The organism is Trinickia sp. Z7, from assembly GCF_056498045.1.
The window spans coordinates 1-55,960 of sequence record NZ_JAUEQW010000015.1 but is presented as its reverse complement, the minus strand read 5'-3'; the positions used below and the strand labels follow the sequence as shown (position 1 = coordinate 55,960).

Below are 55,960 nucleotides of genomic sequence, written 5' to 3'. Positions count from 1 at the left end.
CGTCCGAGCGCGATCAATGGGTGCGCTGCATGGCTTGGGCCATGGAAGATGTCGGCTTGCCCGAAGCGCTGCGCGAACGGCTCGTTGCGTCGTTTTTGGATACGGCCGACTGGATGCGCAACCGGCCCGGTTGAACGGCCGGTACGGTGCAGCCGCGATTTTGCTCGGGGCGGACTGTTCGGGGCGGCGGTCGTTTTTCATAATGACCGCTTGCGCCGCCGCTGCGCGCCGCCCGCTCGCTGCTCGCTGCGGTTGGCCGGCAAGATCCAAGCGACGACGGCGCGCCATCGATTGAACCGACTCCAGGACCGACCCCATGACGACGCAAGCCCTGTTTCGCGAAGATGCCTACATGACCCGGTGCGACGCGACCGTCGCGGCGGTTATGCCGGAGGGCATCTTGCTCGATAAAACGGTGTTCTATCCGCTAGGCGGTGGTCAAGCCGGCGATGCGGGTATGCTGACGTTGGGCGACGGCACGTCCATCGCCGTCGCCGATACGCGCAAGGCCAAGTTCGAGGGCGCGAGCCCAGACGACGCCTTGCACGTTCCGGCGCCAGGGCAGGAGGCGCAGCTGGCCCGGTTACAGCCCGGCGCGAGCGTCGTAGCCGAAATCGACTGGACGCGGCGCTACCGGCATATGCGCCTGCATACGGCTACGCATCTGCTTTGCGCGGTGTTGCCGTATCCGGTCGACGGCTGCAGCATCACGGCCGACTACGCGCGCATCGATCTGGTCACGAACGAGCCGATCGAGCGAGCGTTCGTCGAAAGGCGGCTGGCCGAGCTCGTCGGCGGCGGGCATCGGGTGTCGACCGAGTGGATCACCGATGAGGAGATGGCTGCACGTCCAGAGCTCGTGCGAACGATGAGCGTCAAGCCCCCGGTCGGATTCGGGCGTGTTCGGCTCTTGCGGATCGACCAAATCGATTTGCAGCCGTGCGGGGGCACGCACGTTGGCAATACGTCGGAGATCGGCGCGCTGCGCGTCGCTAAAATCGAAAAGAAGACGGCGCGGACGCGGCGCCTCGTGATGGAGTTGCAATGACGGAAAAGTCCAAGCGCACGGAGGGAACGGCAACGACAACGACCTGCGATGCCGATCGGGCGAGCGGTGCCGATCGCAACGCGGACCAACCGAAGCTGCGAGACGCTGCCATCAAGATCGACGCCGATCATGCGGCGCTCGACCCTGAGGCCCGGGCCGTGCTCGATTTTTGGTTCGGCGAGCCCAGCACGGCGGGCTTCGGACAACCATCCGCACGTTGGTTCAAGCGCGACGACGCCTTCGACGCGACGATCCGCGAACGCTTTGGCGCGACGCTCGCGGCCGCGCGGCGCGGCGAGCATGACAGTTGGCAAGGCACCCCGCTCGGGGCGCTCGCGCTCATCATCGTGCTCGATCAGTTCTCGCGCAACACATGCCGTGACTCCGAGCAGGCGTTCGCTGCCGATGCGAAGGCGCTCGAAGTCGCCCGCCGGCTCGTCGAAAGCCATGCTGATCGAGACTTGCCTACGGCCGAGCATCGAGCCTTCGCCTACCTACCGTTCCAGCACGCCGAATCGCTTGCGGCGCAGCGCGAATCGGTTCGGCTGTTCGAAGCGCTCGCGCGCGAGACGGGGCAGACGGGTAGGGGCAGCTATGTCGACTACGCGCACCGGCATGCGGTCATCATCGAGCGCTTCGGCCGTTTTCCTCATCGCAATATCGCGTTGGGTCGAGCATCGACGGACGAGGAATTGGCTTTCCTGCGCGAGCCCGGTTCGTCGTTTTGAATCGGAACACCGACGCGGCCTTTCGAACGCCAACCGCGCTCAACGGCCGCCGCTCACGTCGAGCAACGCCCCTTGCACGTACGAGGCGGCGTCGCTCAGAAGCCAGACGATCGCTTGGGCGACTTCTTCCGCTTTCCCGGGGCGACCCAACGGCGTTTGGGCGCCGAGCGCCGCGGCGCGTTGCGGCTGGCCGCCGCTCGCATGGATATCCGTCTCGATCAGTCCCGGCCGCACGGCGTTGACGCGGATGCCGCGCGGCCCGAGTTCTTTGGCGAGGCCGATCGTCATCGTGTCGACGGCCGCTTTCGAGCCGGCGTAATCCACGTATTCGTTCGGCGAGCCGAGGCGCGAAGCCGCCGACGAGACGTTCACGATCGCCCCGCCGCTGCCGCCTCGGTCGAGCGACATGCGGCGCGCCGCCTCGCGTGCGCATAGATAAGCGCCGAAGACGTTGACGTCGAACATGCGCTTGAGCCGTGCGGCGTCCATCTGGGCAAGCGGCAGCGACGCCGCCACGATGCCGGCGTTGTTCACGAGCGCATCGATGCGGCCGAACTCGGCCTGCAGGCCATCGAACATGGCGACGACCGCTTGCTCGTCGGCTACATCGCCTTGCAGGAGCACGGCTTGTCCGCCTGCGCGTTCGACTTCGGCGGCTGTTTGCTCGGCTGCAGCCCGGTCGCGCACGTAGTTGATGCCGACGGCCGCCCCCTGCGCGCCGAGCAAGACGGCGGTGGCGCGGCCGATACCGCGGCTTGCGCCAGTAATGAGAACGACGGGGGCGGGATTCATCTCGAAGTCTCGCGCAAGGCTGCGGCGCGCGAGCCGATGAAAAGCGGCGCGGCTATCGTTGCCGATTTCGCCGGCCCTACCCCGCGGGCGCTCAAACCGCCTCCCGCTGGGTCGCCCATTTGTCGCGGCCGGGCGGATGGTAACGGCGCAATTTGTCGAGCAGCGAGAGCGCGTCGGAATCGATCTGCAAGAGATCGAGATAGGCCTGCTGCATGAAGCCTTCGCGAACGGTGTGCTCGAGCATGGTCACGAGCGGATCGTAGTAGCCGCCGATGTCGTATAGGCCGATCGCTTTATGGTGATAGCCGAGTTGCGCCCACGTATAGACCTCGAACAACTCTTCGAGCGTGCCCGCGCCGCCGGGCAGCGCGACGAATGCATCGGACAAGTCGGCCATCATGCGTTTGCGCTGATGCATGTCGGGCACGACGTGCAATTCCGTCAGCCCGGGGTGACCGACTTCCTTATCGACGAGCAGTTCCGGGATGACGCCGACGACGCGCCCGCCTGCCGCCAGCACTTCGTCGGCGATCACGCCCATCAGCCCGACACGCCCGCCGCCGTAGACGAGCGAGCAACCGGCCGCGACGAGCGCGCGCCCGAACGCCTGAGCGGCTTGGGCGTAGATGGGTTTGGCCCCGATCGAGGAGCCGCAGTAGACGCAGACCGATTTCATCAACTGTCCTTCGGGCGGCCGGCCGCGTCACGCGGCGGCAGATAGTCGTGGAATTCGCGCTTGGGCAGCTTGCCGGAAACGAGATCGTCGAACAACTGACGCGAGCGGCCGCGCAGGTAAGGCGCCATGATCGAGATCACGTGCACGCTCACCTGGTGAAGCTCGGCGCGAATCGCTTCCTGATCGTTGTATTTGCGCGGATGCATGACGAACTGATACGACAGCCAGTACGTCGCGATCACGCCCATGTTCGTCGCGATGACCTGAATTTCCTCGGGCGTGGCGACCATTTCCTCGTCGGCGACGAGCAACTCGCACATTTCCTGCGCGAAGCGCACCTTGTGGCTGATGATTTGCTTGAAGTGCGTCTCGAGCGTGCGGTTGCGCGCCAGCAAATCGTTCAGGTCGCGATAGAGGAACCGGTAGGTCCACATGAAATCGGCCATGTACTGCAAGTAGGACCATGTCTCGTCGATCGTCGGACGATGGTCCTCCGGAAACCGCAGCCGCTTCTCGATCGCCTGCTCGAACTGGGCGAAGATGCTGTTGATGATGTCGTCTTTATTGCGGAAATGGTAGTAGAGATTGCCTGGGCTGATCTCCATTTCCTCCGCAATCGTCGTGGTGGTCACGTTCGGCTCGCCGATTTCGTTGAATAGCTTCAACGACAGCTCGAGAATCCGTTCGCGGGTGCGGCGGGGAGTTTTGGCTTCCATGTCGTCCGGCCCTGTGCTGCCGGGCACGCGCGGCGCTCGCGCGACGCTGCGTTGCTGCGCCCGGCTCGGTTGGTATCTTTTGCAACTGCGTCGGACGATTATAAACCGGTCGTTCTGTTCCCCGAACGTCGAGATGGCGTTTTCGTGGGGCGCCCCGCCGGACGGGTGTCGGCGTCGTGTCGTCGACACCGCGTGAGCGCTGCGGCTAATTCGAGACGCCGCCGAGGCCGAGCATGGGTGCTTGCCTCAGCCGCCGAGCCAGCGCACGGCCAAGGGGCCGACGATGAGCGCCCACGTCAGCACGCAGGTGGAAAGCGCGACGGTGACGGCCGCACTGCCGAGGTCTTTCGCGCGGCGAGACAATTCGTGGCGCTCGAGCGAGATGCGGTCGATCGCCGCTTCGACGCTCGAATTGAGCAACTCGACGATGAGCACCAAGAGCACCGAGCCGATCAACAGCACGTGCGAGACGGCGTCGACGGGCACGAGCGCGCCGCATGGCACGAGGATGGCGGCGAGCGTCAGCTCTTGCCGAAACGCGCTTTCTTCGCGAATCGCGACTTGAAACCCCGCGATCGAATTTTTAAGCGCGTGCCAGGCGCGCGTCAGGCCCCGGTTGCCTTTGTAAGGGTTGAACGGCAGCGGCGAGAGCGGATCGTCCGGCGAAAGCGGCTCGTGCGAGACGCCCTCGTGCGGATCGTGCTCGGCGTGCTCGTCGTGGGTAAGCGGCTCGTCGCGTTTCATGCGGCGGCGCTTTCCTCGCGCCCGGCGCTGCGCGTGAGCGGTTTCAAATGAGCGGCGAATTGCGCGGAGGCGGCCTGCCACGAGAAGCGTTCGGCCCACGCGCGCGCGTCGGCTCGATCGATCTTGAGCGCATCGAGACAGGCTTCGCGCAGGTCCTCGTTCATGGCGCCGGCATGGCCCCCGGCGAGCACGTCGATCGGCCCGGTGACGGGATAAGCCGCGACGGGCGTGCCGCAGGCGAGCGCCTCGAGCAAGACGAGCCCGAACGTATCGGTGCGGCTCGGGAACACGAAGACATCGGCGGCCGCATAGACCTTCGCCAGCTCGGCTTGAGTCAGCACGCCCAGGTAATTGACTTCCGGGTAGCGCGACTTCAACTCGGCGAGCGCGGGCCCTTCGCCGGCGACCCACTTCGAGCCCGGCAAGTCGAGCTCGAGAAACGCTTCGACGTTCTTTTCGATGGCGACGCGGCCGACGTACAGGAAAATCGGGCGTGCCGTATTGAGCACCTTGGAATCCATCGGATGAAAGATCTCGAGATCCACGCCGCGCGTCCACAATACGACGTTGTCGAAGCCGTGCCGTTCGAGATCGCTCTTCACCACGGGCGTCGGCGCCATCACCGCGAGCGAAGGCGCGTGGAACCAATGCAAGAAGCGGTAGGTGAACGAAATCGGAATGCCGAAGCGCGCCTGCACGTATTCGGGAAAGCGGGTGTGATACGCGGTCGTGAACGGCAGGCCGTGGCGCAGCGCATAGGCGCGCGCGGCCATCCCGAGGGGCCCCTCGGTGGCGATATGCAGCGCATCGGGGGCGAACTCGTCGATACGCGCATGCACGCGCCGCCGCGGCAGCAGCGAAAGCCGTATTTCCGGATAAGTGGGGCAGGGGATGGTGCGAAACTCCAGCGGCGTCATCAGCTCGACGCGATGCCCGAGTGCGGTCAGCTCGCGCGTCGTGTTCTTCAGCGTGCGCACGACGCCGTTGACCTGCGGTTCCCAGGCATCGGTGACGATCATGATTTTCATGCGGTCGGATCCGTGTCGAATAGCGAAAGGGCGCTAAGCCGTTGCCTTGGCTTTACGTGGGGTGGCGGCCGGCGCGCGCATGACGGTCCAATAGAGGACCTTGAGCTCGCCGTCGAGCGTTTCGACGAGCGCCGATAGACTCTCGACCCAGTCGCCGTCGTTGCAGTACAGCAGGCCGTCGACGTCGCGAATCTCGGCCTTGTGGATATGGCCGCAGACCACGCCGTCGCAGCCGCGCCGGCGCGCTTCCTCCACCATTACGTGTTCGAACGAGGAGATGAAGTTGACGGCGTTCTTGACCTGATGCTTCAGGTATTGCGACAGCGACCAGTAGTGCAGGCCCAGCCGGCTGCGCAGCCGGTTGAACCAGCGATTCAAAATCAGGATCGCCGTGTAGGCGGTATCGCCGAGATAAGCGAGCCACTTCGCGTGCTGGATCACACCGTCGAACAAATCGCCGTGGACGATCCACAGGCGCTTGCCGAGCAGCGTCGTATGAAACGCTTCGCCGCGCACGTGGATGTCGCCGAAGGCCAAATCGCAGAACTGCCGCGCGCCTTCGTCGTGGTTGCCGGGGATATAGACGACCTGCGTTCCCTTGCGCGCTTTGCGCAGGATCTTCTGCACGACATCGTTGTGCGCCTGCGGCCAGTACCAGCCTTTCTTGAGCTGCCAGCCGTCGATGATGTCGCCCACGAGATACAGGTATTCCGACTCGTTGTGCCGCAGAAAATCGAGCAGATACGGCGCTTGGCAGCCGCTCGATCCGAGATGGATGTCCGAGAGCCAAATCGTGCGGTAACGCAACGGCTCGCCAACCCCGTCGTCGTGTTGATGGCCGGCCGCATCGAGCGTCGCGGCGTCGGCGGGTAGCGCGGGGGCACCGCTTTGCGCCGGGGGGTGGAAAGGGACGGAATCGACGCTGGCGCCGAGTTGCCTAAGGAGGGAAGTCGCGGACGTCTTGCGGTCCATGGCTTCTCGCGTCGAGTTGAACATGACGCCCATTGCGCCACGCGCGCGTGACTGCAACATGACAGTCACGAGAACTTCGTATTACGGTGTGTGCGCAAGAGAGCGGCGACGCGGGCGGCGCCCGGCGCCGGTTAGCCGCGCGCGAAGATCAGGCGCGTGCCTGCGAGGCGGTCGTGCGGGAACTGCCGCGCCGGATCGAGGCGAGCGGCGGCGGCCCAAAGCACGAACCAGACGAGCGCTGCGGCCAGCGTGCCGGGCACGGAGACATGAAGCAGCGGATGCAGCGCGAGCGGCGGCAGAAACCAGAGCCAAGTGGCGAAATAGCGGGCGAGCGCGCGGCCCAACGTGGGCGGCCGGCCGCTGTGCGCGGCGACGAGCTTGAGCCGCCAGGTCTTCATCGGCAGCGTTTGGCCGCCGCGGGTCCAGCACCAGACGAAATACACGCCCACGACGAACGCGATCCAGGCTGCGAGCAAGTTGTGGTGGGTGAGGCCGTTGCGTTGTTGTGTCAGCGTGCCGAACAGATAGCCGGCGAAAAACACGATCCCGAACAGCAACACGCCCTCGTAAAGGAGAGCGGCCAGTCGCCGCCGGATCGTCGGCGCGCCGGCCGATGCGGCGCACGGCGCCGCTTTGGTCGAGGGTGGCGGGTTCGGTGCGTGAGCGGACATGTCGAGCTTTCGCCTGCCGGCGCTTACGCGCCGCGGAAGACGGAGGGGGCGTCCGAGGGCGACATCGGCGTCGGCGGCACCGGCACCGCGGGGTTGATGGCGCCGGATGCGCCCGAGGCCGATGCCGGCGGCGCGATAGTGGCGCTGGCGGCGCTCGTGGCGGCAGCGACGGAAGCGCCGCTTGCGCCCGGCGGCGGGTTCACGAGCCGGCTCAAGCCGCGAATCTCGCTGCGCTGGCCCGAGGGCGGCGCGCTCACGACGGTAGGCCGGCGCTTGCGTTCGATCGCGGCAAGTTTCGCCTTCTGTTCGGGCGACAGTTCCTGATAGGCCTGCCAGGCTTTTTGCCGGGTTTGCGGCGGCAACGCTTTGGAAACTTGGTAGTTCTCGCGCGCGACGCGCCGCTGATCGGGCGTCATGCGTACCCATTCGGCCATGCGTTCATGCAGTCTTTTTTGTGCTTCAGGCGACATCTTCGCGAAACGCGATGCGATCTTGATCCATTTTCGCTTGCGTTCGTCGCTGAAGTTATCCCATTCGGCTGCGAACGGCGCGAGCGCCGCATGCTGCGCGTCGGTGAGATGCGCCCATGAGAGCGGATTGGTATCGACGGCGAGCGGGGGGAATTCGACGACGGACAGCGGTGCGGGCGCGGACGATGCGCCGCCGTGAGCGCCCGCCGCCTGCGGCGCGTTCGGGCGTTCGAAGAATCGAGGGTAGGTGGCCGCGAACGCGACCGCGGCCGCGATCGTTGATCCGAACAAAACGGCCAAACCGCGCTTGTAGCTCACCCGATCGATCTCCCGCCCGCGTTAGCGCGCACGCGACAAATACGCGTTGAAGCCGTGATCGAGGTACGCATTGAGCGGCAAATCGTCGCTGAGCATCGCGGCATCGATATCGGCCAACTCGGCGGCGCGTTGCGCGTTCTCCCAGTAGGCGATGAGCGCGACGCCGCCAAGCAGCGCGACGACGGGCCAGACTCGCAGCACACGGCCGAGCGGCGACAGACGGCGCTTCGGGCCGGGGCGCGGCGCATCGAACGCCGCCCCGGCAGGGGCGAGCACCGGCACGAAGGCCGCTGCGGCGACGGTTTCGGGCTTTTTGCGTGCGAGCGCGAGACGGCGCGCGCCGGCAAGCCGGTCGAGCGTCGTGGCGGACAATCCGGCCGCGCTTTCGTCGAGCGCGCGGCGAACCTTGCCCGCGAACTCGATTTCTTTATCGGGAGCGGAGCTCATAGCGTAATTCCTTTGGCCTTGAGCGCGGCCGCTAACGTGTGCGTCGCTCGCGAGCAGTGCGTTTTTACGCTGCCCTCGGAGCAGCCCATCGCGGCGGCGGTCTCGGCGACATCCATATCTTCCCAATAACGCATGAGAAACGCCTCCCGTTGACGCGCCGGCAATTTTTGGATCTCTCCGTCGATCAGGCTGAGCACTTGCTCGCGCTCGAGCTTTTGCTCGCTGCTCTGGCCGGCGCTCGAGCCTTCCTCGGCCGCGATCGTCTCGAGCGGATCGAATTCCTCGTCCTCGCCGCTGCCGAGCGACGAAAACAGGCTCACCCACGTGTTGCGCACCTTCTGACGGCGAAAGAAGTCGTGCATCACATTCTGCAAGATACGCTGAAATAGCAGCGGAAGCTCGGCAGCGGGGCGATCGCCGTATTTTTCGGCGAGTTTGATCATCGCGTCCTGGACGATGTCGAGGGCGGCGTCGTCGTCGCGCACGGCGTAGACGGTGTGCTTGAACGCGCGCCTTTCGGCGCCCGCCAGAAAATCGGCGAGTTCCTTGTCTGATGCCATCCGAGGGGGCGGCGTGAAATTTCCGCCAGAGCCGTAATCGATTGAAAAAATGTCGTAAAACCCGCGGATGCTAGCAAATTTTCGAGATAGTGGGGATGACTCTGGCCTCGATTGGCGCTCGGCGCGTTGTATTTGGGTGGAAAACGACGAGTTCGGGGCGCAACGGACCAGGGCGCCCGGTGCAATTTTGCTTGACCGGAAGACGTACAACCGATAAGGTCTCCGGTTCGCAACATAAGTGACTTGTCTCTTTTTGGGTGGGCCCATGAAGCTCGCCCGTCAAAGTGGACGCGCCGCTTGAACCCGAGCCACAAGCCCGGCAGAGAGCACCCGATCAATTTTTTGCCGAAAATTCGAAAGGTGAATGATGAACATGCCCAGCGCGGAATTCTCCACGTCGGATACCACTCCTTCCCACGAAGCCGATTCGATTGGCGCCACCGTGCTCATGCGCGCACTGGCCGACGAAGGCGTCGAGGTGCTTTGGGGCTATCCCGGCGGCGCGGTACTGTATATCTACGACGAACTCTATAAGCAGGACAAAGTGCAGCACGTGCTCGTGCGCCACGAACAGGCCGCCGTGCATGCTGCCGACGCCTACTCGCGCTCCACGGGCAAGGTCGGCGTCTGTCTCGTGACGTCGGGGCCCGGCGTGACGAACGCCGTCACCGGCATCGCGACGGCCTACATGGATTCGATCCCGATGGTGATCATCAGCGGGCAGGTGCCAACGGCCGCGATCGGTCAAGACGCCTTCCAGGAGTGCGACACCGTCGGCATCACGCGTCCTTGCGTCAAGCACAACTTCCTCGTGAAGGACGTGCGCGAGCTCGCCTCCACCGTCAAGAAGGCCTTCTACATCGCGCGCACGGGGCGTCCCGGGCCGGTGTTGATCGACATCCCGAAAGACATTTCCAAAACGCCTTGCCAGTACGAACCGGTCAAGAACGTTTCGCTGCGCTCGTACAATCCGGTCACGAAAGGTCATTCGGGCCAGATCCGCAAGGCGGTGTCGCTGCTGCTCTCGGCCAAGCGCCCCTACATCTACACGGGCGGCGGCATCATCCTTGCGGACGCCTCGCGCGAGCTCAATCAATTCGCCGATTTGCTCGGCTATCCCGTCACGAACACGTTGATGGGGCTGGGCGGCTACCGTGCGAGCGACAAGAAGTTCCTCGGCATGCTCGGCATGCACGGCACGTACGAAGCCAACATGGCGATGCAAAATTGCGATGTGCTGATTGCGATCGGCGCGCGCTTCGACGATCGCGTGATCGGCGATCCGCAGCACTTCTCGTCGCGCCCGCGCAAGATCATCCACATCGACATCGATCCGTCCTCCATCAGCAAGCGGGTGAAGGTGGACATCCCCATCGTCGGCGACGTCAAGGAAGTGCTCAAGGAACTGATCGAGCAGCTTCAGCATGCCGAGCACGGACCCGACACCGAGGCGCTCGCGCAATGGTGGAAGGACATCGAAGGGTGGCGCGCGAAGGATTGCCTCAAGTTCGACCGTAAGAGCGAGATCATCAAGCCGCAGTACGTCGTCGAAAAGCTCTGGGAGCTGACCGACGGCGAAGCGTTCGTCTGCTCCGATGTCGGCCAGCACCAAATGTGGGCCGCGCAGTTCTATCGCTTCAACAAACCGCGCCGCTGGATCAACTCCGGTGGGCTCGGCACGATGGGCTTCGGCCTGCCGGCGGCGATGGGCGTGAAGATGGCGCACCCCGATTCGGAAGTCGTCTGCATCACGGGCGAAGGCTCGATCCAGATGTGCATTCAAGAGCTGTCCACCTGCAAGCAATACGAGACGCCCATCAAGATCATCTCGCTGAACAACCGCTATCTGGGCATGGTGCGCCAGTGGCAGCAGATCGAATACAGCAAGCGCTATTCGCATTCCTACATGGATGCGCTGCCCGATTTCGTGAAGCTGGCCGAGGCATACGGCCACGTGGGCATTCGAGTTGAAAAGACGGCCGATGTCGAGCCGGCGCTCAAGGAGGCGCTGCGCTTGAAGGATCGCACCGTGTTTCTCGATTTCCAGACCGATCCGACCGAAAACGTCTGGCCGATGGTTCAAGCCGGCAAGGGCATCACCGAGATGCTGCTCGGCGCCGAGGACCTCTGACCACACCTATCGGGCGCTAGCCTGCGCTCGCTCGCGAAAGCGTCCTCACGAAGGGCGTGTGCTCGCGAGGCGAGAGGGGCCTGGCGCCGCTGGCAATCGACATCTGGATAAACGGGAAAGCAACATGAGACATATCATCTCCGTCTTGCTGGAGAACGAACCGGGTGCGCTTTCGCGCGTGGTCGGCCTGTTCTCGGCTCGCGGCTACAACATCGAAACCTTGACGGTGGCGCCGACGGAAGACCGTTCGCTGTCGCGCTTGACCATCGTCTCCATTGGCTCGGACGACGTGATCGAACAGATCACGAAGCACTTGAACCGCCTGATCGAGGTGGTGAAGGTGGTCGACTTGACCGAAGGCGCCCACATAGAGCGCGAGCTGATGTTGATCAAGGTGCGGGCGGTCGGCAAGGAACGCGAAGAAATGAAGCGGATGGCGGATATCTTCCGCGGCCGCATCATCGACGTGACCGAAAAGACCTACACGATCGAATTGACGGGGGCGAGCGACAAACTCGACGCCTTCATCGAAGCGCTCGACGCCGCCGTGATTCTCGAGACCGTTCGGACGGGCAGCTCGGGTATCGGGCGCGGCGAGCGTATTTTGAAGGTGTAACGAGCGGCACGACGCAGCAACCGATCGGCGCCCGCCGCAACGTGCGGGCGCTTTCAACGAATTTGACGAATACCGATTTAACGCGAAGGAACCGACATGAAAGTTTTCTACGATAAAGACGCCGACCTCTCCCTCATCAAAGGCAAGGATGTCACGATTATCGGCTACGGCTCGCAAGGCCATGCTCACGCGCTGAACCTGAAGGAAAGCGGCGTGCGCGTGACGGTGGGTCTGCGCAAGGGTGGCGCATCGTGGAAGAAGGCCGAAGGCGCGGGCCTCACGGTCAAGGAAGTGGCCGAAGCCGTGAAGGGCGCGGACATCGTCATGATGCTGTTGCCCGACGAGCAGATCGCCGAAGTCTACAAGAGCGAAGTGCACGCGAACATCAAGGAAGGCGCGGCACTCGCGTTCGCGCACGGTTTTAACGTCCATTACGGCCAAGTCATCCCGCGCGCCGATCTGGACGTCATCATGATCGCGCCGAAGGCGCCGGGCCACACGGTGCGCGGCACCTATTCGCAAGGCGGCGGCGTGCCCCACCTGATCGCCGTGGCGCAAGACAAGTCGGGCGCGGCGCGCGACATCGCGCTGTCGTACGCGGCGGCCAACGGCGGCGGCCGTGCCGGCATCATCGAGACGAACTTCCGCGAAGAAACCGAAACCGACTTGTTCGGCGAGCAAGCCGTGCTGTGCGGCGGCACCGTCGAGCTCATCAAGGCCGGTTTCGAGACGCTGGTCGAAGCGGGCTATGCACCCGAGATGGCGTACTTCGAGTGCCTGCACGAGCTCAAGCTCATCGTCGATCTGATCTACGAAGGCGGCATCGCCAACATGAACTACTCGATCTCGAACAACGCCGAATACGGCGAGTACGTGACCGGCCCGCGCGTCGTCACGGAAGAGACGAAAAAGGTGATGAAGGACGTCCTGAAGGACATCCAGACGGGCGAATACGCCAAGAGCTTCATTCTCGAGAACCGCGCCGGTGCGCCGACGCTGCAATCGCGCCGCCGCTTGATGGCCGAGCATCAGATCGAGCAAGTCGGTTCGAAGCTGCGTGCGATGATGCCTTGGATCGCCAAGAACAAGCTCGTCGATCAATCGAAGAACTAAGGCGGCCAGCCAGCCGTCGCGCCGCACGCATGCGGCCCGACGGCGCGGCAAAGCCCGCGCCCGCAAGGGGTTCGCGCTGGCGTTGCCGCGCCGCGACGGCCTCGCGCCGCGGCTCGCCGGTGAGAATCCCCCAAGAAAGCCGTCCCGTGCGTCTCGTACGGGGCGGCTTTTGCTATCCTAGTGGTTTTACAAAAAGTCGAAACGATCCATGAATTACCCACATCCGATCATCGCGCGCGAAGGCTGGCCGTTTATCGCGATCGCCGCCGTCGTTGCGTTGTTGATCCATGCGGTCGCGGGGTTCGGTTTGGCCTGGCCGTTCTGGCTGCTGCTGATCTTCGTCGTGCAGTTCTTCCGCGACCCGCCGCGGGCGATTCCCACGCAAGCGAACGCCGTGCTGTGCCCCGCGGACGGGCGCATCGTCGCCGTGGAAACGACGCGCGATCCATACGCCGATCGCGAAGCGCTCAAAATCAGCGTATTCATGAACGTCTTCAATGTGCATTCGCAGCGCTCGCCGGTGGACGGTGCGATCACGAAAGTGGAATATTTCCCGGGCGCCTACTTGAACGCCGCCATCGATAAAGCCTCGGTCGAAAACGAACGCAATGCGATCGTGATCCAGACCGCGAGCGGCCAAACGGTCACGTCGGTGCAGATCGCGGGCCTCATCGCGCGGCGTATTCTTTGCTACGTGCGTGCCGGGGAGCCGCTCGCACGCGGGCAGCGCTACGGTTTCATCCGCTTCGGGTCGCGCGTCGACGTCTATCTGCCGCTCGGCAGTCGCGCGAAGGTGTCGATCGGCGAAAAGGTGTTCGCCTCGTCGACGATCCTCGCCGAACTCTGACGCGGCCAAAGGGAGAGTTCGATGGCCGCTTTCAAACCGCGTCGCCCGCGCACCGGCGCCACGCCGTTGCCGCGTCCGTTCCGGCGCAATCCGTTTCGCCGCAACAAGACGCTCGGCGCCGATTCGGCGCCTGCCGAAAGCCGGCGCGCCGCGCGCCAGCAGTTCTTGCGCACGCGGGGCATCTACCTGCTGCCGAACGCATTCACCACGGCGGCGCTCTTTTGCGGCTTTTTCGCGGTCGTGCAAGCGATGAACGTGCGCTTCGAGATCGCCGCCATTGCGATTTTCGTGGCGATGGTGCTCGATGGCATGGACGGGCGCGTCGCGCGCATGACCCACACGCAAAGCGCGTTCGGGGAACAGTTCGACTCTCTATCGGACATGGTGTCGTTCGGCGTCGCGCCGGCGCTCGTCATGTACGAATGGGTGCTGAAAGACCTCGGGCGATGGGGCTGGCTTGCCGCCTTCGTTTACTGCTCGGGGGCCGCGCTGCGGCTTGCGCGCTTCAATACGAACATCGGCGTGGTCGACAAGCGCTTCTTCCAGGGGCTGCCGAGCCCGGCTGCCGCCGCGCTGATTGCGGGCTTCGTTTGGCTCGCCACCGACAATCGCGTGCCCCTCAAGCTCGTTTGGCTGCCGTGGGTGGCGTTCGCGCTGACGGTGTATGCGGGCGTGACGATGGTCTCGAACGCACCGTTCTACAGCGGCAAGGCGCTGGACGTGCGGCATCGGGTGCCGTTTGCGGCGATTTTGCTGGTGGTCGTCGCGTTCGTGCTCGTTTCGTCGGATCCGCCGTTGATGCTGTTCGGGCTGTTCGTGCTCTATGGGCTTTCGGGTTACGCGTTCTGGGGCTACATGGCGGTGCGCGGGCGCGACAATCCGGCCCGCTCCGCGCCGCACGAACACTAAAAAAGGGTCATGACGCGCATGCTGCCGCCCCGGGTGCGCGCGTGGCGCTCGCGGGGCGCACGCGCCGCCCGGTCCGAGGCGATTGCGCGAAGCGGCGAATGCCGCTATAGTCGGCGACATGTCGATTTTGACCTTCCCCCGCCTATCCCTCCTAGCCAGTGCGCCTCTACGCGCGCTAGCGCTAGCGCGCCTACCGCGCTAATCGTTCTCGCCCCCGTCTGCCTCGTTCGTTGTTCGGCGTCGCCAGCGGTGGCGGCAACGCCCGAATTCCGTTTTCGCATTGCATTGCACATCCCGAAAGCAAACGTCCCCCTGGAGACATGACATGGCAGACAAGCTGATTATTTTCGACACGACGTTGCGAGATGGCGAACAGTCGCCCGGCGCGTCGATGACGAAAGAAGAGAAGATCCGCATCGCGAAGCAGCTCGAGCGCATGAAGGTCGACGTGATCGAGGCCGGTTTCGCGGCGAGCTCGAACGGCGATTTCGACGCGATCAACACGATTGCCTCGCTGATCAAGGACAGCACCGTCTGCTCGTTGGCGCGCGCCAACGACAAGGACATCCAGCGGGCCGCCGATGCCCTGGCGCCGGCCGATCATTTTCGTATCCATACGTTCATTGCGACTTCCCCGCTGCACATGGAGAAGAAGTTGCGCATGACGCCGGAGCAGGTGTACGAGCAGGCGCGTTTGGCCGTGCGCTTCGCCCGCAAATTCACGAACGACGTCGAGTTCTCGCCTGAGGACGGCAGCCGCTCGGATATGGATTTTCTGTGCCGTGTGCTCGAAGCGGTGATCGACGAAGGCGCGACGACGATCAATATCGCCGATACGGTGGGCTACGGGGTGCCCGAGCTTTACGGCAATCTCGTGAAGACGCTGCGCGAGCGCATCCCGAACTCGGACAAGGCCATTTTCTCCGTGCATTGCCATAACGATTTGGGCATGGCCGTGGCGAACTCGCTGGCCGGCGTGAAGATCGGCGGCGCACGGCAGGTGGAATGCACGATCAACGGCCTGGGCGAGCGAGCGGGTAATACGGCGCTCGAAGAAATCGTCATGGCCGTGCGCACGCGCAAGGACTATTACGGTTTGGAGCTCGGCATCGACGCGACGCAGATCGTGCCGGCCTCGAAGCTCGTCTCGCAAACGACCGGCTTCGTGGTGCAGCCGAACAAGGCAGTGGTCGGCGCCAATGCGTTCGCGCATGCGTCGGGCATTCACCAAGATGGCGTGCTCAAGGCGCGGGACACCTACGAGATCATGCGTGCGGAAGACGTGGGCTGGAGCGCCAACAAAATCGTGCTCGGCAAGCTCTCGGGCCGCAATGCATTCAAGCAGCGCCTGCAAGAGCTCGGTATCGCGCTCGAGAGCGAGGCGGATTTGAATCAGGCGTTCGCGCGCTTCAAGGAGCTCGCCGATCGCAAGGCCGAAATCTTCGACGAGGACATCATCGCCATCGTGACCGAGGAATCGGCGGCGGCGCAGGAGCGCGAGCATTACAAGTTCGTGTCGCTGGCCCAGCATTCGGAGACGGGCGAACGCCCGCACGCGCGCGTGGTGTTCTCGGTGGACGGCAAGGAAACCGTGGGCGAGGCGCGCGGCAACGGGCCGGTCGATGCGACGCTCAATGCGATCGAAGGCGAGGTGGGCAGCGGCTCCGAGTTGCTGCTTTACTCGGTCAATGCGATTACGACGGGCACGCAGGCGCAGGGCGAAGTGACGGTGCGCCTGTCCAAGAGCGGGCGCATCGTGAATGGCGTCGGCACCGATCCCGATATCGTCGCGGCTTCGGCGAAGGCGTATATTTCCGCGCTCAATAAGCTCCATGGGAATGTGGAGAAGTTGAACCCGCAAGGCGTCTGACGACGCAGCGCCGGTTCGCCGCGAAGCCCTCGACCGGCATTGGCCACCGAGGGCTTCGTGCTTTTCCACGGTAATCCGGCAGCGGGGCGCAGAGCAGCGGGCGTGAGCATGCGCCTCGCCTTGTCGCCCATCCCGTCAAAACAACCGATTCCGATCCGGCTCGTGCAGCGGGTCCGGCGTCTTTTGCGTGAGCCGTAAGATGCCCTGCGGATCGAAATAGAAGTGATAAAGCTGGTACCACACGTTGTCTTCGAGATAGCGGTAGGTCCAGACCTCGCGCTTCATCAGCGGAAAGTACGCTGTCTCGACCGGCCGCCCGAAGTTCACGAGGACGTCCTGCTTCGTCCACGTGCCGATCTGCGCTTTATAGAACTCGCTCGGCTGCAGGACTTGCCGCACCGTGACGATCTTTCCCGCCGAATCGACGTCGGCGGCCGTCGTCTCTTCGCCCATCGGCTGAGTCGGCCACATGAGCCGCTTGCCGCCGTCGGGCAGATCGTAGATTTCGCGCGGCGGCCCGAGGCGCGCAACGAGCGCGGATTGATCCTCGCCACGCGCGAAACCTTGCCACGGCTGCGCGCAGCCCGAGAGCGCGAAAGCTGCGGCGCAAACGAGTGCGACCGATAGACGCTTGGACATGAATTTCTCCGTTAACTCCCAGAGCGGCGTTTTACCACGGGGTCGGGATCTTTGGACAGAGCGCGAGCGCCGCGGATAGCGCGAAGGCGGCATGTAATCGAGCGGGATTCCCTCAACGCGTGCCGTCGATTCGGCTTTGACCGGAGTGCACCCGCTATCGCACTGCTTGCGATCCGCCATGCTCGCAGCCTATGATCCGCGCTTTCGGACAGTGAGGAAAGCGGATGACGAGTCAATGGAAGAAATGGGTAGCGATCGCGCTCGCGTTCACCGCGATTACCGCGCCGGCCACGCGTGCGAACGCGCAAACGCCGCACGCACCGATCCGGCTGGCGCTGATCGAAGGCATGTCGGGGCCGTTCGCCGACGCCGGCGCGGCCGTCGAGCGCAACGTCCGGTTTGCGATCGAGCGCGTCAATGCGCGCGGGGGCGTGACGCTCCCCGACGGCGCGCATCCGCTCGAACTCGTGGTGCTCGATAGCCAAGGCGGCGTCGAGCAAGCGCTCGTCCAATTGCGCGCCGCGACCGATCGCCATATTCCTTTCGTCCTGCAGGGCAACGGTTCCGCCGTCGCGGCGGCGTTGGTCTCGGCCATCGACAAGCAGAACGCGCGCGAACCGGATAATCGAACCTTGTTCTTGAACTATTCGGCGGACGATCCCGCGCTCACCGGTGCGTCTTGCAGCTTCTGGCATTTTCGCTTCGACGCACATGCCGGCATGCGGATGAATGCGCTCGCCGACGTCATCGCGCGCGACAAGTCGGTCAAGCGGGTCTATTTGCTCAATCAGGACTACAGCTTCGGACACGACGTCAGCACGCTCGCTCGCGCAGCGCTGGCGGTCAAGCGCCCGGACGTGGCCGTCGTCGGGGACGAGTTTCACCCGATCGGCCGCGTGAAGGATTTCACGCCCTACATCGCCAAGCTGCGCGCGAGCGGGGCCGACGCCGTCGTGACGGGCAACTGGGGCAACGATTTGGCGCTGCTCGTCAAAGCCGCGCGCGAGCAAGGCTTCGCCGGCAAATTCTATACGTTCTACGGCAACAGCCTCGATGCGCCGGCCGCGATCGGCGAGGCGGGCGTTGGCCGGGTGCTGGCCGTCGCGGATTGGCATCCGAACGCGGGCACGGCGGCCCCGCCGGCCGAGCGGCTCCCGCATGCCGACGCATCGGCTTCGGACGCGTACTATGCGGCGTTTCGCGCCCGCTTTCCGAGCGCGCACGACGATTACGCGCTGCTGCGCATCGACGTCATGATCGAGATGCTGGCCGATGCGCTCACCCGCGCGCGCAGCACCGACGCCGTGGCGGTGGCCAAGGCATTGGAAGGCGCGCAATACGACAACGGCTTCGCCCAGGCCAAGATGCGCGCCGACGATCATCAGTTGATCCAGCCCCTCTACGTGATCGAGATGGATAAGGCGGGCACGGCGGGCGTTCGTTTCGACAACGAGGGCTCGGGCTACGGCTTCCGCACGGTGCTCGTGTTGCCGCCGAACAAGACGCAGATCCCAAGCGAATGCAAGATGAAGCGGCCCTGAGGGCCGGCCGGCGGCAGGCGGAGCGGCCCGCAGGGGCGGCGCCTCTCCCGCTCACCGGTTGTGCTACAATGCGCGCTTCGTCGTAACCCACGGCACGGCCTTTCTTCCGTGACCGCTTGTTTGTTTTAAAGGAAATCAAATGTCCGTAGCTGAAACCAAGAAGTCCGACATCGTCGCGCAATTTGCACGCGGCACGAACGATACGGGCTCGCCCGAAGTCCAAGTCGCGCTGCTCACCACGCGCATCAACGAATTGACCTTGCACTTCAAGGCGCACACGAAGGATCACCACAGCCGCCGCGGTTTGCTGCGCATGGTGAGCCGTCGTCGTAAGCTGCTCGACTACCTGAAGGGCAAGGATGCCGACCGTTACCGTTCGCTGATCGAGAAGCTGGGTCTGCGCAAGTAATCGGCCGTCGCCGCTTTATGCAAGATGCCTGTGTCAGTGCGCTGATACAGGCATTTTGTTTTTCGTCGATCGCACTTGGCGCATCGCGTGTCGACCGGGGTTCGTGCGTTGGCAGCGGCCCTGGCCCTCGGTAGAGCATTGAGCGCCGTGCCGCGCGAAACGCAATTGCGCTTCGCGCCGGGGCGGCGAGCGCAGTTCAACGAGACTGAACGCCACAGGTTGCACGTGTGCGTGAGGTCGGCCCCGTGGCGTGCCGTTTGCGCTGCGGGACGGTTCAGAACCGCCGGCAAAGGCGGGCAGAGCTTTGTGTCATTCCAGCGCGGCGAGCAAGCCTTTGAATCGCTGGGCGCGGCGCTGGAATGGCATAACACTACTCTTCCCGCAGGTGCGCCGGCTGTCGGCGCCGCTTAGCGATGCGTCCCGCATCGGGGCGGCGAACCCAAACAGATGAAAAAAGAGAAGGAGTGACTATGTCCATGTTCAACAAAGTCGTCAAAGAATTCAAATGGGGACAACACAACGTTCGCCTCGAAACGGGTGAAGTTGCGCGCCAAGCCTCGGGCGCCGTCATCGTCGACGTCGAAGACACGGTCGTGCTCGCGACGGTCGTCGGCGCGAAATCGGCCAAGCCGGGCCAGGACTTCTTTCCGCTGACGGTCGACTACATCGAGAAGACCTACTCGGCAGGCAAGATCCCGGGCGGTTTCTTCCGCCGCGAAGGCCGTCCGTCGGAGCACGAAACGCTCACGTCGCGCCTGATCGATCGTCCGCTGCGTCCGCTGTTTCCCGAAGGTTTCTATAACGAAGTCCAAGTCGTCATTCACGTGCTGTCGATCAACCCGGACGTGCCGGCGGATATCCCCGCGCTGATCGGCGCATCGGCTGCGCTCGCCATCTCGGGCCTGCCGTTCAACGGCCCCGTGGGCGCCGCCCGTGTCGGGTACCTCAACAACGAATACGTGTTGAACCCCACGCGCGAGCAGTTGAAGGATTCGAGCCTGGACCTCGTCGTGGCCGGTACCGAGCGCGCGGTATTGATGGTGGAATCGGAAGCGGATCAACTGCCCGAGGACGTGATGCTCGGCGCCGTCGTGTTCGGTCACGAGCAAATGCAAACGGCGATCGACGCGATTCACGAACTCGTGCGTGAAGGCGGCAAGCCGGAATGGGATTGGCAGCCTGCGCCGAAGGACGAGGCGTTGATCGCGCGCGTGACCGAAATCGCCCACGGCGAGCTGGTCGCCGCATACCAGTTGCGCAACAAGCAGCAGCGCTCGACGAAGCTGAAGGAAATCTACGCGCAAACGAGCGCCAAGCTCGACGAGCAAGCGCTGGCCGCAGGCCAGATGCCGGTCGACAAGACGGCCGTGGGCAACATCTTGTTCGACATCGAAGCGAAGATCGTCCGCAGCCAAATCCTGAACGGCGAGCCGCGCATCGATGGCCGCGACACGCGCACGGTGCGTCCGATCGAAATCCGCACGGGCGTCTTGCCGCGTACCCACGGTTCGGCGCTGTTCACGCGCGGCGAAACGCAAGCGCTCGTCGTCGCCACGCTCGGCACGAAGGGCGACGAGCAGATCATCGATGCGCTCGAAGGCGAATACCGCGAGCGCTTCATGCTTCACTACAACATGCCCCCGTTCGCGACGGGCGAAACGGGCCGCGTCGGCACGCCCAAGCGTCGTGAGATCGGCCACGGGCGCCTGGCGAAGCGTGCGCTCGTCGCATGCCTGCCGAGCGCCGAGGAGTTCGGCTATTCGATCCGCGTCGTGTCGGAAATCACCGAATCGAACGGTTCGTCGTCGATGGCTTCGGTTTGCGGCGGCTGTCTCGCGCTGATGGATGCCGGTGTGCCGATGAAGGCGCACGTGGCCGGTATCGCGATGGGCCTCATCCTCGAGGACAACAAGTTCGCCGTGTTGACCGACATCCTCGGCGACGAAGATCACCTCGGCGACATGGACTTCAAGGTGGCCGGCACGGCCGACGGCGTGACGGCGCTGCAGATGGACATCAAGATCCAAGGGATCACGAAGGAAATCATGCAAGTCGCGCTCGCACAGGCGAAGGAAGGCCGCATGCACATCCTGGGCAAGATGAAGGATGCCGTGGCCGGTGCGAGCACGGAATTGTCGGCGTTCGCCCCGCGCATGATCACGATCAAGATCAATCCGGAGAAGATTCGCGACGTGATCGGCAAGGGCGGTTCGGTCATCCGCGCCCTCACGGAAGAAACGGGCACGACGATCGACATCTCCGACGACGGCGTCGTGACGATCGCGAGCACGAGCAGCGAAGGGATGGCTGAGGCCAAGCGCCGCATCGAGGCCATCACGGCCGACGTCGAAGTCGGCCAGGTCTACGAAGGCACCGTGCTCAAGCTGCTCGAGTTCGGCGCGATCGTGAACATCCTGCCGGGCAAAGACGGCTTGCTGCACATCTCCGAAATCGCCAACGAGCGCATCAAGGACATCAAGGACTACCTCACCGAAGGTCAGCACGTGAAGGTCAAGGTCATCCAAACGGATGAAAAGGGCCGCGTGCGTCTGTCGTCGAAGGCGCTCCTGAACGAAGGCGGCGCAGGCGCCGCCCCGTCGGAGCCGGCGCCGCAGCAGTAACGCGTCGCCGCCTCCGGGCGCTAGAACGGCCGGCCGCTTTCCAAGCGCGCCGGCCGTTTTTTCATCAGAATAGGGCCGTTTCCATTTTCCGTTCCTCGTTCGACTGCCTCGGAGGTGCTGTGAAAGCGATCGAAATTACCGAGTTCGGCGGGCCCGAAGTGCTGGCGCTGGCCGAACGGCCAATGCCCGCGCCCGGCGCCGGCGAGGTGCTCGTCAAGGTGTCGGCCTCGGGCGTGAATCGCCCGGACGTATTTCAGCGTAAGGGCGCCTATGCGCCGCCGCCGGGCGTATCCGACTTGCCTGGGCTCGAGGTGGCGGGTGAAATCGTGGGCGGCAGTCTCGACAAGCACAACCCCTTCGGACTCAAACTGGGCGAGCGCGTGTGCGCGCTCGTCGCGGGCGGCGGCTATGCGCAATTCGTCAATGTTCCGCTTGCGCAATGTTTGCCTGTCCCGCGCGGCTTGAGCGACATCGAGGCGGCCGCGTTGCCGGAAACCTTCTTCACCGTCTGGAGCAACGTGTTCGATCGCGCCCAACTGGGTGCGGGAGAAGGCGGTGCGAACGAGACGCTGCTCGTGCAGGGCGGCTCGAGCGGCATCGGCGTCGCTGCGATACAGATCGCTCACGCGTTGGGCTTGCGCGTATTTGCGACCGCCGGCACGGCGGAGAAATGCAAGGCCTGCGAAGCGCTCGGCGCCGAGCGTGCGATCAACTATAGGTCGGAAGATTTCGTCGAAGTGGTGAAGTCCCTCACGAACGACCGCGGCGTCGACGTCATCCTCGATATGGTGGCAGGCGGCTATGTGCCGCGCGAACTGTCGGCGCTTGCCGACGGCGGCCGGCTCGTCATCATCGCGTTGCTGGGCGGCGCGAAGGCGGAAGTGAACCTGAGCGAGGTGCTGCGGCGGCGCTTGACCATCACGGGCTCGACGTTGCGCCCCCGCTCGATCGACTTCAAGGCGAAGATCGCCGCACAACTGAAAGAGCGCGTATGGCCGCTCGTCGAGGAGGGCCGGATCAAGCCGATCGTCTATCGCGTGCTGCCCGCCAGCCAAGCGGCCCAGGCGCATGCGCTGATGGAAAGCGGCGAGCACATCGGCAAGATCGTGCTCGATTGGAGCGGCGAGGCCCAATAAGCGGCGCGGGCTGGGTCGAAACACTGCCGCGATGTGGGCGCGGGCCTTGTCCCGAGCGGGAGCCGAGCGTTCCCCTGCTCGGCGCGCGGCCCGCGCCGACGCGTCTCGCGCCGGCCGCGCAGTCGCGGCTGCGCGGTCCGTTTGACCGGCTCCGCCAAGGCACAGTAAAATTGCGCGTTTTGCGTTCGCCTTCGCGCGATCGCTTGGCAACGGCTTGGCGCGGGCGGACAGCTCGTACGGTCCGGCGAGAATGCGGCGGCGGCACGGCAATATCGGCTCGGCGCCTAGGTCCATGCGAGGTGGCGCGAAGCACGGCGGCCTGGCCGCCGGCAAGACACGATACACGGGCGAGACATGTCGAAACAGCGAGTGAAGTGGGTGGTCGGCAATTGGAAGATGCACGGGCGTCTGGCGGATAACGCAGCGCTCTTGCAAGCGATTGCCGAAGGGGCGGGTGCAATGACCGCTGCCGTGCGCATCGGCGTTTGCGTGCCTACCCCTTATCTCGCGCAAGCGCAGGCGCAACTCGCGGGCAAGCCGCTCGCATGGGGCGTGCAAGACATTTCCGTGTACACGCATGGCGCCTATACCGGCGAAGTCGCTGCCGAAATGGCTGTCGAATTTGGCGCCACGCTCGCTATCGTCGGCCATTCGGAGCGTCGCGCCTATCATGCGGAAAGCTCCGAGCTCGTCGCGGCGAAAGCGCGACGAGCGCTCGAGGCCGGCCTCACGCCGATCGTGTGTATCGGTGAAACGCTGGACGAGCGAGAGGCAGGCACGACGGAGGCGGTCGTGGGCGCGCAACTCGGCGCCGTGCTGAACCTGCTGTCGGTGGAAGAAGCGGCGCGCGTCGTCGTTGCCTATGAGCCGGTCTGGGCCATCGGCACGGGGCGCAGCGCGACGGCTCAGCAAGCTCAAGAGGTGCATGCATTTCTGCGCGCGCGCCTGGTGCAAAAAGATGCGGCGCTCGCCGGCGTGGCGTTGTTGTATGGCGGCAGTGTCAAGCCTGAGAATGCCCAAGAACTGTTCGCGCAAGCGGATATCGACGGCGGCCTCATTGGCGGCGCGTCGCTCAAGAGTCAAGATTTCCTCGCAATTTGCGCGGCGGCGGCAACGGCGAGCCAAGCTGGCTGAAAGTCGAGCGCAACTGCGAAGCGGTGTTCGGGGCAAACCGCGCCGGGCGCTGAAACCTCCTATTAGGTGAGTCAGATGCTGTTTTTCAAAACGTTGATCATCGTCGTGCAGCTGTTGTCGGCACTGGGCGTCATCGGCCTTGTGCTGTTGCAGCATGGCAAGGGCGCAGATATGGGTGCGGCATTCGGTAGCGGGGCTTCGGGCAGCTTGTTCGGCGCCACCGGCTCGGCGAACTTTCTGTCGCGCACGACCGCGGTCCTCGCAGCAATTTTCTTTGCCACGACGCTGACGCTGACCTACCTCGGCTCGTACAAGTCCAAGCCGTCTGCGGGCCTCTTGGGCGCGGCGCCTGCGCCGGTCGCATCGGCCGTGGTGGCGGCTTCCGCGCCGGCGGCGTCGGCGCCCGCGGCCGCTCCCGCTCCGTCCAGCAACGCCGTTCCGAAGTGAGAAATTTCGCATAAAGTCGCATTTGTGCGTTGAACAATCCTAGGGAACACGTTAGAATTTAAGTCTTGAAGCGATTCGCGGGTTTCGACGAGTTGTGTCCCGGATTGCAGTTAGTGCCGACGTGGTGAAATTGGTAGACACGCTATCTTGAGGGGGTAGTGGCGAAAGCTGTGCGAGTTCGAGTCTCGCCGTCGGCACCAAAGTTATCCAATGCCAGCCGCTTGCTTCGCTTCGGCTGGCATTGTCACTTCTGGGGTCATGCTTACGTCTTCCATGCGGTGTACCTTGCGAAGGCGAGTAGGACGAAGTGATTTTCTGTAGGGGTGGGACCGATCCCTACGGTACTCAGAACCAACCGAAAGAGGATAGTCTTGAACCTCGCAGCCTACTTCCCCGTATTGCTCTTCATCCTTGTGGGCGCCGGTTTAGGCATTGCACTTGTCGCCATCGGCAAGGTCCTCGCCCCGAGCCGCCCCGACAATCAAAAGAATTCGCCGTACGAGTGCGGCTTCGAGGCATTCGAAGACGCGCGCATGAAGTTCGACGTGCGCTACTACCTCGTCGCAATCCTGTTCATCATTTTCGATCTCGAGACCGCGTTCCTGTTTCCGTGGGGTGTCGCCCTGCGTGACATCGGCTGGCTCGGCTTCATGGCGATGATGATTTTCCTGCTCGAACTCTTGCTTGGTTTCGCCTATATCTGGCGCAAGGGCGGGCTCGAGTGGGAGTGATGGGTTAATCGCCGGTTTCTCGCGGGCGCTGCGAAGCTCGCCGTCCCGTCTGGAGTACACAGCAAATGAGTATCGAAGGGGTCTTGAAGGAAGGGTTTGTCACCACGACGGCTGACAAGCTGATCAACTGGACGCGCACGGGTTCGCTCTGGCCCATGACGTTCGGGCTCGCCTGCTGCGCAGTCGAGATGATGCATGCGGGTGCGGCCCGCTACGACCTCGACCGGTTCGGGGTCGTATTCCGTCCTAGCCCGCGTCAGTCCGACGTCATGATCGTGGCCGGCACGCTTTGCAACAAGATGGCGCCCGCGCTGCGCAAGGTGTACGACCAAATGGCCGAACCGCGCTGGGTGATCTCGATGGGTTCCTGCGCGAATGGTGGCGGCTACTACCACTACTCGTATTCCGTGGTGCGCGGCTGCGATCGCATCGTGCCGGTCGACGTCTATGTGCCCGGCTGCCCGCCGACGGCCGAGGCGCTCGTCTATGGCGTGATCCAGCTGCAGGCGAAAATCCGCCGCACCAACACCATCGCCCGTCAATAAGCGCAAGCTTCCCCACAATATGGCAAGCAAACTCGAGACTCTCAAAGCGAACCTCGAGGCGGCCTTTGGCGGCCGTCTGACAAGCATCACCGAATCGATCGGCGAGCTGACCATCGTCGTGAAGGCGGGTGACTACCTGGATGTCGCCAAGCGCTTGCGCGACGATCGCACACTCGGCTTCGAGCAACTGATGGATTTGGCCGGCATCGACTATCAAACGTACGGCGACGGCGCTTACGACGGCCCGCGCTTCGCCGCCGTCTTGCATCTGTTGTCGGTGTCGAACAATTGGCGCGTGCGCGTGCGCGTATTCGCGCCCGATGACGACATGCCGCTCGTGCCCTCCGTCGTCGATGTCTGGAATTCGGCCAATTGGTACGAGCGCGAAGCGTTCGACTTGTATGGCATCGTGTTCGACGGCCACCCCGATCTGCGTCGGATCCTGACCGATTACGGCTTCATCGGTCACCCGTTCCGCAAGGATTTCCCGGTCTCGGGCTATGTCGAAATGCGCTACGACCCGGAAGAAAAGCGCGTCGTATACCAGCCGGTGACGATCGAGCCGCGCGAAATCACGCCGCGCGTGATTCGCGAGGATCGCTACGGCGGTCTGAAACACTAAGAGGTCGCCATGGCAGAGATCAAGAACTACACGCTCAACTTCGGCCCGCAGCACCCGGCAGCGCACGGCGTGCTGCGCCTCGTGCTCGAGCTCGACGGCGAAGTGATCCAACGCGCCGATCCGCATATCGGCCTGTTGCATCGTGCGACGGAAAAGCTCGCCGAGAACAAGACCTACATTCAGTCGGTGCCGTACATGGACCGTCTCGACTATGTGTCGATGATGGTCAACGAGCACGGCTACGTGCTGGCCATCGAGAAGCTGCTGGGCATCGACGTGCCGATTCGCGCGAAATACATCCGTGTGCTCTTCGACGAAATCACGCGGGTGCTGAACCATTTGATGTGGATCGGCGCGCACGCGCTCGACGTCGGTGCGATGGCGGTGTTCCTGTACGCGTTCCGCGAGCGCGAGGATCTGATGGACGTCTACGAGGCGGTGTCGGGCGCGCGGATGCACGCGGCCTACTATCGCCCGGGCGGCGTCTATCGCGATCTACCCGACGCCATGCCGCAATACAGGGCGTCGAAAATTCGCAACGCGAAGGCGCTCGAAAGGATGAACGAAGCGCGGCAAGGCTCGCTGCTCGACTTCATCGACGATTTCTTCACGCGCTTCCCGGCCTGTGTCGACGAGTACGAAACGCTGCTCACCGACAACCGCATCTGGAAGCAGCGCCTGGTCGGCATCGGCGTCGTCAGCCCCGAGCGCGCGTTCCAGCTCGGATTGACTGGCGCGATGCTGCGCGGGTCGGGGGTGGAGTGGGATTTGCGCAAGAAGCAGCCGTACGAGGTGTACGATCAGCTCGATTTCGACATTCCCGTCGGCGTGAACGGCGATTGCTACGACCGCTACCTCGTGCGTGTCGAGGAAATGCGTCAGTCCACCCGCATCGCCAAGCAATGCATCGAGTGGCTGCGCAAGAACCCGGGCCCGGTGATGATCGATAACTACAAGGTCGCACCGCCCTCGCGCGTGGGTATGAAGTCGAACATGGAAGAGCTGATTCACCACTTCAAGCTCTTCACGGAAGGGTTTCACGTGCCGGAAGGCGAAGCGTATGCCGCGGTCGAGCATCCGAAGGGCGAATTCGGCATCTATTTGGTGTCGGACGGCGCGAACAAGCCGTATCGCCTCAAGATTCGCGCGCCCGGCTATGCGCACCTGGCCGCGCTCGACGAGATGGCGCGCGGTCACATGATCGCGGACGCCGTCACCATCATCGGTACGCAGGATATCGTGTTCGGCGAAATCGACCGGTAAGCGCCGCACGGCGCGACGGTAGCAAGCGGCGCGTGATGCCGCCTGCGGTGCGCCGGGTCTGCCGCGACGAACAAGGCGGCAGGTTTTCGTTCGGTAGGAATTGAAAGAGTTCGTGTTCTCAAAATGATCTCAGCTGAAGGCCTGAAAGAAATCGATCGCGCGCTGGCGAAGTATCCCGCCGATCAGAAACAGTCCGCCGTGATGTCGGCGTTGGCCGTCGCTCAGGAAGAGCACGGCTGGCTGTCGCCCGAACTGATGCAGTTCGTGGCCGATTACCTGGGCATGCCGGCCGTTGCCGTGCAGGAGGTCGCGACCTTCTACACGATGTACGAGACGTCGCCCGTCGGTAAGCACAAGATCACGCTTTGCACGAACCTGCCGTGCCAACTCGGCCCGCATGGTGGCGCCGAGGCTACGGCCGATTATCTGAAACAGAAGCTCGGTATCGACTTCGGCGAAACGACGCCCGACGGCAAGTTCACGCTCAAGGAAGGCGAGTGCTTCGGCTCGTGCGGCGACGCACCGGTGTTGCTCGTGAACAATCACCGCATGTGCAGCTTCATGACCCGCGAGAAGATCGACGCTTTGCTCGAGGAGCTTTCGAAATGACGTCTTTGCACGACCGTCACATCAAACCGCTGATTCTCGCGGGCCTGAACGGCGAGAACTGGCGTCTGGACGATTACGTCGCGCGCGGCGGCTACAAGCAGCTGCGCCGGATCCTCGAAGAGAAGATCCCGCCCGAGCAAGTGATTGCCGACGTCAAGGCGTCGGGCTTGCGCGGTCGCGGCGGCGCGGGCTTCCCGACCGGCTTGAAGTGGAGCTTCATGCCGCGTCAGTTTCCGGGGCAGAAATACCTCGTCTGCAACTCGGACGAAGGCGAGCCGGGTACGTTCAAGGACCGCGACATTCTGCGCTGGAACCCGCATTCGCTCATCGAAGGGATGGCGATCGGCGCGTACGCGATGGGCATCACGGTCGGCTACAACTACATCCACGGCGAGATCTTCGAAGTCTACAAGCGCTTCGAAGAGGCGCTCGACGAGGCGCGTCGCGCCGGTTACCTCGGCAATGACATCCTAGGCTCCGGTTTCTCGTTCGAGCTCCACGCGCATCACGGCTACGGCGCCTATATTTGCGGCGAAGAAACCGCGCTGCTCGAATCGCTCGAAGGCAAGAAAGGCCAGCCGCGCTTCAAGCCGCCGTTCCCGGCGAGCTTCGGCGTCTACGGCAAGCCCACGACCATCAACAATACCGAGACCTTCGCCGCGGTGCCGTTCCTGCTCGAGATCGGGCCGCAGCAGTATCTCGAGCTCGGCAAGCCGAACAACGGCGGCACGAAGATCTTCTCGGTGTCGGGTGACGTCGAGCGTCCGGGCAACTATGAAATTCCGCTCGGCACGCCGTTCTCCACGTTGATGGAATTGGCCGGCGGCGTGCGCGGCGGCAAGAAGCTCAAGGCCGTGATTCCGGGCGGCTCGTCTGCGCCTGTCGTGCCGGGCGAGCTCATGATGCAGACCGACATGGACTACGATTCGATCGCGAAGGTCGGGTCGATGCTAGGTTCGGGCGCGGTGATCGTCATGGACGAAACGCGTTGCATGGTGCGCTCGCTCTTGCGTCTGTCGTACTTCTACTTTGAAGAGTCGTGCGGGCAATGCACGCCGTGCCGCGAGGGCACCGGCTGGCTTTATCGCGTCGTCAATCGCATCGAGCACGGCCAGGGCCGCAAGGAAGATCTCGACCTGCTGAACTCGGTTGCCGAGAACATCATGGGCCGCACGATTTGCGCGCTCGGCGATGCGGCGGCGATGCCCGTGCGAGGCATGCTCAAGCACTACTGGAACGAATTCGAATATCACGTCGAGCACAAGCGTTGCCTGGTCGGCGGCCACGCGAGTGTCCCGAGCGCTGCCGACGCGGCGATCGCCTAGCGGCTGCGCCGTGAGCGTAACGGCGCGCTGCACGGAATCATCGCTTCATTCCAACCGCCCGCCGAACGACCTTCGGCGGGCGGTTCAGCGAGCAAAAGATTGAGCGGTAATAGGTTAAGGACCATTCACCATCATGGTTGAACTTGAAATAGACGGGAAGAAGGTCGAGGTGCCCGAAGGCAGCATGGTCATCCAGGCTGCGCATAAGGTCGACACGTACATCCCTCACTTCTGCTATCACAAGAAGCTTTCGATCGCGGCCAACTGCCGCATGTGTCTCGTCGAAGTCGAGAAGATGCCCAAGGCCGTGCCCGCTTGCGCGACGCCCGTGTCGGCCGGCATGGTCGTGCGCACGAAGTCCGAGAAGGCGGTGAAGGCGCAGCAGTCGGTGATGGAATTCCTGCTCATCAATCACCCGCTCGATTGCCCGATTTGCGATCAGGGCGGTGAATGCCAGTTGCAGGACTTGGCAGTCGGCTACGGCAAGTCGGCCTCGCGCTACACGGAAGAAAAGCGCGTCGTCTTCCACAAGAACGTCGGTCCGCTCATCTCCATGGAAGAGATGACGCGTTGCATTCACTGCACGCGCTGCGTTCGCTTCGGCCAGGAGATCGCCGGCGTCATGGAGCTCGGCATGCTGGGCCGCGGAGAGCATTCGGAGATTACGACGTTCGTCGGCAAGACGGTCGATTCCGAACTGTCGGGCAACATGATCGATCTGTGCCCGGTCGGCGCGCTCACGAGCAAGCCTTTCCGCTATAGCGCCCGCACGTGGGAACTCTCGCGCCGCAAGTCGGTGAGCCCGCACGATTCGGTCGGCGCCAATCTCGTCGTGCAAAGCAAGAACAACCGCGTCATGCGCGTGCTGCCGCTCGAGAACGAAGCCATCAACGAGTGCTGGATCTCCGATAAGGACCGCTTCTCGTACGAAGGGCTGAACAGCGAAGGCCGCTTGACGCAGCCGATGATCAAGCAAGGCGGCGAATGGATCGAAACCGATTGGCAGACCGCGCTTGAATATGCGGCCAAGAGCCTGAAGGGCGTGGCCGCCGATCACGGCGCGAATGCGCTCGCGATGCTCGGCAGCGCGCATAGCACGGTCGAGGAATTGTTCCTGCTCAAGCAGCTCGCGCAAGCGCTCGGTACGGCGAACGTCGACTTCCGGCTGCGTCAGTCCGATTTCTCCGGTGCGAGCGCCGGTGCGCCGTGGCTCGGCATGCCGCTCGCCGATCTCTCGACGCTCGACGGCGCGTTCGTGATCGGCTCGTTCCTGCGCCGCGACCATCCGCTGATGGCTGCGCGTCTGCGCCAAGCCGCGCGTAGCGGCGCCAAGCTGCACCTGTTGCACGCAACGGGCGAGAACTCGCTGATCCCGACCGCGAAGACGATCGTTGCCGCGCCGTCGGCGTGGGTCGATACGCTGGCCGGCATCGCCGCCGCCGTCGCGCAAGCGCGCAACGTCGCGCTGCCGCAAGGCGTGGCGGGCGTCGAAGCGACGGCTGCCGCGCAAGAGATCGCCGCCTCCCTGGCGAGCGGCGAGAAGCGCGCGGTGTTGATCGGCAACAGCGCGGTCCAACACCCCGAGTTTTCACGCATCCATGCGCTGGCTCAGTGGATCGCCGAACAAACGGGCGCCACGCTCGGCTTCCTCACGGAAGCGGCGAACACCGTGGGCGCGCATTTGGTCGGCGCGCTACCCGGCGCGCAAGGGTTGAACGCTCGCCAAGCGTTCGACGAGCCGCGCAAGGGCTATGTGCTGCTCAACTTCGAACCCGAATTCGATACGGCCAACCCCGCGCAGGCGCTTGCCGCGCTGCGCCAGGCCGAGACGGTCGTCGTCATGTCGCCGTTCAAGACGGGCCTCGACTACGCCGACGTATTGCTGCCGATCTCGCCGTTCACGGAAACGGCCGGCGCGTTCGTCAACGCGGAGGGCACGTTGCAGGCATTCAGCGGCGTCGTGCGCCCGCTCGGCGAAACGCGTCCGGGCTGGAAGGTGCTGCGCGTGCTCGGTAACGTCCTCGGCTTGCCCGGTTTCGAGTACGACTCCGTCGAAGACGTGCGCGCCGCGGCGTTGCCACAGGGCGTCGATGCGTCGCGCTTGAACAACCGCACCGAGGCGGCGCTCTCGCGCGGCACGCAAGCGAGCGGCGTGCTCGAGCGCATCGCCGATGTGCCGATCTATCACGCCGATGCGCTCGTGCGCCGCGCGCCGTCGCTCCATCTGACGGCTGCGAGCCGCGCGGCCGAATCGATCGGCCTTTCGGCCGCATTGTGCGACAAGTTGGGACTCAAGGAAGGCGATGCGGTGCGCGTGCGCCAAGGCGGTCGTTCCGTGCAAGCCGGCGCGACGCGCGATGCGCTGCTCGCGGATACGGCGGTGCGCGTCTCGGCCGGCACGACGCTTGGCGCTGCCCTCGGCGCTCTGTTCGGTGAACTCGTGGTGGAGAAGGCGTAATGAGCTTGTTCGATACGATCAACGCAGGGGGCGCGCAGGCGCTCGGTGCGGCTTGGCCCACCGTGTGGGCGCTCGTGCGCATCCTCGTCGTCTCCGTCGCGATTCTGCTGTGCGTGGCATACCTGATTCTCTGGGAACGCAAGCTCATCGGCTGGATGCACGTGCGTCTCGGGCCGAATCGCGTCGGCCCTGCGGGTTTGCTGCAGCCGATCGCCGACGTGCTCAAGCTGTTGCTCAAGGAAGTGATTCAGCCGACGGCCGCGAGTCGTTGGCTTTATCTGATTGCGCCGATCATGACGGTGGTGCCCGCCTTCGCGGTCTGGGCCGTGATTCCGTTCCAAGCGCAAGCCGTGCTCGGCAACATCAACGCGGGCCTGCTCTACGTCATTGCGATCTCGTCGATCGGCGTGTACGGCGTGATCCTCGCGGGCTGGGCCTCCAACTCGAAGTACGCGTTCCTCGGCGCCATGCGCGCCGCCGCGCAGATGGTCTCGTACGAAGTGTCGATGGGGTTTGCGCTCGTCGTCGTGCTGATGACTTCGGGCAGCTTGAACCTGTCGGATATCGTCGGCTCGCAAATGCGCGGCTTCTTCGCCTCGCACGGGGTCACGTTCCTCTCGTGGAACTGGCTGCCGCTGCTGCCGGTGTTCGTCGTCTATTTCATCTCGGGCATCGCCGAAACGAACCGCCACCCGTTCGACGTGGTGGAAGGGGAGTCCGAAATCGTGGCGGGCCACATGATCGATTACTCGGGGATGGCGTTCGCGCTGTTCTTCCTCGCCGAGTACATCAACATGATCGTGATTTCCGCGCTGGCCGCCACGCTGTTCCTGGGCGGCTGGAGCGCGCCGTTCGGCTTCTTGTCGTTCGTTCCGGGCATCTTCTGGCTCATGCTGAAGGTGTTCCTCCTGTTGTCGGTGTTCATCTGGGCGCGTGCGACGTTCCCGCGCTATCGCTATGACCAGATCATGCGCCTCGGCTGGAAAGTGTTCCTGCCCGTGTGCATCGTCTGGGTGGTCGTGGTCGGCTTCTGGATCATGTCGCCGCTGAACATCTGGAAATAAAGGCGCAGCGAAATGAACGCTATTCAAAACTTCTTCAAGACGTTTTTCCTGACCGAGCTGCTCAAGGGGCTGGCGTTGACGGGCCGTTACACGTTCCGCCGCAAGTTCACGGTGCAGTTCCCCGAGGAAAAGACGCCGCTCTCGCCGCGTTTCCGCGGCCTGCATGCGCTGCGCCGGTACGAAAACGGCGAAGAGCGCTGCATCGCCTGCAAGCTGTGCGAAGCGGTGTGTCCGGCGCTTGCCATCACGATCGAGTCGGAAGTGCGCGCGGACAACACGCGCCGCACGACGCGCTACGACATCGACCTGACCAAGTGCATCTTCTGCGGTTTCTGCGAGGAAAGCTGCCCCGTCGATTCGATCGTCGAGACGAGCATCCTCGAGTACCACGGCGAAAAGCGCGGCGACTTGTACTTCACCAAGGACATGTTGCTCGCGGTGGGCGATCGCTACGAAGCGGAGATCGCGGCTTCGAAAGCGGCCGACGCGCCGTATCGTTGACAAGCATTGACGCAGTTGCATGTGCTCGACGCGTTGTTGGGGTGACGCGGTGGTTCGTCCGCCGCGGTGAGAAGCGGTGTGCCGCCTGCGACCACTACGCCTAATTGATGAGCTAACGATGAACCGGTAATCATGGAATTCACGACCGTACTGTTTTACATCTTCGCGCTGCTCCTGACCGTGTCGGCGCTGAAGGTGATCACGTCGCGCAACCCGGTCGGGTCGGCGCTCTTTCTCGTGCTCGCGTTCTTCAACGCGGCGGCGATCTGGATGCTGCTCGAGGCCGAATTCCTCGCGATCCTGCTCGTGTTGCTCTACGTCGGCGCGGTGATGGTGCTGTTCCTGTTCGTCGTGATGATGCTCGACATCAACCTCGACGTGCTGCGCAAAGACTTCAAGCGCTTCGTGCCCGTGGCGACGATCGTCGGCGCGATCATCATCGTCGAGACGGCGCTGATCCTCTGGCACGGCTACGGCGCGACCAGCACGCCGGTGCGCGATGCGGCGGCCGCGGGCGCGAGCGCGATGCCGAACACGTACTTGATCGGCAAGGTGATCTACACCGATTACGTGTTCGCCTTCGAAGTGGCCGGGCTCGTCTTGCTCGTCGCGATCATCGCGGCGATCGCGCTGACGGCGCGCAAGGGCAAGGACAGCAAGCGCCAGCGCGTGTCGGATCAAGTGAAGGTGCGCGCGCAAGACCGCGTGCGCATCGTGAAGATGCAGGCCGAGAAGGCGACGCTGCCGGCTACCGCCGAAGGCGCCGCCGGCGAGCCGAACGCCAATGTCGGCGCCGGCGCGGTCGACAGCAACCGTTGAGCATCGAGGAGAAAAATATGGTGACTCTGGCTCATTACCTCGTGCTCGGCGCGATCTTGTTTGCGATCGGCGTCGTCGGCATTTTCCTGAATCGTCGTAACGTCATCATCATCCTGATGGCGATCGAACTGATCTTGCTCGCGGTGAACACGAACTTCGTCGCGTTCTCGCACTACCTTGGCGACATACACGGGCAGATCTTCGTGTTCTTCGTGTTGACGGTGGCCGCGGCCGAAGCGGCGATCGGTCTTGCGATTCTCGTGACTCTGTTCCGTACCCTCGACACGATCAACGTCGAGGATCTCGATCAGCTCAAAGGTTAAATTCAGGCACTGCGGTTATGTCCACGACACTCAATGAAAACCTGCTGCTGGCGGTTCCGCTCGCACCGCTCGCCGGCTCGCTGATTGCAGGTCTTGGCGGGAAGCTGGTAGGGCGCAAGGGTAGCCACCGCGTCACGATCCTCGGCGTGCTGATCTCGTTCATTCTGTCGGCGATGGTGTTCGCCGACGTCCTGCACGGCGCGAGCTACAACGCGACCGTCTACGAATGGATGCGAGTCGGCCCGCTCAAGCTCGAAGTCGGCTTCCTCGTCGATTCGCTCACGGCGATGATGATGTGCGTCGTCACCTTCGTGTCGCTGATGGTTCACATCTACACGATCGGCTACATGGCCGAGGACGACGGCTACGAGCGCTTCTTCTCGTATATCTCGCTGTTCACGTTCTCGATGCTGATGCTCGTCATGAGCAACAACTTCCTGCAGCTGTTCTTCGGTTGGGAAGCGGTGGGTCTCGTGTCGTATCTCCTGATCGGCTTTTACTTCACTCGTGAAAGCGCGATCTACGCGAACATGAAGGCGTTCCTCGTGAACCGCGTCGGCGATTTCGGCTTCCTGCTCGGCATCGGCCTCATTCTCGCCTACGCCGGTTCGATGAACTACGGCGAAGTGTTCGCCAAGCGCGAGGCGCTCGCGGCGCTCACGTTCCCGGGCACCCAGTGGGGCTTGCTGACGGTCGCCTGCATTTGCCTGTTCATCGGCGCGATGGGTAAGTCGGCGCAGTTCCCGCTGCATGTCTGGCTGCCCGATTCGATGGAAGGTCCGACGCCTATCTCCGCGCTGATTCACGCGGCGACGATGGTGACGGCCGGTATCTTCATGGTCTCGCGCATGTCGCCGCTGTTCGAGCTGTCCGATACGGCGCTCTCGTTCATCATGGTGATCGGCGCGATCACGGCGCTGTTCATGGGGTTCCTCGGCATCGTCCAGAACGACATCAAGCGCGTGGTCGCGTACTCGACGCTCTCGCAGCTCGGCTACATGACGGTAGCGCTGGGCGCGTCGGCGTATTCGATCTCGGTGTTCCACCTGATGACCCACGCGTTCTTCAAAGCGTTGCTGTTCCTCGGCGCGGGCTCGGTCATCATCGGCATGCATCACGATCAAGACATGCGCAACATGGGCGGCCTGCGCAAGTACATGCCGATCACGTGGATCACGTCGCTCGTCGGTTCGCTCGCGCTGATCGGCACGCCGTTCTTCGCCGGCTTCTATTCGAAGGATTCGATCATCGATGCCGTGGGCCTCTCGCATCTGCCGGGTTCGGGCTTCGCGTACTTCGCGGTCGTGGCGAGCGTGTTCGTGACGGCGCTGTATTCGTTCCGTATGTACTTCATGGTGTTCCACGGCGAAGAGCGGTTCCGTCATCCGAAAGATTTCGGCAACGGCCATGGCGCGGAATCGGCCGCGCACGGCGGCAATGGTCACGACCATGGCCATGGTCACGACGATCACGGTCACGGGCATGCCCACGAGCCGCATGAAACGCCGTGGGTCGTATGGGTGCCGCTGGTATTGCTGGCCATTCCCTCGGTGATCATCGGCGCGATCGCGATCGGCCCCATGATCTACGGCGATTTCTTCGCGCACGGTGTGGCGTTCGAGAAGGTCATCTTCGTCGGCGAGAACCACGGCGCGATCGAAGAAATGGCCAAGGAATTCCACGGCTGGCTGCCGATGGCGCTGCATTCGGTGCAGTCGCTGCCGCTGTGGCTCGCCATTGCGGGTGTGGTGACGGCGTGGTTCCTGTATCTGGTTCGCCCGGATCTGCCGGCGGTGATTCGCCGCGCGGCCGGCCCGGTCTACACGCTGCTCGAGAACAAGTACTACATGGACAAGATCAACGAAGTCGTCTTTGCACGCGGTGCGGTGGCCATCGGCCGCGGCCTGTGGAAAGAAGGCGACGTCGTGGTCATCGACGGTCTCGTCAACGGCAGCGCACGCTTCATCGGTTGGTTCGCCAGCGTGATCCGCTTCCTGCAATCCGGTTACATCTACCACTACGCGTTCGCCATGATCATCGGCATGCTGGGGCTCCTTACCCTGTTTGTAACGCTCGGCGGCAAATAAGGCGGGGGACACTTAATGCACTCTTTTCCGATTCTTAGTACCGCGATCTGGCTGCCGATCGTTTTCGGTTTGGCCGTTCTCGCCGTCGGTTCCGATAAGAACCCTGGACCCGCGCGCTGGCTCGCGCTGATCGGCTCGATTCTCGGGCTGCTCGTGACGTTGCCGCTCATCAGCGGCTTCGATACGACGAGCGCCGCGCTGCAGTTCGTCGAGCAGGCGAACTGGATCGAGCGCTTCCATATCACGTACCACCTCGGCGTCGACGGCATCTCGATGTGGTTCGTCGTGCTGACGGCTTTGATCACGGTGATCGTCGTGATCGCCGGCTGGGAAGTCATCACCGAACACGTGTCGCAATACATGGCGGCATTCCTGATCCTCTCGGGGATCATGGTCGGCGTGTTCTCCGCTGCCGACGGTCTGCTGTTCTACGTGTTCTTCGAAGCGACGCTGATCCCGATGTACCTGATCATCGGCGTGTGGGGCGGACCGAACCGGATTTACGCCGCGTTCAAGTTCTTCCTCTATACGCTGGCCGGCTCGCTGCTGATGCTCGTCGCGCTGATTTATCTCTACGTCCAGACGGGAACGTTCGATCTGGCCGCATGGCAAAGCGCCAAGATTGCGATGACGCCGCAGGTGTTGCTGTTCATCGCCTTCTTCCTGGCGTTCGCCGTCAAGGTGCCGATGTGGCCCGTGCATACGTGGTTGCCCGATGCGCACGTGGAAGCGCCGACGGGCGGCTCGGTGGTGCTGGCCGCGATCATGCTCAAGCTCGGCGCGTACGGTTTCCTGCGCTTCTCGCTGCCGATCGCACCCGACGCAAGCCACACGCTCGCGCCGGTGATCATCACGCTGTCGCTCATTGCCGTCATCTACATCGGCCTCGTGGCGATGGTGCAGGCCGACATGAAGAAGCTCGTCGCGTATTCGTCGATCGCGCACATGGGCTTCGTCACGTTGGGCTTTTTCATCTTCAATCAGCTCGGCGTCGAGGGCGCGATCGTGCAGATGATCTCGCACGGCTTCGTCTCGGGCGCGATGTTCCTTTGCATCGGCGTGCTCTATGACCGCATGCACTCGCGCCAGATCGCCGATTACGGCGGCGTCGTGAACGTCATGCCCAAGTTCGCCGCGCTCGTGATGCTGTTCTCGATGGCCAACTGCGGCTTGCCGGGCACGTCCGGGTTCGTCGGCGAATTCATGGTGATTCTGGCCGCGGTTCAGTTCAACTTCTGGATTGGGTTCGGCGCTGCATTCACGCTGATTCTCGGCGCTGCCTACACGCTGTGGATGTACAAGCGCGTGTATTTTGGCGCGGTGACGAACGATCACGTGAAGGCGCTCAAGGACATCAACGGCCGCGAGTATCTGATTCTCGGCGTGCTGGCGTTTTTCACGCTGTTCATGGGCCTGTATCCGAAGCCTTTCACCGATGTGATGCACGTCTCCGTGGAAAACCTCCTCTCCCACGTCGCGCAGTCGAAGCTGCCGGTGTCACAGTAACGCCGAGCGGAGGAACGAAAAGATCATGCAAAACGCCCCTATGTCTCTCTTGTTGCCCGATGGGCTGCTGATGGTGGCCGCCGTCCTCGCGTGGCTGAACGAAACGTTCGCCGGCGATTCGGGCCGGCGCCTGACGTACCTGATCGCGGTGCTGTCCTCGCTCGTCGCGGGCGTCTGGTTCGTCACGCTCGTGTTCGATCCGCAGCCGCATTACTTCTTCTCGCACATGTACGTCGTCGACGGCTTTGCGAGCGCGATGAAAGCGGTCGTGTCGCTCGGCTACGCCGTGACGATGATCTATTCGCGCAAGTATCTGGACGACCGCAACCTGTTCCGCGGGGATTACTTCCTGCTCGGCATGTTCGCGCTGCTCGGCCAGCTCGTGATGATCTCGGGCAGCAACTTCCTCACGCTGTATCTGGGCCTCGAACTGATGTCGCTCTCGCTGTATGCGGCCATTGCGCTGCGTCGCGACGCGTCGCAGTCGAACGAAGCGGCCATGAAGTACTACGTGCTCGGCGCGCTCGCTTCGGGCTTCCTGCTCTACGGCATGTCGATGCTCTACGGCGCGACGGGCTCGCTCGATCTGAACGAAGTGCTCAAGGCGGTCGCCTCCGGGCACATCAACAATGTCGTGCTGCTGTTCGGCGTGATCTTCATCGTGGCGGGCGTGGCGTTCAAGATGGGTGCGGTGCCGTTCCACATGTGGGTGCCCGACGTCTATCACGGCGCACCGACGGCCATGACATTGCTCGTTGGCGGCGGCCCGAAGGTCGCGGCCTTCGCGTGGGGCTTGCGCCTGCTCGTCATGGGGGTGTTGCCGCTCGCAGGCGATTGGCAGCAGATGTTGACGATTCTGGCGGCGCTGTCGCTGATCGTCGGCAACATCACGGGTATCGTGCAGCGCAACGTCAAGCGCATGCTCGCTTATTCGGCGATCTCGAACATGGGCTTCGTGCTGCTCGGTCTGCTTTCGGGCGTGGTCGACGGCAAGGCGGACGGCATGGCGAGCGCCTACAGCTCGGCGATGTTCTACAGCATCATCTATCTGCTGACGACGCTCGGTTCGTTCGGCATCGTCATGCTGCTCGCGCGCCGCGACTTCGAGGCCGATACGCTGGACGATTTCAAGGGCTTGAACAAGCGCAGCCCCGTGTTCGCCTTCGTCATGATGGCGATGATGTTCTCGCTGGCCGGCATTCCGCCGACGGTCGGTTTCTACGCGAAGCTCGCCGTGCTCGAGGCGACCGTCAACGCCGGTCTGACCTGGCTTGCCGTGCTGGCCGTGATCACGTCGCTGTTCGGTGCGTTCTACTATCTGCGCATCGTCAAGCTGATGTACTTCGACGCGCCCCAAGATACGTCGCCGCTCGCGAGCGATGCATCGGGCCGGTGGCTTCTCGTGCTCAACGGCATCGCCGTCGTGGCGCTCGGCATCGTGCCGGGGCCGCTGATGACGCTGTGCCTGAACGCCGTGACGCATACGCTGCCTGTCGCGCTGTGATGAAGTCCTGGCGCACGCTGGCGGCATCCGCCGGCGGGAACGTACGCTCGACCCCTTGCTCCGGCCGCACGCGCGCTCGCGCCGGGCGGGGGCGCGCGAGCCGTGATTGCGGCGCGATCGGCGCGGGAGCCTGACATGTCCGCAGCCGGCTGGTTCATCGTGTTGTTGGCGCTCGTCGGCGCCAACCTGCCGTTCCTCAATCAGCGGCTATTCGCCGTGGCGCCGCTGCCCACCGCGAAAAAGAACGCGTGGATTCGTATCGCCGAACTGATCGCGTTGTATTTCGCGGTCGGCCTGATCGGCTTTTATCTCGAAGCGCGAGCGGGCAACCGGTTCGATCAAGGCTGGCAGTTCTACGCGATCACGTTCTGCTTGTTCGTGGTGTTCGCGTTTCCCGGTTTTGCGTTTCAATATCTCGTCAAGCGTCGCTGACGGCCCCATCGGCCACCGCTGCCGGGGGCGCGTCACGTCGCGGCGTGACCTCATCCTAGGAGCGCTCAGATGGCCCAACCTTCCGATCCCAACCATCCGCATCACCATGCGTCGCTGACAGAAACGCGCCTCGACGGCGAGTCCGTCTATGACGGCGGGTTCCTCAAAATCAAACGCGATACGGTGCGCCTGCCGGACGGCAAACACACGAAACGCGAGTACGTGTTGCATTCGGGCGCCGTCATGGTCATCCCCTTGTTCGACGACGGCCGGGTGTTGCTCGAGCGGCAGTATCGCTATCCGATCTGCCAGGTGATGACCGAGTTTCCGGCGGGCAAGCTCGATCCGGACGAAGGGGCGCTCGCCTGCGCCGAACGGGAGTTGCGTGAGGAGACAGGGTATTCGGCGCGCGAATACACGTTTCTGACGCGCATTCATCCGATCATTTCTTATTCGACCGAATTCATCGACATCTTCCTCGCTCGCGGCCTAACGGCGGGCGAGCGCAAGCTCGACGACGGCGAGTTCCTCGAAGTCTTCACGGCGGACGTGGCGCAAGTGGGCGAGTGGATCCGCACGGGCGAAATCACGGACGTCAAGACGATCATCGGCCACTTCTGGCTCGAAAAAGTGCTGTCGGGGGAGTGGCAGCCCGACCGGAAGGAGCCGCCGTTTCCGCCGGTGCCTGGCGCTGCCGATCGAGCCGTAGGCGCGTAACAACGCACGGCGCGGGGGCGAACGATCGTTCGCCCCAATTGCGCTACACTTACGCGCACATTGGTTGCATCCGGCTCGTATCTAGCATGAAGGTTCTCGATCTGCAGTGTCCGCACGGTCATCGGTTCGAAGGCTGGTTCGCCTCCGCCGCTGACTTCGAATCTCAGTTGTCGCGCAAGCTGATCGCATGTCCGGTCTGCGCGGCGACGGAGGTAAGTCGCATGCCGTCCGCGCCGCGCCTGAATTTATCGGGCGCGACGAGGCCGCGGCAGGACTTGGCGCAGCCGCGCGACGCACGGGAAGCCGCGGGCGAGGGCGGGCGTGAGGCCACGGCCGAATCCGGCGGCGCCGTCGAGCGTGCGCGCGAGTTCGAGGCGATGGCGCTGCGCATGCTGCGCGAGATCGTGGGCAAGGCAGAAAACGTCGGTGACCGCTTTGCCGAAGAGGCGCGGCGCATTCATTACAACGAAGCGCCGACGCGCAGCATTCGCGGCGTCACGACGCCGGAGGACGCTCGCGCGCTGGTAGACGAGGGTATCGACGTGATGGCGCTGCCGAGCGTTTGCGTACCGAAAGAGTCGCTGCAATAGCGGCCGCTTCAGAAAAACGCCGGGCAGCAGGCCATCGAAAGCCCGACACCGGAGGGAAGCGCAGGATGGGGTTCTGCTACGAGGATTGGCAAGTCGGCTCGCGCATCGAAGTGGGTGCGCACACCTTCACGACCGAGGAAATCGTCGAATTCGCCGAGCGATTCGACCCGCAGCCGTTTCACATCGACGCAGAGGCCGCTCTAGCGTCACCCTTCGGGGGCTTGATCGCGAGCGGTTGGCATACCTGCTCGGTCATGATGGGCATGCTGGTGCGCAATGTCTTGCGGGGATCGTCTTCGCTCGGTTCCCCCGGTATCGATGAAATTCGCTGGCTGCGCCCCGTGCGGCCCGGCGATACGCTGCGCATGTACAACTCGGTGCTGGCCAAGCGCGTGTCGGCCAGCCGTCCCGATCGCGGCATTATCACGACGCAGTGGGAAGGCATCAATCAAGCGGATGAAACGGTCATTACCGTGCGCTCGAACGTCATGTTCGGGCTGCGACATCCGCAAGGCCCGCATCAGGCGGCGATATGACGGACGCAGTGTTGCCCGCGTCGCCCGACGCGCGCGCGCCCTTGAGCATTACCGATGGGGCTGCGCTACTCGCTCGTGTGGGCCGTGAGCCGCTCGTCGGCGAATGGATCGAGATCGACCAAACGCGGGTCGACCGGTTCGCCGACGCCACCGGCGACCATCAATGGATCCACGTCGATGCCGAGCGCGCACGTCGAGAATCGCCGTTCGGCGGTCCCATCGCGCACGGTTTCTTGACCCTCTCTCTCATTGCCTCGCAACTCGCGCAGGTCGTGCGGATCGAGCAGCGGATGGGCGTGAACTACGGGCTCAATCGCGTGCGATTTCCCGCGCCGGTGCCGATCGGCGCCCGTCTGCGAGCGTCGTTTGTCGTCGCCGAAGTCGGCGACGTGCCCGACGGCGCGTTGCAGGTGGTGTGGGATGTGACCGTCGAAGTCGATGGGGGAACCAAGCCCGCGTGCGTCGCGCAGTTCGTTACACGGCATTATTTCTGAGCGACTCGCTCGAGCCGAATCACGGGGATCGACCGGTCAAGTCGCGATTCGGGATGGTGCAGCGCCACCCCAAGCATCGAACGTGTGCTTCGACACGCCGCCAGGCGCTGCGCAAGCGCCGATGCCATGCGCCAACGCGGCGGCGGCAGCGTCGGCTAGCGGTTGCGGCGGGCGCAGGCGAACGGATCATGCGTCCGGTTTTGGCGCAGAGGGTCAGTGCTTGGCGTACTGCGTCGCGCCGAACAGAATGTCCCTGGCCTTGTCGTCGGTGAGCGCGCGCCGAGCCGACGCGAGCACTTCGACCCCGCGCTGCACGGCTGGCCGAGCGGCGATCGCCTCGTGCCAGCGCTTGACGTTGGGGAAATCCGCCAAGTCGATGCCCTGGTTTTGCCACGAGCGCGTCCACGGAAAGGCCGCGATATCGGCGATCGTGTAGTCGCCGCCGGCAAGGTAAGCGGTTTTGCCGAGCCGCGTGTCCATCACGCCGTACAAGCGCTTCGCCTCGTTCGTATACCGATTCACCGCGTACTCGATCTGCTGCGGCGCATAGATGCGGAAGTGGTGCGTCTGGCCGAGCATCGGCCCGAGTCCGGCCATCTGGAACATGAGCCACTGCAGTGTGGCGTATCGGCCCGCGGGGTCGGCCGGCAAGAACTTGCCGGTCTTCTCGGCGAGATAAATCAGAATGGCGCCCGATTCGAACAAGGAAATCGGCGCGCCGCCCGGGCCGTCCGAATCCACGATCGCAGGAATTTTGTTGTTAGGGCTGATCGCGAGAAACTCCGGCTTGAATTGATCGCCCGCGCCGATATCGATCGGGTGGACGCGGTACTCGAGCCCGGTTTCCTCGAGCATGATGTGAACTTTGTGGCCGTTCGGCGTAGCCCAGCTGTAGACGTCGATCATCGTCGCTCCTCGTGTACGGGCCGGCGCCGCGACGGGCGACGCCGATGCACGGGCAAGTTAGCACGGATGGATCGGTCTCGCTGACGGCTTCACAAGCCCCTGCACGCGGCGAGGTCATGCGGTAGTTGCGCCCCTCGGCAGGCCTGCCCGCGACGTGCGCTAGGCCGGCGCGAGTCCATCAACCCGCCACCGCATGCCGCGCCAACTCGAGCTTAGCGATCGCATTGCGATGCACTTCGTCGGGACCGTCCGCGAATCGCAGCGTTCGCGCGCAGGTGTACGCGTAGGCGAGCGGGAAGTCGTCGCACATGCCGCCGCCGCCGTGCGCTTGGATCGCCCAGTCGATGACTTGACAGGCCATGTTCGGCGCCACCACTTTGATCATCGCGATCTCGCCGCGCGCGCCCTTGTTGCCGACCGTGTCCATCATATAGGCCGTCTTCAGCGTCAATAGTCTCGCTTGCTCGATCATGCAGCGCGCTTGCGCGATCCGTTCCTGGGTGACGGTCTGCGCCGCAATGCTCTTGCCGAAGGCGATGCGCGCCGCGGTGCGTTTGCACATGAGCTCGAGTGCGCGCTCTGCAAGGCCGACGAGCCGCATGCAATGGTGGATGCGCCCTGGCCCCAACCGTCCTTGCGCGATTTCGAAACCCCGCCCTTCGCCGAGCAGGATGTTCGACGTGGGCACGCGCACGTTCTCGAGCGTGATATCCATATGGCCGTGCGGCGCGTCGTCGTAGCCGAACACGCTCAGCGGGCGATGCACGGTCACGCCCGGCGCGTCGGCCGGCACGAGGATCATCGACTGCTGCGTATGCTTGGGGGCATTCGGGTCGGTCTTTCCCATGACGATGTAGACCTTGCAGCGCGGATCGCCGGCGCCCGAGGACCACCACTTGCGGCCGTTGATGACATAGGAATCGCCGTCGCGCTCGATGCGCGTCTCGATGTTGGTCGCATCGGAGGAGGCGACCTCGGGCTCGGTCATCAAGAACGCCGAGCGGATCTTGCCTTCGAGTAGCGGCTCGAGCCAAGTGCGCTTGTGCTCCTCTGAACCGTAGCGTTCGAGCGTCTCCATGTTTCCGGTGTCGGGCGCGTTGCAATTGAAGACTTCGGGCGCCCACGGCACACGGCCCATGATCTCCGCAAGCGGAGCGTATTCGAGGTTCGTGAGTCCCGCGCCGCGCGCGGAATCGGGCAGGAACAGATTCCAGAGCCCAGCTTCCCGCGCGCGGGCCTTCAAGGTTTCGACGAGTTCGGTCGGCAGCCAGGCGTTGCCGGCGGCGCGGTTGCGCGCGACTTCGTCCAGAAAGGCGCGCTCGTTCGGGTAGATGTGCGCCTCGAAAAAATCGAGCAGCTTCGCGCACAGTGCTTGAACCTTCGGCGTGTAATCGAAATTCATGATGGCCTCGCAGTGTTGGGGGCGTCGTTGCCGATGCGCCCGCCATGACCGTTACGTGGTATTCGGGTGCGCTGGGCTGCGCACATCGCTACGGCTATTGCACTTTCTGCGCGTACGACCAGGCCAACTCGGCCATGGGCCGCGCCCGTCGGCCCGCATCGAGCGCCTGCGCGCTCGCCGCCGTGCCGACCGTCACCCGTTTCATGATTCCCTGCAGGATCGCGGCGATCCGAAACATGTTGAAGGCAAGGTAGAAATTCCAATCGCCGGGAATCGAAAAACCCGTGCGCTGGCAGTACCGCTCGACGTAGCTGCGTTCATCGGGAATGCCGAGCGTCGCCCAATCCAGGCCCGCAATGCCGCGGAATTGAACCGGATCGACGTGCCAGGCCATGCAGTGATAGGCGAAGTCGACGATGGGGTCTCCAAGCGTCGACAGCTCCCAGTCGAGCACAGCGAGAATGCGCGGCTCGCTCGGATGGAAGATGAGGTTGTCGAGACGATAATCGCCGTGGACGATCGCCGCGCGTTCGGGCGCGTCGGCCGCGGCGGGTGGCGTGTGCGCGGGCAGCCATGCGATCAGGCGCCGCATGGCGTCGATCGGTTCGGTCTCGGAAGCCTCGTACTGCTTGCTCCAACGCGCGATTTGGCGTGCGAGGTAATGGCCCGGTTTGCCGAAATCGGCAAGGCCGATGGCCGCCGGGTCGAGCGTATGCAGCGCGGCAATGACGCGATTCGTTTCGTCGTAGATCGCCCCGCGCTGCGCGCTCGTCATGCCGGGCAACGATGGGTCCCACAACACGCGGCCCTCGACGTACTCCATCACGTAGAACGCGCGGCCGATCACGGCTTCGTCTTCGCAGAGCGCGAGCATGCGGGCGACGGGCACGCCCGTGCGCGATAACGCGTGCATCACCCGATACTCGCGTTCGATCGCATGGGCGGAGGGCAGCAATTTTGCGGCGGGGCCCGGTTTCGCGCGCATGACGTAGCTGCGCGAAGGCGTCACGAGCTTGAAGGTCGGGTTCGATTGCCCGCCGGCGAATTGCTCGATGGCGAGCGGCCCCGCGAATCCGTCCAGGTGCTCGCGCAGCCATGCGGCGAGCGCATCTGTGTCGAAGCGTTGTTGCTGCGCGACGGCGCGCGTGCCCACGAAAGCCGAATAGTCCTGCTCTCCGTTCGAATCGACTGCCGACTCTTTCGTTGCCATGTAACGACTCCCGTTGAGGGTGGAGCTCGATCATCGGATCGTTGCCGACGCTCGATGGCCGCTGGCGACGGCGCCGCGGCGATCGTTGGTCGAAGCCGCGCAATGTGTCACGTTGCGCGGTAGCGCAGGTACTGCGAATAGAGCATTTCCATCGTGGTATGGCGCACGTCTCGAAAAAGCGGCGTCGGCGGCGAATAGTTCAGCATGCGCACGACCCAGTCGCCTGGTTTGGCGCCGACGTCGAGCGCGTTGATGCAGCCCGTTGCCTGCGCGAGGTGACCGAAGAAGGCGCGCCCGCCGGCAGTGATCGCATGCGAGATCAAGGCGCGATTCACACCTCCGTGCAAGACGAGCAGCACCGTCTCCCATGACGGATCTTCGCGCAAGCGCGCGAGCGGCGGCAGGGTACGGTCGAGCAATTCGCCGATCGTCTCGCCGCCGAGAAAGCGCGTCGTCTCGGCCACGACCCCGTCGAATGCGCCGAGAAATGCCGCCTCGATTCGATCCGGTGGCAGATCGGCCAATCGCCCCCCACGAACTTCTTGCCACTCGGGCCAAATTTCGAGCTCGATGTGCTGCCCTATGGCGGCGAGCACCTGCTGCGCCGTTTGCACGGTGCGGGGCAAGCCGCTCACGATGACACGATCGAGGCGCACGCCGTCGGCCGCGAACGCTGCGCCCGCGGCGCGCGCTTGCGCCAAGCCGTGCGCATTGAGCGGCACCGTTTCGGGGTCGATCGCGCGGCCGCTGTCGTCGAAGTAGGTCACGTCGCCGTGCCGCATGAGAAAAATGCGCCGGCGGGCGGGGAGGTCGAATGCCGTCATGGGCGCACCTATCGATAGCGGGCGGGACGCTTTTCGAGGAAGGCCGTGATGCCTTCGAGCGCGTCCGCGTGGTGGAGCGCCGCGACGAATTCGTCGCGCTCTGCCGTCAAATGGTCGGCCAGGGAGCGACCGCCCGCGGCGGCGACGAGCGCTTTGATGCTGGCTTGCGCGTTCGGCGAGCCGCGCGCGAGTTCGTCGGCCCAAGCAATGGCCGCGTCTCGCAGTTGCGCCGTTTTGGCGAGCCGATTGACGACGCCCAGCGCGTGCAGCCGCTCGGCCGAGACGGGCTTGCCTTCGAGCAGGATTTCGGTCGCCAACGCGCGCGGCAACGCTTGCGCGAGGAACCACGAGCCGCCGCCGTCCGGCGTGAGGCCCACGCGAGCGTACGACATGACGAACTTGGCGTCGTCCGCCGCGATGATCAAATCGCAGGCGAGCGCGAGCGAAAAGCCGGCGCCGGCCGCGGCGCCCGCCACGGCTGCAATCACGGGCTTGGTGGACGTGCGTAGCGCGAGGATCCATTGCGCGAGCAAATCGATGCTTTGCTCTTGCACGGCAGGCGCTTTCGCGCGGTTCTCCAGCAGGCGGTTCAGATTGCCGCCCGCGCAAAAGAAATCGTCGGCGCCGGTGAGCACCACGGCGCGGATCGACGCATCGCGTTCGGCCGTTTCGAGCGCCTGGATGCCCGCCGCATACATGTCCGGATGCAGCGCGTTGCGCGCCCCGGGGTTGGACAACGTCAACACGAGAGTCGACTCGCTCTCGGGCGGTCGCGATGCCAATAGTTCGGCGCTCATGAATGCATGTCTCCTTGGTTCTATCGATTGATTCGATTGTGGACGCAGAGCGTCGCATCGATACCGAAGGCGGCGGTGCCCGGCGCCTTCGGCAGATCGGCCGCGCCGAACTGCGTCAGCGATAGCCGGAATTCCTGTTCAAAGACGCGCGAGCCGCTCGAGTGCGGTCGCGAGCGTGGCTTCGCGTTTCGCGAAGCAAAAGCGCACCACGCCCGATTCGTGCGCCTCGTGATAGAACGCCGACACGGGAATGGCCGCGACGCCGATTTCGGTGGTCAGCCACTTCGAGAACTCGGCTTCCGGCAGGTCGCTGATGGCCGAATAGTCGACGCACTGGAAGTAGGTGCCTTCGCAGGGCAGCAGATTGAAGCGCGTGCCGGCCAGTCCCGCGCGGAAGAAGTCGCGCTTTTTCTGGTAGAACGCGGGCAGCTCGAGATAAGGCGCGGGATCGGACAGATAGTTGGCGAGGCCGACCTGCATCGGCGTGTTGACGGTGAAGACGTTGAACTGATGGACCTTGCGGAACTCGGCGGTCAGGGCGGCGGGCGCGGCGACATAGCCGACCTTCCAACCCGTGACATGAAACGTCTTGCCGAAGCTCGAGACGACGAAGCTGCGCCGGGCGAGTTCGGGATAACGCGCGACGCTCTCGTGCGGCGCGCCGTCATAGACCATGTGCTCGTAGACTTCATCCGAAAGAATCAACACGTTCGTCGCGCGCACGATCTCTTCCAAGCGGCGCATGTCGGCGGCATGCCAGACGGTGCCGCTCGGATTGTGCGGCGTGTTGATCAGCAACAGCCGCGTGCGCGGCGTGATTGCGCTTGCGAGCCGGTCGAAATCGATCGCGTAATCGGGTGCCTCGAGTGTGACGAAGACGGGCTTGCCGCCGGCCAGCTCGATCGATGGCACGTAGCTGTCGTAAGTCGGTTCGAGCACGACCACTTCGTCGCCCGGATGCACGGTGGCGAGAATCGCCGTCAATAGCGCCTGGGTTGCACCGGCGGTAACGGTGATCTCCGTCTGCGGATCGTACGCGCGGCCGTGGATCGCCTCGATCTTGCGCGCGATGGCCTCGCGCAAGGGGGCGACGCCGGCCATCGGCGGGTATTGGTTGTGACCGTCGCGCATCGCGCGCGAGACCGATTCGACGATACGCGGGTCGCAGTCGAAATCGGGAAAACCTTGGCCGAGATTGACGGCGCCGCGCTCGGCGGCGAGTGCGCTCATGACCGTGAAGATCGTCGTGCCCACGTTGGGCAGGCGCGAGGCGAGCGCGAAAGGCGGTTGGTTCGTCGGTTCGTTCGGTGCATTCATGGTGCGATCGGAGTCAACGTCAAGCGGTGGCGGTGGCAACAGGAAGACAAGCCGCCGTGAACGGCGCGGGCTCGGCAATCCGAATGCCGAAGTCGCGCGCCATGCGTTTGGCGAGCTTGAGCAGCGCACGATCTTTGGACACGAGCCATCCGGCCTTTGCGGCGAACGCGAGTTCGAGGAACTTCTGGTCGTCGCGGTCCTTGCATTTGGGCAATGCTACCGGGCCGTCGGCGGCGTTTTGAAGCGGCGCGGCCGTGGATAGGCGTGTCACGGTAGCCAGTGCGGCCGCTTTGTCGACGGCGCGCGCGACGAACTGCGGATAGTCGAGCACGCGTGCGAGTTCGGCCAGGCACCGTGGGTCGATCACGGCCTGCAGCGCCCCGCGCTCCAAGGCGTCGCGAATCGGGCGTGTCGCGGCGTCGTCGAACACGAGAATGTCGATCCAAACGTTCGAATCGAGCACAACGCGCGGCGCAATGGTTGGACCTTCGGCATCGGTATAGGGCATTCGCTACAATCTGGCTTTTCGTCTTTACCGCTCGGCACGGCGTGCCGGCGAGCCTCCATGATAATTGTTTTGTCACCGGCCAAGTCGCTCGACTACGAGACCCCTGCGCACGTCGCGAAACACACGATTCCCGATTTCGTCGAGGATGCGGCGCAACTCATCGACCAATTGCGCCGCTACTCGCCGCAGCGCATCGCATCGCTGATGGATATCTCGGACGCGCTCGCGCATTTGAACTTTCAGCGATATGCCGATTGGTCGCGCGAGTTCAGTCCGGATAATGCCAAGCAGGCCGTGCTCGCGTTCAACGGCGATGTCTACGAAGGGTTCGACGCGAAGACGCTTTCGGCCGCCGATCTCGACTACGCCCAGCGCCACGTGCGGGTTCTGTCGGGTCTGTACGGCGTGCTGCGCCCGCTCGATCTGCTGCAACCGTACCGGCTCGAAATGGGCACGCGCTTGCCGAACCCGCGGGGGAAGGACTTATACGCGTTTTGGGGCGAGCGCATCACCGATGCGCTCAATGCGCAATTGCGCCGCAACAAAGGCGGTGCGCGCGTGATCGTCAATTGCGCCTCCACCGAGTATTTCAAATCGGTCCGGCCCAAGCGGCTCGAAGGGCCGGTCGTGACACCCGTGTTCGAGGATTGGAAGGGCGGGCGCTATAAAATCATCAGCTTTTATGCGAAGCGGGCGCGCGGCTTGATGGCGCGATACGTCGTGGAGCAGCGGATCGACTCACCCGAGAAGTTGAAGGACTTCGCGGTGGACGGCTACGCGTTCGACGCGGCCGCCTCGAACGATTCGACCTTCGTGTTTCGCCGCCGCGTCGCCGGCTGACACGGCATCCCTTTTCCAAGGACCCTCGATGAGCCTTTCGATCACCAGCAACTTCGACGCCGGCGCGATCGAAGTCGTATCGTGCGAGACGGCGGACGACATCCGGCTGCGCATTCGTGCCGACAATCGCGCCGCGTTCGCGCAGTGGTTCTATTTTCGCTTGTCCGGTGCGCGCGGGCAGCGCTGTGCGATGACGTTCGAGAATGCCGCGCAGTGTGCATTCGCGCAGGGCTGGCACGGCTATAGAGCGATGGCGAGTTACGACGGCGTCAACTGGTTTCGCGTACCGACCTCATACGACGGACAGAAACTGACGATCGACCATACGCCCGACTTCGATTCGATTTACTACGCGTATTTCGAACCGTACAGCGAGGAGCGCCACGCGCAGTTTCTCGGCGCCGTCCAGCAAATGCCGCAGGCGACGCTCGTCGAGATCGGGCGCACGGTCGAGAATCGCCCGATGTCGCTGCTCGTGCTCGGCACGCCGCAGGCGGCCGAAGGGCGCGCGAAGAAGAAGGTATGGATCATCGCGCGCCAGCATCCGGGCGAGACGATGGCCGAATGGTTCGTCGAGGGGCTCGTCAAGCGCTTGGCGGGCTGGGGCGACTGGGCGGGCGATGCGCTCGCGCGCAAGCTCTACGAGCACGCCGTGTTTTACATCGTGCCGAATATGAACCCCGACGGCAGCGTGCGCGGTAATTTGCGCACTAACGCGATGGGGGCGAACCTCAATCGCGAGTGGCTAGAACCGGACGCGGCGCGTAGCCCTGAGGTGCTGTGCGTGCGAGACGCGATTCACGCGAACGGCTGCGACTTGTTCTTCGACATTCACGGAGACGAAGCGCTGTCCTATGTCTTCGTCGCGGGCAGCGAAATGCTGCCGAACTTCACCGAGCGCCAATTGCAGGAGCAGCGCGCGTTCATCGAGGCGTTCAAGCAAGCGAGCCCCGACTTCCAGGATGTCTACGGATACGAGGCGGCGAAGTACCAAGAAGATGCGCTCAAGCTCGCCTCGAAGTACATCGGCCACACCTTCGGGTGTTTGTCGTTGACGCTCGAAATGCCCTTCAAGGACAACGCGAACTTGCCCGACGAGCGGGTCGGTTGGAATGGCGAGCGCAGCGCGGCCCTGGGTGCGGCGATGCTGGGTGCGGTGCTGCGCCAGATCGAAACGTTCGGTTGAGCGTTGCGCGCTGTGCCGCGCAACCCCCGTCAGTGCTTCGCGGCCGCCTTGGACGACGATTTCTTTCGGCTCGTCGAATGCTTGATGGCGCTCTTGCCCGTGTGGTGGCCTTTGCCCTTCTTGGTCGAGCGTTCCTTATGAGGCTTGAGGGCCGGCACGGGATCGTTCCAACTGAAGGCGAGCATCTGCGTGCCGACGTAGCCGCACCGAAACTTCAGCGGATAGGATTCGTGCTGGGTGTCGCGCGCGATGCCCTGGCCTTCGACCGTGACGACGTTCTCGACCGTCACGCGCTGCTTGCCCTCATCGAATGGCTGATTCCATGGCGTGATGGCGGCGTGGGCCGAGTCGAACGCGGCGGGCGGAAAATCCACGTGATCGATGACCGTCGAAGTGCTCGCGACGAAGTTGCCATGGGCCGCGCAATCCGCGATGAGCGGGTCCGCATGCATGTCGTTGACGAAGTGGGCGATCATCTCGTTGCGCTGGTCGATGAGATCGGCGCGGGCTTCGCTCGCCGCAAGAAGCGGCAGCATGAATGCCGCGCAGGCGGTCAGCCGGGCTGCGAGCCGACGCACGCGGCGTGAAATCGTGTAGCTATCCATCCGATAAGCACAATTGAGACACAGGCACGTAAGATGCCCCACTCGCAGACGGAGTTCAATGTCGAGATGAATAAATTTTGACAGTCGTGCGGGCGGGCATCGCTTGCGTCGCGGCGTGTCTGGTTCCGGGTGCATGAGTTCGACATGGGTCGATGCACGCCATTGCCGCGGCGTTTCGAAGGGATATTCGGTTTTGGAGGGATATTCGATCTTGGGATCGGCATCGGCATCGGCATCGGCATCGATGTCGGTCCGGGCCCGGGCCCGGGTGCGGCGCGCGCACCGGAATGCTTCAAGTACGGGGGCCGCCGAGCCGGTAACGGCGCACGTCGTTCGTCGTGACCCACGTAGGTTTATAGACGGCGATGAGCGCGGTGGACATCCCGGTGAACCACGCCTCGCCCGCGGCCAGCAAAAATACGCTGAAGGCGTAGCCGATGGGTACGACGGCCGATGAACCATCGGCAAGCGCGATATGGGTCGCGGCGGCCGCAACCCCCGCGACCGTGACGGCGATCGCCGGAGAGACGAAGCCTTGAGCGCAGATGAATGCAAACAAGTTGCGCGGCAACCAAGCGGTGCAAGCGCGTTGCAGCAAGGCGGAGACGCCGACCGGCATCGCGCCGTAAATGAGAAACGTCAGCGCGACACCTTGCCACGCCGCATCGAATACGAGGGCTGCGACGCCCGACACGAGCGCCATGGCGACGAGCGCCAGCGCCCAGTCGAACAGCGTGACCAGCAAGGTGGCGCCGAGCAGGTGCATGACCGGACCGTCGTCGAGCCAGGCGTTGGTGGCCCACAGCACGGAAATGGCCACGATGATGGCGAGCCATACGTGCTGCAGCGTCCCGTCCTGCAGACGCCGGAACGGACGCTGTGCGAGAGCGAGCGTGAGCACGAGCGCGGCGATGGCCCAGCCACCGACAGCGACCCAGAGCGGAAGCGGCGTATACAGGAAGCCCATGGCGTCCATATTACTCGTTGGGCTGCGAAAGGTGGGAGCCTCGTACGAGTATGCCGCGGCCCCCTCAATTGACGTTATAGCAAGTGCCGCGCCGACGCGCTCGGCGGCTCAATTGGCTGCGGGCGCCGTGCCACCGAACGGCACGTCGGGCTCGGCGGCGAGCGGCAGGTCGATTGCGCTGTCGTGCCGGGACAACGGATATTTGAACGCGGGCACGCGGCGCAACGGCACGGGGCCGCCTTTGCCGAGCACGGGCTTAGGTGTGCCCCGCCCTTCGCGGCGCAGCACCTCGAGTTGCGGTGTGAGCCAGCCGTTGTAGATGGCAACTGCGGCGGCGCGGTTCGGGGCTCCCAACTGTTGAAATATGCTGGCCAGGTGGATCTTGACCGTGCCCTCGCTGATGCCGAGCGTGCGCGCGATCATTTTGTTGGTGCTGCCCATGTGGACGCAGCGCATGATTTGCTCTTGACGCGGCGACAGCGCCGCCGCGAAGCGTTTGCGCCGGAGCGGCTCGTCGCTCGATTCGCGCCGGGGGGAGATGGTCGGGACCGTGGCAGCAGCGGGGCCCGCCGGGACGGTGGCAGGCGCGGCGGCCACGGCGGAACTGCGCGCGCCGTCGGCGAGAAACGGGGCGTAGTGCCCGCCGGCGAGCACGAGTTCGAGCAGACGCACGATCAACAGCGGATTGGTCGTGCGTGGAATCACGCCGTGCACGCCCGCATCGACGAGGGCCCGCACACGGGATGGCGTGATGTCGTCGACGAATGCGGCGACGCGCAGGCCTGGATACTCGGCCTGCAGCGCACGCACCGAACCGAGCCTCATCGGATCTTGCCAGTCGACGACGATGAGCTCCGGCGGCAAACGCCGCATCGCGCGGCTGGCCTGCGCCCAGTCGCGCGCTTCGCAAAACCGGGCTTGCCGGTCGATCTGCCGCAAAAGCGCTTTGAGCCCGTCGCGCCGCTCGGCTTCCGAACTGAGAACTGCGAACCGCATGTTTTTGCCTCCTTTTGATCGGTACGGATGGCGCCGTGACCGACCGCCGGAAACAGGCCGGCCGCCACGATGCGCCGCTGCGCAATCATGACAAATTCCTTACGTGGGGGCGGCTAGCCGGATGGCATAGGACGGCTCTGCCGCCGCCGGTTGCGGCGACGGCAAAACGGGCGACAGGAGGGCGGATGCGGGTTTAGTGGAAGTGCGGTTGGGCGGGCTCGGCGTCTTCGGGCATCTCGGCGTGAACGATTTCGCCGAGGGGATCCGCATACAGCGGGACGCCGCAGTCATCGCAATATTCCGGTTCGAACCGTCCCGCGTGGCGGCGTACGTCGGTGACCCCGGTCTCCTTGAGCAGCGCGATGATTTCGTCGAGCGGACCGCCCGTGTCTTCCGCTTCTTCGTCGATGGCGAGTTCGCCGTTCTCGCGGCCGTAAAGCGGCCACACGACGCCGTAGATCACGTCGTTGCTGCCGCGGCGGGTGAAGCCGACACGGTACTCGTCGATGCGTCGCTCGCCGAAGCCGGCGACGACGGCACGCAAGTCTTGCGGCGTGGCTCCGATCGTGTCGAACAGATAGCGAATGGCCGTGCGCACGGTGTGCGGCCGCACGCGTTCGTCGGCGTCGCGGCAGGCCGAGTAGTAGGCGTCGGGCAGCAGGCATTCGAATTCGCAGCCCGGCAGCACCTGCGCCAGGTTGGCGCCGCCCTGCGTCGCCCACTGCTCGAGGCATTGGCCGCGTTCGATGCGCACGCCGTTTTCCTCTTCTTGCCAGCGAAAGAGCGGCGCGCCCACGGGGGCTGCGACCACCGCCAGAAGAAAGCGCGGATCGGCCAGAATCGGTGAAGTTTCGGGCAGATCGCCAAAGTTCATCTTCGCTGCCGCGCCCGTGACCGCGGCCTGGATCAATTGCTGGGCGAGGCGATAGGTTTCGACGTGATGGCGCGGCAATTGGTCGATGCTGTAGAGGAACGGCGCCAGCGCGACGCGCGCCTCGCCCGCCAGCACATGTGCATGCAGATGTGCGCGCAGTGCTTCGACGGCGTCGCCCTTGAGCGGGCCGGAGGGGATCATATATCTCGTCCACGCCAAGATGGGGGCGGCGATCAACAGCGCTTCGTAGGACGTGCCCTCGTGCTCGACGATGAACGACTCGCTATGCGTTTCGGCCATGTCGGCGAGCGCGCCGTATGCGTCGGGATGATTTTGTTGCAGATGATCGAGCGCCGCGTCGAGCGTCGTCTGGTTGCCGTTGCGGACGATTTTCGCGAGCAGCGTGTCGAGCTTTGCTTCCCAGAAGCGATCTTCGATGCGGCTGCCCGATGCGAACAGTGCAAGGGAAAGGCCGACGAGCTTGTCGGCGTCGGGCGGAAGGCGTTTGGCGATTCGCGAGCGCATATAGGCTGACTTGGTTGGATTCGATGAACCCTCCATTCTAGTCGCATCCGCCGAACAGTAAGCCTAGCTGTGCGTTCGCCTGCGCCGGGGATCTCGGGGGCGTCCCGCGCGACCCGCGTTCATACGCTTTGCTGCTTTGCTCACTCCAAGGGCAGTCGCGCGGCGCCCGAAATGGCCGCCGCGTGCCGCTGCGAAATTTCGCTTGCGGCGCGTTCGGAACGCGCCTAGAATCACGCCCTTTCGCGCAGTCGATGCGACTGAGCGAAGGGAAGCGGGGCCTTGTGGCGAGTGGGT

Annotated in this window: 58 protein-coding genes and 1 tRNA gene (1 of these 59 cut by a window edge); 37 read left to right on the top strand and 22 right to left on the bottom strand. The window is 63.9% G+C overall.

The annotated features are described in order from the left end of the window. The 3 genes from QQS38_RS21495 to QQS38_RS21485 all read left to right on the top strand — a co-directional run. On the top strand, positions 1-134 hold the 3' end of the coding sequence (locus QQS38_RS21495) for a group II truncated hemoglobin (RefSeq protein ID WP_479647375.1). It extends 283 nt beyond the left edge of the window; the window shows 134 of its 417 coding nt (coding positions 284-417); the start codon falls outside the window, past its left edge; the stop codon is at positions 132-134. Between the two features lie 182 nt (positions 135-316). Continuing rightward, on the top strand, positions 317-1,048 hold the full coding sequence (locus QQS38_RS21490) for an alanyl-tRNA editing protein (RefSeq protein WP_479647374.1): 732 nt from the start codon (positions 317-319) through the stop codon (positions 1,046-1,048). After that, positions 1,045-1,776 carry a DUF924 family protein gene (locus tag QQS38_RS21485; RefSeq protein ID WP_479647373.1) on the top strand — a complete coding sequence of 244 codons (732 nt, stop codon included), beginning with the start codon at positions 1,045-1,047 and terminating at the stop codon, positions 1,774-1,776. Before QQS38_RS21490 ends, QQS38_RS21485 begins: the two co-directional genes overlap by 4 nt. A gap of 39 nt (positions 1,777-1,815) precedes the next feature. Here the strand turns inward: QQS38_RS21485 and QQS38_RS21480 are convergent, their stop codons facing one another. The 10 genes from QQS38_RS21480 to QQS38_RS21435 all read right to left on the bottom strand — a co-directional run bounded on the left by QQS38_RS21480 (position 1,816) and on the right by QQS38_RS21435 (position 9,170). Continuing rightward, entirely contained in the window at positions 1,816-2,568 is a 753-nt protein-coding gene (locus QQS38_RS21480; RefSeq protein WP_479647372.1) for an SDR family oxidoreductase, read from the bottom strand. 91 nt (positions 2,569-2,659) lie between these two features. Beyond that, entirely contained in the window at positions 2,660-3,244 is a 585-nt protein-coding gene (locus QQS38_RS21475; protein ID WP_479647371.1) for an LOG family protein, read from the bottom strand. Further along, complete coding sequence (locus QQS38_RS21470; protein ID WP_277429976.1) at positions 3,244-3,960, bottom strand: TetR/AcrR family transcriptional regulator; 717 nt, start codon at positions 3,958-3,960, stop codon at positions 3,244-3,246. The genes QQS38_RS21475 and QQS38_RS21470 overlap by 1 nt, the downstream gene beginning before the upstream one ends. Before the next feature lie 246 nt (positions 3,961-4,206). Next, a complete protein-coding gene (locus tag QQS38_RS21465; RefSeq protein ID WP_479647370.1) occupies positions 4,207-4,785 on the bottom strand; it encodes a diacylglycerol kinase in 579 nt (192 codons plus the stop codon). Continuing rightward, positions 4,701-5,732, bottom strand: coding sequence for a glycosyltransferase family 4 protein (locus QQS38_RS21460; RefSeq protein WP_479647369.1), 1,032 nt, complete (start codon positions 5,730-5,732; stop codon positions 4,701-4,703). The genes QQS38_RS21465 and QQS38_RS21460 overlap by 85 nt, the downstream gene beginning before the upstream one ends. Before the next feature lie 33 nt (positions 5,733-5,765). Further along, positions 5,766-6,704, bottom strand: a complete 939-nt coding sequence (locus tag QQS38_RS21455) for a UDP-2,3-diacylglucosamine diphosphatase (RefSeq protein ID WP_479647439.1) — start codon at positions 6,702-6,704, stop codon at positions 5,766-5,768. A gap of 131 nt (positions 6,705-6,835) precedes the next feature. Continuing rightward, entirely contained in the window at positions 6,836-7,375 is a 540-nt protein-coding gene (locus tag QQS38_RS21450) for an RDD family protein (RefSeq protein WP_479647368.1), read from the bottom strand. Positions 7,376-7,398: 23 nt separating this feature from the next. After that, positions 7,399-8,163, bottom strand: a complete 765-nt coding sequence (locus QQS38_RS21445) for a DUF3106 domain-containing protein (RefSeq protein ID WP_479647367.1) — start codon at positions 8,161-8,163, stop codon at positions 7,399-7,401. Between the two features lie 21 nt (positions 8,164-8,184). After that, positions 8,185-8,610 carry a DUF3619 family protein gene (locus QQS38_RS21440; RefSeq protein ID WP_479647366.1) on the bottom strand — a complete coding sequence of 142 codons (426 nt, stop codon included), beginning with the start codon at positions 8,608-8,610 and terminating at the stop codon, positions 8,185-8,187. Then, on the bottom strand, positions 8,607-9,170 hold the full coding sequence (locus QQS38_RS21435; RefSeq protein ID WP_479647365.1) for an RNA polymerase sigma factor: 564 nt from the start codon (positions 9,168-9,170) through the stop codon (positions 8,607-8,609). Before QQS38_RS21435 ends, QQS38_RS21440 begins: the two co-directional genes overlap by 4 nt. A gap of 367 nt (positions 9,171-9,537) precedes the next feature. On the opposite strand from QQS38_RS21435, the gene QQS38_RS21430 reads away from it, so the two are divergent. The 6 genes from QQS38_RS21430 (at position 9,538) to QQS38_RS21405 (ending at position 16,656) form a co-directional block, all read left to right on the top strand. Further along, the gene (locus QQS38_RS21430) at positions 9,538-11,301 is read left to right on the top strand and encodes an acetolactate synthase 3 catalytic subunit (RefSeq protein ID WP_479647438.1); all 1,764 of its coding nucleotides are present in this window, start codon (positions 9,538-9,540) and stop codon (positions 11,299-11,301) included. A gap of 124 nt (positions 11,302-11,425) precedes the next feature. Further along, a complete protein-coding gene (ilvN, locus tag QQS38_RS21425; protein WP_102646316.1) occupies positions 11,426-11,917 on the top strand; it encodes an acetolactate synthase small subunit in 492 nt (163 codons plus the stop codon). 96 nt (positions 11,918-12,013) lie between these two features. Continuing rightward, positions 12,014-13,030: a ketol-acid reductoisomerase gene (gene ilvC / locus QQS38_RS21420; RefSeq protein WP_479647364.1), complete on the top strand. Its 1,017-nt coding sequence runs from the start codon at positions 12,014-12,016 to the stop codon at positions 13,028-13,030. A 208-nt stretch (positions 13,031-13,238) separates the two neighbouring features. After that, positions 13,239-13,877, top strand: a complete 639-nt coding sequence (locus QQS38_RS21415; protein WP_479647363.1) for a phosphatidylserine decarboxylase — start codon at positions 13,239-13,241, stop codon at positions 13,875-13,877. Positions 13,878-13,898: 21 nt separating this feature from the next. Beyond that, positions 13,899-14,786: a CDP-diacylglycerol--serine O-phosphatidyltransferase gene (pssA, locus tag QQS38_RS21410; RefSeq protein ID WP_479647362.1), complete on the top strand. Its 888-nt coding sequence runs from the start codon at positions 13,899-13,901 to the stop codon at positions 14,784-14,786. Positions 14,787-15,111: 325 nt separating this feature from the next. Further along, a complete protein-coding gene (locus tag QQS38_RS21405) occupies positions 15,112-16,656 on the top strand; it encodes a 2-isopropylmalate synthase (RefSeq protein ID WP_479647361.1) in 1,545 nt (514 codons plus the stop codon). Positions 16,657-16,791: 135 nt separating this feature from the next. Here the strand turns inward: QQS38_RS21405 and QQS38_RS21400 are convergent, their stop codons facing one another. After that, positions 16,792-17,295: a hypothetical protein gene (locus QQS38_RS21400; protein WP_479647360.1), complete on the bottom strand. Its 504-nt coding sequence runs from the start codon at positions 17,293-17,295 to the stop codon at positions 16,792-16,794. Between the two features lie 224 nt (positions 17,296-17,519). Here QQS38_RS21400 and QQS38_RS21395 point away from each other — a divergent pair, with 224 nt between their 5' ends. From QQS38_RS21395 to QQS38_RS21270, 26 genes are all read left to right on the top strand, one after another. Continuing rightward, positions 17,520-18,836 carry a branched-chain amino acid ABC transporter substrate-binding protein gene (locus QQS38_RS21395; protein ID WP_479647359.1) on the top strand — a complete coding sequence of 439 codons (1,317 nt, stop codon included), beginning with the start codon at positions 17,520-17,522 and terminating at the stop codon, positions 18,834-18,836. 139 nt (positions 18,837-18,975) lie between these two features. Next, entirely contained in the window at positions 18,976-19,245 is a 270-nt protein-coding gene (gene rpsO, locus QQS38_RS21390; protein ID WP_479647358.1) for a 30S ribosomal protein S15, read from the top strand. 470 nt (positions 19,246-19,715) lie between these two features. Further along, positions 19,716-21,866 (top strand): polyribonucleotide nucleotidyltransferase, encoded by a 2,151-nt coding sequence (gene pnp / locus QQS38_RS21385; RefSeq protein ID WP_479647357.1) that lies wholly within the window; start codon positions 19,716-19,718, stop codon positions 21,864-21,866. 119 nt (positions 21,867-21,985) lie between these two features. Next, on the top strand, positions 21,986-23,002 hold the full coding sequence (locus tag QQS38_RS21380) for an NAD(P)H-quinone oxidoreductase (protein WP_479647356.1): 1,017 nt from the start codon (positions 21,986-21,988) through the stop codon (positions 23,000-23,002). A 354-nt stretch (positions 23,003-23,356) separates the two neighbouring features. Next, positions 23,357-24,136: a triose-phosphate isomerase gene (gene tpiA, locus QQS38_RS21375; protein ID WP_479647355.1), complete on the top strand. Its 780-nt coding sequence runs from the start codon at positions 23,357-23,359 to the stop codon at positions 24,134-24,136. Positions 24,137-24,211: 75 nt separating this feature from the next. Continuing rightward, positions 24,212-24,583 carry a preprotein translocase subunit SecG gene (gene secG / locus QQS38_RS21370; protein ID WP_479647354.1) on the top strand — a complete coding sequence of 124 codons (372 nt, stop codon included), beginning with the start codon at positions 24,212-24,214 and terminating at the stop codon, positions 24,581-24,583. Between the two features lie 115 nt (positions 24,584-24,698). Beyond that, positions 24,699-24,783: transfer RNA gene (locus QQS38_RS21365), tRNA-Leu, on the top strand. A gap of 171 nt (positions 24,784-24,954) precedes the next feature. Continuing rightward, on the top strand, positions 24,955-25,314 hold the full coding sequence (locus tag QQS38_RS21360) for an NADH-quinone oxidoreductase subunit A (protein ID WP_479647353.1): 360 nt from the start codon (positions 24,955-24,957) through the stop codon (positions 25,312-25,314). 65 nt (positions 25,315-25,379) lie between these two features. Next, positions 25,380-25,859: a NuoB/complex I 20 kDa subunit family protein gene (locus tag QQS38_RS21355; protein WP_006052903.1), complete on the top strand. Its 480-nt coding sequence runs from the start codon at positions 25,380-25,382 to the stop codon at positions 25,857-25,859. A 19-nt stretch (positions 25,860-25,878) separates the two neighbouring features. Further along, entirely contained in the window at positions 25,879-26,481 is a 603-nt protein-coding gene (locus QQS38_RS21350) for an NADH-quinone oxidoreductase subunit C (RefSeq protein WP_479647352.1), read from the top strand. A 9-nt stretch (positions 26,482-26,490) separates the two neighbouring features. Beyond that, complete coding sequence (locus QQS38_RS21345) at positions 26,491-27,744, top strand: NADH-quinone oxidoreductase subunit D (protein ID WP_479647351.1); 1,254 nt, start codon at positions 26,491-26,493, stop codon at positions 27,742-27,744. Between the two features lie 123 nt (positions 27,745-27,867). Continuing rightward, the gene (nuoE, locus tag QQS38_RS21340) at positions 27,868-28,353 is read left to right on the top strand and encodes an NADH-quinone oxidoreductase subunit NuoE (RefSeq protein WP_479647350.1); all 486 of its coding nucleotides are present in this window, start codon (positions 27,868-27,870) and stop codon (positions 28,351-28,353) included. Further along, complete coding sequence (nuoF, locus tag QQS38_RS21335) at positions 28,350-29,678, top strand: NADH-quinone oxidoreductase subunit NuoF (protein ID WP_479647349.1); 1,329 nt, start codon at positions 28,350-28,352, stop codon at positions 29,676-29,678. The genes nuoE and nuoF overlap by 4 nt, the downstream gene beginning before the upstream one ends. 133 nt (positions 29,679-29,811) lie before the next feature. Next, positions 29,812-32,136, top strand: a complete 2,325-nt coding sequence (gene nuoG, locus QQS38_RS21330) for an NADH-quinone oxidoreductase subunit NuoG (protein WP_479647348.1) — start codon at positions 29,812-29,814, stop codon at positions 32,134-32,136. Then, on the top strand, positions 32,136-33,200 hold the full coding sequence (nuoH, locus tag QQS38_RS21325; RefSeq protein ID WP_479647347.1) for an NADH-quinone oxidoreductase subunit NuoH: 1,065 nt from the start codon (positions 32,136-32,138) through the stop codon (positions 33,198-33,200). The genes nuoG and nuoH overlap by 1 nt, the downstream gene beginning before the upstream one ends. Positions 33,201-33,212: 12 nt before the next feature. Next, the gene (gene nuoI / locus QQS38_RS21320; RefSeq protein WP_479647346.1) at positions 33,213-33,701 is read left to right on the top strand and encodes an NADH-quinone oxidoreductase subunit NuoI; all 489 of its coding nucleotides are present in this window, start codon (positions 33,213-33,215) and stop codon (positions 33,699-33,701) included. Positions 33,702-33,833: 132 nt separating this feature from the next. Continuing rightward, entirely contained in the window at positions 33,834-34,520 is a 687-nt protein-coding gene (locus QQS38_RS21315; protein ID WP_479647345.1) for an NADH-quinone oxidoreductase subunit J, read from the top strand. A gap of 17 nt (positions 34,521-34,537) precedes the next feature. Further along, on the top strand, positions 34,538-34,843 hold the full coding sequence (gene nuoK / locus QQS38_RS21310; protein ID WP_277430005.1) for an NADH-quinone oxidoreductase subunit NuoK: 306 nt from the start codon (positions 34,538-34,540) through the stop codon (positions 34,841-34,843). Positions 34,844-34,860: 17 nt separating this feature from the next. Beyond that, positions 34,861-36,930, top strand: a complete 2,070-nt coding sequence (gene nuoL, locus QQS38_RS21305) for an NADH-quinone oxidoreductase subunit L (RefSeq protein ID WP_479647344.1) — start codon at positions 34,861-34,863, stop codon at positions 36,928-36,930. Between the two features lie 15 nt (positions 36,931-36,945). Continuing rightward, a complete protein-coding gene (locus QQS38_RS21300) occupies positions 36,946-38,436 on the top strand; it encodes an NADH-quinone oxidoreductase subunit M (protein ID WP_479647343.1) in 1,491 nt (496 codons plus the stop codon). A 25-nt stretch (positions 38,437-38,461) separates the two neighbouring features. Further along, positions 38,462-39,940, top strand: a complete 1,479-nt coding sequence (nuoN, locus tag QQS38_RS21295; RefSeq protein WP_479647342.1) for an NADH-quinone oxidoreductase subunit NuoN — start codon at positions 38,462-38,464, stop codon at positions 39,938-39,940. Positions 39,941-40,075: 135 nt separating this feature from the next. Continuing rightward, entirely contained in the window at positions 40,076-40,372 is a 297-nt protein-coding gene (locus tag QQS38_RS21290; RefSeq protein WP_479647341.1) for a DUF2818 family protein, read from the top strand. A gap of 69 nt (positions 40,373-40,441) precedes the next feature. Next, positions 40,442-41,089 carry an NUDIX domain-containing protein gene (locus QQS38_RS21285; protein WP_479647340.1) on the top strand — a complete coding sequence of 216 codons (648 nt, stop codon included), beginning with the start codon at positions 40,442-40,444 and terminating at the stop codon, positions 41,087-41,089. Positions 41,090-41,175: 86 nt separating this feature from the next. Then, the gene (locus tag QQS38_RS21280; RefSeq protein WP_479647339.1) at positions 41,176-41,679 is read left to right on the top strand and encodes a DUF1178 family protein; all 504 of its coding nucleotides are present in this window, start codon (positions 41,176-41,178) and stop codon (positions 41,677-41,679) included. A 65-nt stretch (positions 41,680-41,744) separates the two neighbouring features. Then, a complete protein-coding gene (locus tag QQS38_RS21275) occupies positions 41,745-42,215 on the top strand; it encodes a MaoC family dehydratase (RefSeq protein WP_479647338.1) in 471 nt (156 codons plus the stop codon). Continuing rightward, complete coding sequence (locus tag QQS38_RS21270) at positions 42,212-42,709, top strand: MaoC family dehydratase (RefSeq protein ID WP_479647337.1); 498 nt, start codon at positions 42,212-42,214, stop codon at positions 42,707-42,709. Before QQS38_RS21275 ends, QQS38_RS21270 begins: the two co-directional genes overlap by 4 nt. A gap of 213 nt (positions 42,710-42,922) precedes the next feature. Here QQS38_RS21270 and QQS38_RS21265 read toward each other — a convergent pair whose 3' ends face one another. The 7 genes from QQS38_RS21265 to QQS38_RS21235 form a co-directional block, all read right to left on the bottom strand. Next, entirely contained in the window at positions 42,923-43,615 is a 693-nt protein-coding gene (locus tag QQS38_RS21265) for a glutathione binding-like protein (protein ID WP_479647336.1), read from the bottom strand. Positions 43,616-43,793: 178 nt separating this feature from the next. After that, positions 43,794-45,017, bottom strand: a complete 1,224-nt coding sequence (locus QQS38_RS21260) for an acyl-CoA dehydrogenase family protein (protein ID WP_479647335.1) — start codon at positions 45,015-45,017, stop codon at positions 43,794-43,796. Between the two features lie 94 nt (positions 45,018-45,111). Next, positions 45,112-46,227, bottom strand: a complete 1,116-nt coding sequence (locus QQS38_RS21255) for a phosphotransferase (protein WP_479647334.1) — start codon at positions 46,225-46,227, stop codon at positions 45,112-45,114. Positions 46,228-46,334: 107 nt separating this feature from the next. Next, positions 46,335-47,051, bottom strand: a complete 717-nt coding sequence (locus tag QQS38_RS21250) for a histidine phosphatase family protein (RefSeq protein ID WP_479647333.1) — start codon at positions 47,049-47,051, stop codon at positions 46,335-46,337. Positions 47,052-47,059: 8 nt separating this feature from the next. After that, complete coding sequence (locus tag QQS38_RS21245) at positions 47,060-47,848, bottom strand: oxepin-CoA hydrolase, alternative type (protein WP_479647332.1); 789 nt, start codon at positions 47,846-47,848, stop codon at positions 47,060-47,062. A 138-nt stretch (positions 47,849-47,986) separates the two neighbouring features. Further along, positions 47,987-49,165 (bottom strand): pyridoxal phosphate-dependent aminotransferase, encoded by a 1,179-nt coding sequence (locus QQS38_RS21240; protein WP_479647331.1) that lies wholly within the window; start codon positions 49,163-49,165, stop codon positions 47,987-47,989. Positions 49,166-49,184: 19 nt separating this feature from the next. Further along, positions 49,185-49,673: a putative toxin-antitoxin system toxin component, PIN family gene (locus QQS38_RS21235; protein WP_479647330.1), complete on the bottom strand. Its 489-nt coding sequence runs from the start codon at positions 49,671-49,673 to the stop codon at positions 49,185-49,187. Positions 49,674-49,730: 57 nt separating this feature from the next. On the opposite strand from QQS38_RS21235, the gene yaaA reads away from it, so the two are divergent. Together yaaA and QQS38_RS21225 are read left to right on the top strand one after the other, a co-directional pair. Then, positions 49,731-50,513, top strand: coding sequence for a peroxide stress protein YaaA (gene yaaA / locus QQS38_RS21230; protein ID WP_479647329.1), 783 nt, complete (start codon positions 49,731-49,733; stop codon positions 50,511-50,513). Between the two features lie 28 nt (positions 50,514-50,541). After that, positions 50,542-51,699, top strand: a complete 1,158-nt coding sequence (locus tag QQS38_RS21225; protein ID WP_479647328.1) for a M14 family metallopeptidase — start codon at positions 50,542-50,544, stop codon at positions 51,697-51,699. Between the two features lie 29 nt (positions 51,700-51,728). Here the strand turns inward: QQS38_RS21225 and QQS38_RS21220 are convergent, their stop codons facing one another. From QQS38_RS21220 to QQS38_RS21205, 4 genes are all read right to left on the bottom strand, one after another. After that, positions 51,729-52,304 (bottom strand): BspC domain-containing protein, encoded by a 576-nt coding sequence (locus tag QQS38_RS21220; protein WP_479647327.1) that lies wholly within the window; start codon positions 52,302-52,304, stop codon positions 51,729-51,731. A 292-nt stretch (positions 52,305-52,596) separates the two neighbouring features. Further along, entirely contained in the window at positions 52,597-53,271 is a 675-nt protein-coding gene (locus QQS38_RS21215; RefSeq protein WP_479647437.1) for an energy-coupling factor ABC transporter permease, read from the bottom strand. 108 nt (positions 53,272-53,379) lie between these two features. Continuing rightward, positions 53,380-54,267: a helix-turn-helix transcriptional regulator gene (locus tag QQS38_RS21210; protein ID WP_479647326.1), complete on the bottom strand. Its 888-nt coding sequence runs from the start codon at positions 54,265-54,267 to the stop codon at positions 53,380-53,382. 193 nt (positions 54,268-54,460) lie between these two features. After that, positions 54,461-55,666, bottom strand: coding sequence for a DUF2863 family protein (locus QQS38_RS21205; RefSeq protein ID WP_479647325.1), 1,206 nt, complete (start codon positions 55,664-55,666; stop codon positions 54,461-54,463). Between the last annotated feature and the right edge of the window lie 294 nt (positions 55,667-55,960).

Coding starts and splice junctions, on each gene's coding strand:
- QQS38_RS21490 (WP_479647374.1), top strand. CDS start 317: ATGACGACGCAAGCCCTGTTTCGCGAAGATGCCTACATGACCCGGTGC.
- QQS38_RS21485 (WP_479647373.1), top strand. CDS start 1,045: ATGACGGAAAAGTCCAAGCGCACGGAGGGAACGGCAACGACAACGACC.
- QQS38_RS21480 (WP_479647372.1), bottom strand. CDS start 2,568: ATGAATCCCGCCCCCGTCGTTCTCATTACTGGCGCAAGCCGCGGTATC.
- QQS38_RS21475 (WP_479647371.1), bottom strand. CDS start 3,244: ATGAAATCGGTCTGCGTCTACTGCGGCTCCTCGATCGGGGCCAAACCC.
- QQS38_RS21470 (WP_277429976.1), bottom strand. CDS start 3,960: ATGGAAGCCAAAACTCCCCGCCGCACCCGCGAACGGATTCTCGAGCTG.
- QQS38_RS21460 (WP_479647369.1), bottom strand. CDS start 5,732: ATGAAAATCATGATCGTCACCGATGCCTGGGAACCGCAGGTCAACGGC.
- QQS38_RS21455 (WP_479647439.1), bottom strand. CDS start 6,704: ATGGACCGCAAGACGTCCGCGACTTCCCTCCTTAGGCAACTCGGCGCC.
- QQS38_RS21450 (WP_479647368.1), bottom strand. CDS start 7,375: ATGTCCGCTCACGCACCGAACCCGCCACCCTCGACCAAAGCGGCGCCG.
- QQS38_RS21440 (WP_479647366.1), bottom strand. CDS start 8,610: ATGAGCTCCGCTCCCGATAAAGAAATCGAGTTCGCGGGCAAGGTTCGC.
- QQS38_RS21435 (WP_479647365.1), bottom strand. CDS start 9,170: ATGGCATCAGACAAGGAACTCGCCGATTTTCTGGCGGGCGCCGAAAGG.
- QQS38_RS21430 (WP_479647438.1), top strand. CDS start 9,538: ATGAACATGCCCAGCGCGGAATTCTCCACGTCGGATACCACTCCTTCC.
- ilvN (WP_102646316.1), top strand. CDS start 11,426: ATGAGACATATCATCTCCGTCTTGCTGGAGAACGAACCGGGTGCGCTT.
- ilvC (WP_479647364.1), top strand. CDS start 12,014: ATGAAAGTTTTCTACGATAAAGACGCCGACCTCTCCCTCATCAAAGGC.
- QQS38_RS21415 (WP_479647363.1), top strand. CDS start 13,239: ATGAATTACCCACATCCGATCATCGCGCGCGAAGGCTGGCCGTTTATC.
- pssA (WP_479647362.1), top strand. CDS start 13,899: ATGGCCGCTTTCAAACCGCGTCGCCCGCGCACCGGCGCCACGCCGTTG.
- QQS38_RS21405 (WP_479647361.1), top strand. CDS start 15,112: ATGGCAGACAAGCTGATTATTTTCGACACGACGTTGCGAGATGGCGAA.
- QQS38_RS21400 (WP_479647360.1), bottom strand. CDS start 17,295: ATGTCCAAGCGTCTATCGGTCGCACTCGTTTGCGCCGCAGCTTTCGCG.
- QQS38_RS21395 (WP_479647359.1), top strand. CDS start 17,520: ATGACGAGTCAATGGAAGAAATGGGTAGCGATCGCGCTCGCGTTCACC.
- rpsO (WP_479647358.1), top strand. CDS start 18,976: ATGTCCGTAGCTGAAACCAAGAAGTCCGACATCGTCGCGCAATTTGCA.
- pnp (WP_479647357.1), top strand. CDS start 19,716: ATGTCCATGTTCAACAAAGTCGTCAAAGAATTCAAATGGGGACAACAC.
- tpiA (WP_479647355.1), top strand. CDS start 23,357: ATGTCGAAACAGCGAGTGAAGTGGGTGGTCGGCAATTGGAAGATGCAC.
- secG (WP_479647354.1), top strand. CDS start 24,212: ATGCTGTTTTTCAAAACGTTGATCATCGTCGTGCAGCTGTTGTCGGCA.
- QQS38_RS21355 (WP_006052903.1), top strand. CDS start 25,380: ATGAGTATCGAAGGGGTCTTGAAGGAAGGGTTTGTCACCACGACGGCT.
- QQS38_RS21350 (WP_479647352.1), top strand. CDS start 25,879: ATGGCAAGCAAACTCGAGACTCTCAAAGCGAACCTCGAGGCGGCCTTT.
- QQS38_RS21345 (WP_479647351.1), top strand. CDS start 26,491: ATGGCAGAGATCAAGAACTACACGCTCAACTTCGGCCCGCAGCACCCG.
- nuoE (WP_479647350.1), top strand. CDS start 27,868: ATGATCTCAGCTGAAGGCCTGAAAGAAATCGATCGCGCGCTGGCGAAG.
- nuoF (WP_479647349.1), top strand. CDS start 28,350: ATGACGTCTTTGCACGACCGTCACATCAAACCGCTGATTCTCGCGGGC.
- nuoG (WP_479647348.1), top strand. CDS start 29,812: ATGGTTGAACTTGAAATAGACGGGAAGAAGGTCGAGGTGCCCGAAGGC.
- nuoH (WP_479647347.1), top strand. CDS start 32,136: ATGAGCTTGTTCGATACGATCAACGCAGGGGGCGCGCAGGCGCTCGGT.
- nuoI (WP_479647346.1), top strand. CDS start 33,213: ATGAACGCTATTCAAAACTTCTTCAAGACGTTTTTCCTGACCGAGCTG.
- QQS38_RS21315 (WP_479647345.1), top strand. CDS start 33,834: ATGGAATTCACGACCGTACTGTTTTACATCTTCGCGCTGCTCCTGACC.
- nuoK (WP_277430005.1), top strand. CDS start 34,538: ATGGTGACTCTGGCTCATTACCTCGTGCTCGGCGCGATCTTGTTTGCG.
- nuoL (WP_479647344.1), top strand. CDS start 34,861: ATGTCCACGACACTCAATGAAAACCTGCTGCTGGCGGTTCCGCTCGCA.
- QQS38_RS21300 (WP_479647343.1), top strand. CDS start 36,946: ATGCACTCTTTTCCGATTCTTAGTACCGCGATCTGGCTGCCGATCGTT.
- nuoN (WP_479647342.1), top strand. CDS start 38,462: ATGCAAAACGCCCCTATGTCTCTCTTGTTGCCCGATGGGCTGCTGATG.
- QQS38_RS21290 (WP_479647341.1), top strand. CDS start 40,076: ATGTCCGCAGCCGGCTGGTTCATCGTGTTGTTGGCGCTCGTCGGCGCC.
- QQS38_RS21285 (WP_479647340.1), top strand. CDS start 40,442: ATGGCCCAACCTTCCGATCCCAACCATCCGCATCACCATGCGTCGCTG.
- QQS38_RS21280 (WP_479647339.1), top strand. CDS start 41,176: ATGAAGGTTCTCGATCTGCAGTGTCCGCACGGTCATCGGTTCGAAGGC.
- QQS38_RS21275 (WP_479647338.1), top strand. CDS start 41,745: ATGGGGTTCTGCTACGAGGATTGGCAAGTCGGCTCGCGCATCGAAGTG.
- QQS38_RS21270 (WP_479647337.1), top strand. CDS start 42,212: ATGACGGACGCAGTGTTGCCCGCGTCGCCCGACGCGCGCGCGCCCTTG.
- QQS38_RS21265 (WP_479647336.1), bottom strand. CDS start 43,615: ATGATCGACGTCTACAGCTGGGCTACGCCGAACGGCCACAAAGTTCAC.
- QQS38_RS21260 (WP_479647335.1), bottom strand. CDS start 45,017: ATGAATTTCGATTACACGCCGAAGGTTCAAGCACTGTGCGCGAAGCTG.
- QQS38_RS21255 (WP_479647334.1), bottom strand. CDS start 46,227: ATGGCAACGAAAGAGTCGGCAGTCGATTCGAACGGAGAGCAGGACTAT.
- QQS38_RS21250 (WP_479647333.1), bottom strand. CDS start 47,051: ATGACGGCATTCGACCTCCCCGCCCGCCGGCGCATTTTTCTCATGCGG.
- QQS38_RS21245 (WP_479647332.1), bottom strand. CDS start 47,848: ATGAGCGCCGAACTATTGGCATCGCGACCGCCCGAGAGCGAGTCGACT.
- QQS38_RS21240 (WP_479647331.1), bottom strand. CDS start 49,165: ATGAATGCACCGAACGAACCGACGAACCAACCGCCTTTCGCGCTCGCC.
- QQS38_RS21235 (WP_479647330.1), bottom strand. CDS start 49,673: ATGCCCTATACCGATGCCGAAGGTCCAACCATTGCGCCGCGCGTTGTG.
- yaaA (WP_479647329.1), top strand. CDS start 49,731: ATGATAATTGTTTTGTCACCGGCCAAGTCGCTCGACTACGAGACCCCT.
- QQS38_RS21225 (WP_479647328.1), top strand. CDS start 50,542: ATGAGCCTTTCGATCACCAGCAACTTCGACGCCGGCGCGATCGAAGTC.
- QQS38_RS21220 (WP_479647327.1), bottom strand. CDS start 52,304: ATGGATAGCTACACGATTTCACGCCGCGTGCGTCGGCTCGCAGCCCGG.
- QQS38_RS21215 (WP_479647437.1), bottom strand. CDS start 53,271: ATGGGCTTCCTGTATACGCCGCTTCCGCTCTGGGTCGCTGTCGGTGGC.
- QQS38_RS21210 (WP_479647326.1), bottom strand. CDS start 54,267: ATGCGGTTCGCAGTTCTCAGTTCGGAAGCCGAGCGGCGCGACGGGCTC.
- QQS38_RS21205 (WP_479647325.1), bottom strand. CDS start 55,666: ATGCGCTCGCGAATCGCCAAACGCCTTCCGCCCGACGCCGACAAGCTC.